Genomic DNA, 57,671 nt, shown 5'->3' with positions numbered 1-57,671 from the left:
CGATCTCCGATGGCAACACTGACCTGTGTTGCCCCGCCTCCGGTTGGATATCCGATTGGCAATGTATCATATAAATCAAACGTTTCACACTCTAATCGCCCATAGCGGTTCCCGCTTGTTGCTTCATTTCCGGGACGGACTAAGATCTGATAGTTGACTTTATAATAATCCACTCCATTTTGATTGATAATGCTGACATCTTGATTTTCTTGTTTTGCTATCGTTTTTTGAACTTCCCATTCCTGATGAGCAGTAGAGATAATCGAAGCATTAGGAATTTTAATATCATAGATTGGAGTAGATACTGATCCTACCAACTGATTTCCTGTCATAACCATATTATTGAAACTCGCCAATGTCCCATCCGGCGTTTTCAAATTTTCAAAATGTAATTTTAAGTATATCGTTCCGGCCGTTCCAGATGTCAACGTTCCTTTTGAAGTTAAATAAACGAACTCAGTACCATCACCAAATTTATCTTCTACTGTTGCTGAATCAAAAATAGAAGCTTGTCCGCCCATTGCCAGTTCATCGAATTTGACATATTTAGGCAGCTGAATCGTAACGCCACATTCATTATAGCGAACATTATCCCCACCGGAGTTAACTGTATAACGCAGTGCTAAAAAGAAAGGTTCTCCGGATTGAATATTTTCAAGTGTCTGGCTTGAGCCAATCCCATTTACAATCTGAGATTCAAAGGAAATATTTGCTGTTACCTTCTCGCTCGCACGTATGTCAGGAATACCTACATGAATTAATGAAACCATCATCCCTAAAATTAAGATAAGTATATTTATTTTTTTTAACATGGGTCGTATTTTTATTGTTTTTTTCATGAAGTTTCCCCCTAATTAATCTTTTTCAGGTCTTTCTTTAATAAGACGTGCGGATGTTTTTTCTTTTCATCATATCTTTTTTGAATGCGATTAACAGCAATTTCAGCTCCCTCAATATCCGGTGAAGCTACGATTAAAGAAAATTGAGTCATATTGAATTTAGAAAACACATCATTTTTCCGCAGACTGCCCGCTATGACATTCCTCAAAATTTTCGATTCTTCCTGCAACTCTTTTTCTGATAACTGATCTGTTTCATCATAGATCGTCAGCAACGCTAAAACACGTGCCTTCATCGAACGTCTGGCAGAACGCAGATTGACTTGGTAAATATTTTTAAAAACATCAAAATCACAGTAAAAGGTCGTATCGAAATCTCCGGTATTCGTTAAATTCTGTTCTAGTTCATCTACGCCAATTTGCGTAGCCGGTGCTGTATCCAAAACTAATTGATAGATTTCTTTTAGTTTTTGGGACACGCTCATCCCATACTGACTATAGTAGTAATCCACAGTTTGACGATAAAACGATAAAGCATTATCAATCTGACCTGCTTTATAATAAGCATAAAGCTTCATTTCACAAAGATGTGAATCCAATAGTTTTTGAATGTGCGGATGATTGGTGATATTTAAAATTTCATTAAATCGTTCATGATCCTGCAGCATTTCTAACGTCTGTTCAATGGCTTCCAGACAACTCGTTTCCAACACATTATTCATCTGCATGATCCAACTGTTATAGTTGAATTCAGGCAGAAAATCATACTCATATTTCCCTAATAGGTTCAAACATTTTTCATATTTTCTTTCTAAGTCTGTTTCTTGTTTAACTCGATTCGCTAATTTTAATATTTCCTCATAATCAATTTTGCATTCGACTTCAATATTCCAATGATAACTATGTCCCTGTGACTGAATACAGTTGACATCGTCAAAAAATTTCTTCATTTCTTTACGTGCTCGATAAACTAAATTTCTTAATGCACCTTCCGGTTTATCAGAGTCTCCGTCCGACCATAAAAAATCAATCAGTTTAGAAGTGGTTAAATTACGATTACGATTTAATATAAGATAAACAATTAATAGTTCCACTTGAGCACTTCGTTGTCTTTCTGAAGGAAAATACGTTTCCCCGCTTACTATTTTAAGTTTTCCCAATGTTTGAACATTCAATATTTCTCGATTCATCTTATTCGCTCTCCTCTTCTTTTTTGATTGATACGTTATTTCTAACCATTCATATGTTTCTTAATTATAATCTTCCACTTTTATTATACTCTTTTCCGTCACAAAAACTATATATTTTAAAAGTAATTTTACTTCTTTTTTTGTAATTTGTGATAAATAAAAAAGGGAACTCCCCTTTTAAAGCTTTTTTTCAATTTGCAATGGATTTGTCGCAAACAACATGGCGGTTTCCTTCGTAATTTTATTTTGTTTGTAAAGGTCTAAAATTGCTTCATCCATTGTCATCATTCCTTGTTGTCGCCCTGATGAAATCGCATTGTCAATTTGATGAGTCTTGCCATCGCGAATTAAAGTGCGAATCGCTTGATTACAGATCATCACTTCAAATACCGGAATCATCTTCCCATCAATCCCCGGCAACAGTTGCTGAGAAACAACTGCGTTAAGTACCATAGATAACTGTATACGGATTTGCTGCTGCTGTGATGGTGAAAAAACATCAATCATTCGATCGATTGTATTGGCCACCCCAACAGTATGCAGACTAGAAAAAATCAAATGCCCGGTTTCTGCTGCTGTGATCGCAATTTCAATTGTCTCTAAATCACGCATTTCCCCAACCAATATCACTTCCGGTGCTTCTCTTAAAGCGGCACGAAGTGCAGAAACATAATCTTTCGTATCATGATACACTTCACGTTGAGACACAATACTCTTTTGATGACTATGAAGGTATTCAATCGGATCTTCAATCGTTACGATATGTGTGTTGCGCTGACGGTTAATTTGATCAATCATACAAGCAAGTGTCGTTGATTTTCCGCTTCCGGCCGGTCCGGTTACTAAAATCATGCCCTTTTTAGTGGAAGCCAAATTCATCACTGCCTCAGGAATATGAAGTGCCTGCGGATCCGGTAATTCAAAACGCACGACACGAATAACAGCGGCTAAAGAACTTCTTTGTTTATAAACATTGACACGAAAACGCCCGACATCCGGAATCGAAAAAGAAAAATCATCATCTCCGCTTTGAATAAATTCTTCAATATCCTCTTTTTGAGCAATATGATAAATCTCACGAATTAGATTTTCGGTATCCTGTGTGGTCAGTCGATCCCCCATATATTTTTGAATTTGTCCTTCTACTTTTATGGCACATGGAGACCCTGCCACGATAAAGATATCCGATGCTCCTTTATTTACCACATCTTCTAATAATGTCTTTGCTTCCATGTTAATCCTCCGTATTTTCTGTTTTTAATGATAAAAGCACGAATTGATTCTCCTCAACTTTAAACGTCAGTTTCAATGTGCGTCCATTCATTAATGGATCTTGTAATACATAAACGTCATCTTGATATTGATACTCTATTCCTGAAAGTTCCTCCTGCAGCTTGGTACTGTCTAGTCCATAGTATTGATCAAGCAATTTTGCTTCTGACTGATAATAATCGCTGGTCAGTGCCATCTGGCGCATCATTGCTTCATAATGAGAGTTTGCCCTTAAATAAGACAAAATAGCCAGAATGAACATAACCAATACCACAAATATCATGAAAATAGTGGAAGCGCCAACTCCCATGTGAAATCCTCTATTCTCCTTCTTCATCGTGATTTCCTCCTAAAACAAAGGGAAACTGACTGACCATTTTCTCTTGATCATAAAGAATAACTGCACCACGAACAACATCCTCCTGATGCCACTCAATGATTAAATTATCCACTTGATAGATTCCCTCTTCTTTTTCCACTGCACCAAAAAGCTGCTGCGGCGTTTGTGATGGATATGCCTGCATTGTTTCAATTATACTTTGAGCCGTATTCATCGTTGTTTCTAAATAACTGGCCCTCTCCTGTTTTTCTTTTGCCTTTGCCACTAAAGAAACGCAAATCGTTGCAGACAGAACAAAAAAGAAGATCACAATAATAAGTTCCATTAAATATGAAAATGAATGCCCTTTTGATTTCATGTGATTCCTCCTAACTATGCATATAAATGGCAATCTGTTCCTTCTGCTCACCGATTTGAACACTAAAATGATATAGCTGATCCTGACAGCTCATTTTAAAATCATCGAGTTTAAACAATTTTTCTCCCTCATCTAGCGATGGCATATAATCTTTCACCGTATAAAGTTCGCGCAGATAACCGTTAAAATAGTAAATATAGGTGATATGTTCATCCTCTTCCATTTTCAAACAAGAGGTTTCTTCAATCGTGATAAGTTCAATCGCGCCTTTTTGATCATAGCTTTTTAACCGTGTATTCAAATAAGCTAACGGAGTCATCAGCTGATCTTGAGAGGTAATACTTTCATGAATATTCTGATAGACTTGAATCTCACTTGTCATGATAAAGAAAGATCCCATCACAAAAATTAAAAACAAGGTAAGAAACATCAAGGTTTGAATATGTGAACGTTTATTCATGGTGAGTCACCTTCTTACTGACGCGGATTGTTGGCTTAAGATTATCCCCTTCATAATGATAGAGAATATTATAATCTTCTTCATTGACCAACAAACCATAATACTCTTTTAAATACGCTACATCTTTGGGATATCTGCCTTCAATGCTGTAACACTTTAAACTCAGCTCTTCAATAGTATCACTGATCCTTTGCAAATCTTCTTTTTGAGAATATTGACTGGCTTCTTGAAATCCGATCCATATCAAGAAAATCATGGCTCCTATAAAGAAGATTTTTATTATGTTTTTCATAAGAATCTCCCTATAGAGATGAAAGCACGCTAACGATCGGCAGCATAACAGAAAGCAAGATCATTCCCACAATGACAGATAAAAAGGTAATAATCGCAGGTTCTATAATGTTTAAAAAGCGAGTGATGGATTCACTGACTTCGTCTTGATAAGTTGCAGACAATTGTTTAAGTACTTGTTCGACTTGTCCGGTCTTCACCCCAACCTGCAGCATGTTCAGCTTCATTCCTTGATAAATGCGATGCTTCGATACACTGTCAATAAACATGTCTCCTGCCCGCATATCTTGATAGGCTTTTTGTAAATTTACTTTCAATGCTTTTTCTTCCACTAAAGGGATCGCATTTTCTACCGCTTCTTCAAACTCATAGCCACTTGACATAAACATTGATAAGGCATAGGTCATTTGGGCATGAGACAAGGCATAGGATAAAGATCTCATAAAGGGAGTCTTATAGATAAAAACCGTCAGTAAATTTGTACGTGTCATTTTCGAATAGATATAAAAGGCAAGAACCCCAATCAAAACAACCGTCAAAACAACAAAACCGATAACAGAAGCAATTTGTCCCACTTTCATAAATGTATACGCATAGGGTGACAGGTGACTTCCCAAACTTTTTAAAACGTTCTGAAAAATAGGCAACACTTTAAACACAATAACCCCGATCACCACAAACATCATCATGAGCAGTACGATAGGATAGGTCAACGCCTGTTGGAGCTGGTCTGACATATCTTTCATTCTTCCATAATAGTTCGCTAAGGAAAGCATGACATCATCTAAATGTCCGCTCATTTCTCCCACTTCTAATAAATGTACCATATAGCCATCAAAAGCCTCTGTTTTCATGACCGCCTGACTTAAACGTGAATCTTCTTTAAAATTTTCAATAACCTCTTTCAACACTTCTTTTAGATGTGAATTTTCAGATTCCTGCTGGATCATTTCAACCCCTTGCTGCATATCAAATCCGGCATTTAGAATCATTGCCATCTGACTGGCAAAGAGGCATTTTTCTTCAAAATTTAGTTTCATAGTGCTCCCCCTAATAATAGTAAACAGCTTCATACTGTCCCTTATAATTGAATTTTGAACTGGCAAAGGTAGGATCCATCCGCGTCCAGACCTTTTCATCGATGAATGTATCCGGATTGACCCAGCCTGCTCCTTCTAAATAAACCTCTACCCATGCATGATATTCGATATCTGTGTTTCCACAAATCAACCTTGCCGGGATATGATTGATTCTAAGCATTGCCACCATCATTGCCGCATAGTCAAAGCAAATTCCTTTTTTACTTTCAAATAGTTCTGTTAGATTCGGAAGAATATATTTTGTAGTTGCAATCGTTGCTTTATCATTATCATAATCAAGATAATGAACGACATAATCATAAATATTGTGGATTCTTTGCAAATCATTCGTATCTTCTTGTACAAGTTCTATACTCTTTTTAGTGATAATATCTCCCTTTTGATAATTCACCAACTGGTTTGGATATAAAAACGGAGTCAATTCATCTTTTAATACAACATTGATTTTCTGTGACTTTACGATTGCATATTCATCGCCCTGCGTATTTTCCAATACCTTGATAAGATATTCCCCATTCCCCATCTGCATTGGAAACGCCACCGGTTCAGTACTCGTTAAATCATAATTATATGTCTGTATAGAAGTGGATATTTGAATCTTGATCTTTTTTTCACTCTTATTATTCAAGTAAGCCATCACATATCCTAAATCAACATGACTGTAATCAACATTTGCGATTGAGCTTTGGATAAGGTTTTCTCCGGGATTTTCGGGATATAAAATTTCTTCTTCACTATACGTTGGTGAATCCGGATAATCACTCGGATAATTCTCTCCCTTATCAGAACAGCCGCAAAGCATCAGAGATAGCGATAATATCATGATATAAAATTTTTTCAGCCTCACCACTATCCCCTTCTTTCTTTATTATTATACACGAAACCTATCGATAAAACAAACGTGTGGTTTGTTAAATTCGTAAGTATTCCCATTGCCTATACTTGCCTTATCCCAAATAAAAAACTGTTACCTTTTGATAACAGTTTTCCAAATCAAATTTTCAAATATTCCCATTAAAACTCTCGTTATAAAAGAGATTATACTTTAAGTTCGGTTTTTTTGATAACGCAATAGCTGCTAAGTGCAATGATGACATTGACAGCGAATACTGTCAGTATCGGAAATAAGAATTGAATAGTACCATCATTGCGATAGCCGATTATTCTTAACACCCCATCAATAATATTCATAACAAGCTCTCTTGGCAAAACTAAGTTAAAAAGTAATGGCACCATGACAAATAAAATAAGTCCTAAGACAATTAAGATAAAATAGAATATCTTTTTGCCAATTTTATTCGAGATCAGATTCAACAGATACATTAATGAAGAAACTAGGAAATAGAAACAAAACAGCCAAATAAACTGAATCATAATAGAATGTCCTACCCCATAAATTTGATTAAAAAGCGGAGCAAATCCAGTAAATCGTACAAGCAGGGCAGCCATACATGTATCAACGATTGCCATTAACAATGAAATCAAGGTAAACATTCCCAATGTTCCAATCAAAATCGATTTTCTTGTAAATCCATTTTGCATAAAAAACTTGAAATCTTCGTTAAACCCTAATGAACCTAGAATACCTAAATAGATCATACATGCCATCTCCGTCCCACTAAAAACCGAGCCGCCTAAATGACCTTGAATCATCCAAGCAATGAAATAGCCAAATAAGATGATTCCATATAAAACAGCATAAAAGATAGCCAATGATTTTAACGTAGTCACACATTCAAATTTAATCATCGTTTTAATTTTCATTAGAAAGTCCCTCCACTCTCTGTTAGTTTCACAAATAATTTCTGTAAATTGATAGAGGATGGGTGCAAGCGTTCATTTAATTGACGTTCATCAAGTTCGCCTAATACATAAGCAATCTTCATATTGCCCAACTCATCAAAGCCAATCACATTTTTATCCTGACAGTACATATCCACATCCCCTTGCAAACCTGAAATACTGTACCCTTTAGACATCAGATTTTCTACTGAATCCTGAAGTAATATTTTACCTTGATCAATAATAACGACATCCTCAATCACTCCTGCTACTTCTTCAATCAGATGTGTCGCTATGATGATTGTACGCTGACTTTTTTCAAAATCTTCCAATAGTAGCTTATAAAACATTTCACGATGGTTGGCATCTAATCCTAACACTGGTTCATCAAAAATAACATAAGGCACCTGCAATGACAAAGCAACGATTAACTTAAAGATAGATTTATAACCGGTAGAAAGCGCATTGATCTTTTTATTTTGATCAAGCCCAAAATGTTTACATAAAACAATCGCTTTTTGTTTGTCAAAACAATCATAAAATTGTTCTGTCCAATTCATTAATTCTCTTACTTTAAGATTAGGATATAAATCAGCTTCGCTCATGCAGAAAATTAATTCATGAACCAATTCATTGTCCTTACTATCTTGTCCATCAATCAAAATAGTTCCTTCTGAAGCAAAGATACGATTTGATATAATATTTAGAAGTGTGGATTTACCGGCTCCATTTCTACCTAGTAATCCATAGATCTTGCCATGTTCAAATTTGAATTGAACATGATCTAATGCTAACGTATCCTTATATTTTTTTGATACTTGATTTATTTCAATGGCTCTCATTACTATACCCTCTTTCTATCAACTGAATGATTTGTTCTTTGCTCATCTTCAACTTATTGGCTTCATTGATCAGTGTAGCAATATATTGATCATAGAATTTGTTTTTCCTTTTCACTCTTATATTCTCCACTGCCCCCTCTTTAACAAACATGCCTAACCCCCTTTTCTTATAAAGAATATCTTCATCTACCAACACATTCATTCCCTTTAATACCGTATGTGGATTGATATTAAAAATCATAGATATTTCATTTGTAGAAGGAATTTTAGTTTCCTCTTGAAAAATGCCGGTAAAAATAGAATCTTCCAATTGTTCGGCAATCTGGATAAAAATAGGAATTTCACTAGCTGTATCTATTTTCATTTGGCCCCTCCTTTTATAGTTTGTTACCCAAGTAACTAACTACCTTACTTGAAGTATATCACAGAAACCCTATTTGTCAACAGCAAATAAAAAAAGATCTGTTTTATTAACAGATCCTTGCTTTATTATAATGATTCAACGCAGTGCTTTGCCCATAACGAATCTTGAAACAACGCTCTTCCCACTCCGATTAAATCCGCATCTTTTTCTTCCAGCAAGCGTTCGGCTCCGCTAGGGGTTCTCACTCCCCCGGTTAAAAGTACCGGAATCGAAACCTTTTCTTTAATGAGAGAAGTCACATCTTTGAAATAACCTTCTTCATTTTGACCCGGGCGGATATAGCCATTCAAGCCACCGCTGATATCCAACAAATCTACTCCTGCTTTTTCAAAAGCCAAGCTGGCTTCTATTGCATCATTTATCTCGCTTCCACCCTCCAGATAATCACATGCCCCTAAGCGCAGTGCAATGGGATAATCATCGCCAACTGCCTTTCTTACGGCGGCAATGATCTCTAAATGCAATCGAATTCTTGAAGCTAAACTACCACCATAGCAATCTGCTCTTTTATTGGTTATCGGTGAATAAAACTGATTGAGCAAATAACCATGTGCAGAATGAATCTCCACCCCATCAAAGCCCGCTTTTCTCGCTAGTACTGCAGCATTGACAAAATCTTGAATAACTTTTTGAATATCTGTATGGCTCATTTCTTTTGGCAGCGGATCTTCTTTTTGATCACGTGGATGGTGAACTGGACTGGCACTCCATTTGATTTTACCACTTCCCCTGCTGCCGGCATGATTAATCTGTGCAAAAACAGGCGTGTCATTTTCATGGATTACATTCACTAATTTTCGATGCCCTTTTAGATCTTCTTCTTTAGATAACGAAACCTGATGAGGACTTGCTTTCCCCTCTTCACTGATGTAACTATGTTCAATAATAATCAAGCCCAAATACCCGCCCATTGATTTTTCTTTATAATAGTCTATGTGAGCCTGATTGATCTCCCCATGATCAGCTTTGGAAGTTGCCATTGGCGGCATAACTAACCGATTTTTTAAGATTAAGTGTTTTATGTTTATAGATGTATTTAATCGACTCATAATCATTCTCCTCTTCTTTTATTGATTAATGAAATCCTAACATAGTATAATACAAAAAGATAGAACGCACTTTTATGAAAGATACTATCTAAAAGGAGAGTAAAGATGAATAATCAAGAAATCGATGTTCGTCCATTTGCATATGCCATTTCTTTAATTGATGGCAAATGGAAAATGCACATATTATTCTGGCTATGGAAAAATGAGACCATGCGCTATGGGGAATTAAAAAAAGCATTGGGCAAAGTCACTCATAAAATGCTCAGTCATCAACTAAAAGGCTTAGAGCAAGACGGGATTATTATTCGTAAAGAATATCCGCAGGTTCCCCCTAAAGTTGAGTATTCTCTATCCGCAACCGGAAAAACCATGATGCCTATTTTAAGTTCGTTATGCAAGTGGGGAAATGAGCATGTACCCGCCAATTGGGCATTGTAGCAAGAAAAGTATCTTATGATCGTATGAGATTCTTTTTATTAATGAAATCATATTTATCTATATTTAATATATTGGTATACTTGATAAGCATATAAAATAACGCTATACTAAAATGAAAAAGGAGGTCAACGATTATGGAATTAAGAGTATTGGAATACTTTTTAGCGATTGCCAGAGAAGAAACCATTTCAAAAGCTGCCGAATTTTTGCATATCACTCAACCAACACTTTCAAGACAAATGAAAGATTTGGAAGATGAACTGGGAAAATCACTGTTTATTCGAGGAAATCGTAAGATTACATTGACTAAAGACGGGATGCTTCTTAGAAAACGGGCAGAAGAAATTGTCAGTCTAGTTGAAAAGACAGAAGCAGAAATGCTAGCCGATGATGCCGTTTTAAGCGGAGATATCTTCATTGGCAGCGGAGAAACAGATAGTATGCGATTGATTGCGAAAGTAATACATCAAATCAAACAGGATCATCCACATCTGAAATTTCATCTTTACAGTGGAAATGCCGAGGATGTAACCGATCGTTTAGATAAAGGACTGATCGATTTTGGTATTCTTATTGAGCCTGCAGACGTCTCTAAATATGATTTCATTAAAATGCCAACTACGGATGTATGGGGCGTTTTAATGAGGAAAGATGATCCATTAGCCGCCTTATCCACCATCACCCCTAAAGATTTGATGAATAAACCCTTGATTTGCTCAACGCAAAGAGCTGTAGAAAATGAAATTGCAGGATGGTTTGGCAGAAATCATAAACATTTGAACATTACGACCACCTATAATCTTATTTACAATGCATCTCTTCTAGTGGAAGAACAAGGCGAATATGCTTTAAGTTTAGATAAACTGATTAATACCAGTGGTGACAGCCCCCTTTGCTTTCGTCCATTAGAGCCAAGACTTGAAGTGAATTTGAATTTGGTTTGGAAAAAATATCAGATTTTCTCTAAAGCCTCCGAATATTTCTTAGATCAAATTCGTGAAGAATTTTCAAAATACTCGAAATAATATATCTGAGCGAACTATATCTAACTTCCCCCGCTGGTTGAGTCATTCAATTAGCGGGGTTATTATATAATCATTTACACAGCTCCCATTTTTTAAATTGCCTTATTATTATAAAGCTTCTCTTTAAAATCTTTCTCAGCTTCCCTTATACTTCATAAAATGAAAAAAGGTCTATTCTACCAAGACCTTATTTTTTCCAGCCTTTTTCCCTTTATAAAGGAGTTGATCCGCTTCTTCAATCCATTGCGTCAAATTCATTTCCTCATTATTTTCACTTATACCAAAGGTTAAAGTGATATGAATCACATGGTTTTCAAAGTAAAAGTCCCGTTCCTCGATCCACTGACAAAAATCTATCAATTCCTTTTGTACTTTGTTAAGATCTGTCTTTGAAAATATAAAGACAAATTCCTCTCCACCCCATCGACATAAAAAGACATCAGAATCAAAAAACTGTCGCATTTGTTCAGAGAGTTCACGTAAGATCTGGTCACCGCAAATATGCCCATATTGATCATTGATTAATTTAAAGTCATCAATATCGCCAATCGCCAGAACTTTATTTTCTTTAATCCCCTCTTTAAAAATCTCTTTCAAATAGTGGCGGTTATACAGTCCCGTCAGCTGATCATAGTCTGCTAACTGCTGGAGGTTGTCATTTTGAATCCTCAGTTCTTTCTGGCTTACAGCCGCATTGACTTTAGACACATAAGCGACATACAAAATAATACTAAAAGAGCCGATGCAATTGCAAAAGAAAATAACATGAGTAAATATCGGATTAATAACAAACCAAGGATCATAATTCAAGGTATAAATACGTAAGATAAAAAACATTATAAAATAAAAAACAGAAATGAGATATGGGATATATGTCCGTTTATAAGGACAAAAATAAACTAAACTTGCCATCGCCACTAACAACATATAGAAGCTTCCCTCCCATCCATACATGAGAGTATGTAAGCATACAAACAGATGGGATTCCAGATGAATCAATGTCACAACTAAAGTATAGCGTTGTTTTTTAATCGCTATAAAAAGCATTGTGATGTAAAAAATAACACTGCCAATATTATATAGACATCCCAACTGATATTGAAACATTCCAAATAATAAAGCATAAGCAACATGTAGAAGGATTCCCAAACCAATGATGTTTCGATAAACTTTATAAATATAATCGGTCTCATGTGATTCCAGTGATTTTGGCATTTCAAACATTATGGATTCCTCCCCTCTACATACATCATAATAACTTTTTGAATATCAGACAACTATTTTATCACAAATAATGGTAATTACAGTCACAATTTCAGTAAAAACACTGAATTTCTTGTTTATTTTATTTTAGATTGTTATGTTTCTATAATTAGCCAAACAAAAAACGATCAATTTGCATTGACCGCCTCATTGATAACATCCTCTATTTTTCATTTGGTTCCGATTCTTTTGATCCATCTCTAAAAAATATCATGATTTCGTAAACAAAAACTTTGAATAAGTAATTTGAACTACCGAAGGTAAACACATATCAAAAAATAACATCATTTTTAAAGATAACGTTTTAAAAAACGGGGCTTATTGACAAGATTTTCCATTACCTACACAGCCATGCTTATCTTCACCGCAATGATGTTCCCCACAGTGATGCTCATGTTCATGATGAGAGCAATGAACGTTCACATCATAATTCAACTCTCCGGTCAAATAAGCGTTGACTGCTTCGTCTGCCTCCCCAGTAACTCCACCATATAATGGAATACCGGTATTAGAAAGTGCCGTCTGTGCTCCGCCACCAATACCACCGCAAATTAACATGTCCACTCCTGCTTGTGTTAAAAACTCAGATAACGCACCATGTCCCTGCCCATTCGTATCCACAATCTGTGATTTTACAACCTTTTTATCTTCAACATCATAAAATTTAAACTGTTTTGTATGCCCAAAATGTTGAAAAACCTTCCCATTTTCATAAGTTACTGCTATTCTCATCTGATTCTCTTCCTTTCTTTGAATCCTTATTTTTTTGACGGATGTTTTGGCATATCTGCATTTCTTGTTACAGCAAAAAGAAGCTGTTCCATCGCACAACTGATAATGACCACCTGAAATATACAGTCTTTTCCCATTGACAACACTGTCGGCAAGTTTTTGGCGAGCTGTTTCATAAATCTCTGTCACTGTTGTACGGGAAATTTCCATTTGTTTCGCACATTGCTCATGGGTCCTTTTTTCCAAATCAATCAATCGTATCGTCTCATATTCATCGAGAGTCATCATTACTTCTTCTCTCGTCGGTACTCCGTCCGGCTGGAAACAGTCATAAGCCGGTTCCATGCAAACCCTTCTGCATCTTGTTGGTCTTGCCATTCATCTTCTCCTTTTTTGTTTCCGTCATATGTCGATAACTATTATAACATAATAAAAACGTGAAAGCAATTCACTATAAATGATATTTCACGTTGATCCATTAGATAGAGTATAATACATTTATTTTTTACTCTAATCTTCTCTAATCCGCTCATAAACAACATCTGCCATTCCGTTATAGCTGCTGTTAGAAATTAATTTGAAGCGTTTCATTTGTTTCTGCTTTTCAAACAGACGGATACCATTCCCTAAAAGGCAAGGAATAAGCGTAAGATGCAAACGATCGATCTTGTCATTGTTCAAACATTGATTTACAATGCTTGCTCCGCCGCAAATCCAAATATCTTTTCCCTCTTGACGTTTTAGTTCATCAATGAACACTGAGATATCTTGTTCATTTACAAATTCAATCTTGGAGTGAGAAGGATAAGCCCGATGGGTAAAAACATAAGTTTGTTTCCCCTCATAAGGCCAACTCTCAGGTGATAATTCTGTCACTATCTGATGATAGGTTGTGTGTCCTAAAATAACTGTATCGATGGTCTTTATAAATTCATCATAGCTTGTTTCCTCAAGATCGCATGATTGATCTCCGACCAGCCAGTCTACGTTGCCTTCTTGATCGGCAATGAATCCATCTAAACTGACGGCAATATATAAAACGGTTTTTCTCATATTTTCTCCTTATTAAATTTCATCAAAAGGAATTTCTTTCATATCCTTTATCCATTCGTTGATCTCATGGTAAATAAAATACCATCCCTGCTGTGCCCCGCAATGAACACATAAATTCATCGGATAACGTCTTCCTTGTGTTTTACTGTACTTTACTTTAATTTGATCAGGGTATTGATTCATGAGCATCTGATCTAATCGTTCATCATCTCCAATCACCAGTAAACCGTAATATTCAATACTTGGATCTTGAAGATGTGCAAACAAGTTTTGATTCTTCAGTAACCTTTGCTTATCCCAAGGGTACTCTACATTTTCGTAGGTTCCATCATCAAAAACGATGTACGTATAAATGGTTGTTTCTTTATGACATCGATAACAACGTTTTTTTAACTTATAAACTTTAAAAGGTGTATTGTTATCTTTCGGACTTATAGGCTGCATGATGTCAATATTATCTTCATAATATGTATACTCTTTGCCATTCTCTACAAATGTTATATATGCCTTGCCATCTCTGATTACAATAGAATAGGCTTCTTTCACTTCATTTTTCCGCTTATCTCTAAATTTCATATCCCCACTCCTTTCTTATAAAGAGAATAAAATGAATCAAAATAAAACTTTATAAACGCTGTAAGATACTTTCTATATCTTTATAAAGTTAGGGAATAAACAGACGATACTTATCTATTTTTTACTATGACATTTTGTGATTAAAAAGCATTATTCTTTGGGAATAATACTCTTTAAGACATTATTTACTTTTTATTTAAGCAATTCCTCTTTTTTATCAAGGATGGCTTCTGCGATTGCACAAGCTGGACAATCACAATATTTTGCACCGTTTGCTTTGATTTCTTTACCATGTGCCGCAATATTCGCTGCGGTTTCAGCACCAAAGTGTTTTATTCCTGCATCAGATTCAACGAAACCAATTAAACCATCCACAGTCATAATATTATCTTCTAATTCTGCAATGTATTTCTTTGTTTCGTCTGCTTCTTTTTCTGTCCCTATGGCATCCAGCCATGCTTGTGCAGACTCTTTCAATTCTTTAGCACATGTTGAAGCATTCATTAATTCTTTTGTTTTTTCCACTGTAAAATCTAATACTGTTTTTTCCATAATAACCACCTTTCTTTTGTTACCTTCATTGTAGCATGAATTTTAAGCGGTTACAAATTAATGGGGTTATCCTTTTATGTTATTTCCCCTTTATTCATTTAATCACATAAAATTAATATCCCCTATTCCTTAGCCCAATAAAGTATAAAAATATCAGCTTACTTTTCGATAAACTTTCTCATGGTCATTTTCAGTTGTGACTTCAATATTCAACTTTTTATTAACATTTTCAAATTCTAAACTCACTCGCTTACGCACTGACTGGTCCATATAAATCCAATAATCAGACAAAATTTCGTGTATACTAAATTCATGCCCAACAGGAATATTCAATACTGTATTTCCCAGCAATTCAACCATTTTATCAACAAGCCACTGTTCAGCCTGTACCCTATGTAAATTTTCAATCCATTGGGAACAAATCAGATATTTTTTTCCTTTGACAAGGATAGCCGTATCATAATAACGATTATATCCTTTTGTGTCTCGTTTAGCTTGATCTAAAGTTTCCTTAGAAGATACTGTCTTTAAAACAGAAAAATTCAAATTGAAAATTTCTTTAGAGTAATTTGCATTTAACAATTGGGATAATTCATCTTCGGTGAAAGTATTGTTTTGAAGCAATTTAGTTAAAATACCTCTCATCATCTTCCCGATTTTTACACGCTGCTGATTATTGTATTTACCACCTAAGTCTTCATGACAGATAGTTGAAACGGACTGAAGTTCTTTTGATAATATGTCTTTTGCCTTATTTACGATTTCCATATCCATTCTTACAGATGCGATAATATTATTCAATGCTTCAATCTGAAGATGATTCTTAAAGATTGCCCTTGCGCTTGAACTTCTGCTTCTCCTTGAAGCAAGTGTAAAACCTTCTTTTTCCAATGCTTTCTCTGAATCGCTGTCATTTTTAAACACGTCATAATAATCTACAAACACTTTCTTTCCAATTTTATTAAGGAGAGCATCTAAGTTTACTGATAACACATCAGCAGCACTCTGTTTTTTAGTATCTGTAATAAAGCGTTCATATCTTTTTAAGCTCATAATGACATGAGTCGGCTCGTTGTTTTGAAAAATATAGGCTTCATCATATTTAGATAATTTTTCTTCCACATCAGTAAACTTTTTTAATTCGTCAATAGTAATTATTTTCTTTATAATCTCTGTTAAATCATTGTTCATAGTGATCTACCTCCTATTAGATAATAAAAGTATAGCATATCCTATTTTGTTTGTATACCCCTAAACAACATTGAGTCAGACCGTAAATGTTTATCCGTAATATTTTGTATTATATGAACTTCGCTATAATATAGATGTATAAAAAAAACTGTGAAAGTGATCATACATTTAACTTTCACAGTTTAAAATTCCAAATTTTAATGTTTTTAATCGGTATCTATCATATCTACTCTTTGAAGTTCTAAAATAGTTTTCATGATTCCCTGTCTCGCATTGACACAGTACTTATTTCCCATACTCGGATCTATGATTCCTGTACATTTACCTCCATAATGCATCGCACTAAGGTGATACTTAATTTCCACTTGGATAGGCTGATCTACTTTAATTTCTGCGATTAATCCGGCCGTTCCTTCCCACAATACTTTATTCCCACTAATAATACTGACTTTTTGTTTTCCACTAAATCCGATAGACTTAATAGTCCCTAACTTAATTCTTATAAGATTGTTATTTTTCGCTTCTGCTATTGGATACGCACAATTAGGGCACGCTTTTGCCTTATCAGAAACTTCTTTACCACATTCAGGGCATTTTATCATTGCCATTTATCTTACCTCCCAATTGTATCTATTTTTCTAAAAGTATTCTTTTTTATTTCAAATATCACCTCAATCTAAATTATTTCTTTTTTTATAGTTTTACAATCTTCATAACTCTTATCGTATAAACGCTGATTAGCTATAGTAATTAACGATACACCCAGATTATCAAACTATTCATTATACAACTTTATAAACAGTTTATTTAATTAAGTATTAAAAATTAAACTTTAGTTTCAAAGAAATTGATAATTCCGTCCGATATTTCTTTATTTATTTCTTCATTGATATTATTTTTCTCTGTAAATTTATTCAAGATGTCAAAATTTCTAATAAAAAAATTGCGAACAGTAAATTTATCATACAAAATTAAATGCCTATCCATTTGTTTATAGCTATTAATCTTAGCACATTGTGCATGCATCAAAAGCTTTAATCCTACACTATTTACGTCATAATTCAAAAAATAAAACCATGGTATATTACAACTTACCGTATACTCTAACCAATTCATAATTTCTGGAATTTCATATATTTCTCTTTTATCATTGTCATATTCTGGAAAACATAAATCTAATGTGTTTCTTGCTTTAACAAGCTTTTCCTTACTCTTCGACAATTTATCAATAACATTATGTATTGAATCAAGCTTCATTGAAAAAATATCTGATTTTGGTATTCCTATAACTCTAAAATCCACATTATCAAGAATAGTATCCCCCATCCACGCTTTTTCTATTTCATCTTCATAATCCACTATCGGATGCAACGAACTAACAAGCTCATTAAAAAAATTATTATCTAATCGATTTTCTTTTGGAATTTCTATCCACCATCTATCATTATTATACCTCATAACTTGATTAACATCAAATTCAATCCAGATAGCATTTTTCAACGCATCATCTATTAACACAATAAAAACAGGTAATTGACTATTCATATAGTAATTTAAATGTTTAATTTCTCCAACATATTTATAACCACCTATTGTTTTATTACGAAAATAGGAATCTCCATGTTTGATTTGAACTGCAACTTTCTTCCCCGTAACATAGCCATTTATAACTAACTCTATAAATCCATCTATACCAAAGTCATTATTATTACTAGATTTATGATATATGCATTTCAGCTTACTATTAACAAAATATTCAAAATAAGCCTCTCCACTCATACCCTTTAATTTATTATCATTCATCTTTGGAAATTCCATCTACATCACCTCTCCCGCTTCAACAATTCAATCTTCAAAATATACATCATACTCTAAAAGGTCAAAGACTAATAATTATTCATCACTTCGGGATTTTCTTTACTAAAGATTATATTCTTTCAATTTTTTTCCGTTAGCATCTATCCAATATTCTGTACCAGAAACATAACTCTGTAAAACCACATCAGCTGCTGCTGTTGGTGAACCAAATGTATAATCTTTTTCAAGCACAAAGTCGACAATGATTTCATCAGTTATCAATTTATCAAGAGTTTTAGAATATTTATTCATAAATGTTTTTGATGAACACTGTTTTGATATCTTACTTCCGGCACATACCGTAAATCCATTTTCTGAAATAAATCCTTTTGCGTCAGCTCCTGTTTTAGATTTACAATAGAAATAAGTTTGAGTTGCTCTTTCATTATCTTTGACTTGCTCTAGAATGTTGTATCCTATTGTCCCCATTAACATATCTACATTGTCAGTGAACTCATCCATAGCGGCCTGTTCTGCCCTCTTTAGTGTCATCTTGGGTGATGATTTCTTAGTTAGCAGTTTATATTTACTAGATAACTTAACTTTCTGACAGTAATAATTTTCTAAGTATCTGATGAGTGCCTTGTTTAAATCCTTCCCAGAAACGCACACAGCGTTATTCCAGAAAAATTTCTCCTTACTTGCATTGTTACTCTGTATATGTTGTTTAAGTCTCAGAAGTAAATTTTCAGCTTCTCCTACATATACCGATTCGCCTTCACCTTCATCCTTACAAAACAAGAAATAGATTCCCGGCTTGTCTAATTCAATATCAGAATATGTACTTACTTCTTTTCTCGGTATCTTGATAACCATTCCATTCCAATTAAGCATTTCGAGTTCTATTGGGCCATCCGAAGATCCCGTAGGCAAGAACATGTTTATAGTTTTAGAATATCCCATAATAACTCCCCTTTCGCTATTTGCATCTTATCTATCAATTCAACAAACCCGAATATATTTTCACATTAAGAAATCTTTTCCATAACAAGAAGCACATTCCAAAAAACAGCATTACTTGCTAAAGATGTCTTCTGAAAAGGCTTATATTCTGTAGGTTTGGAGTTCATTATTTTTCTTCCCTAGACATCATGACTACTGTCTCAACGTGGCACGAGAGGATAGGAAGTACGTCTTTTTCCTATCGGTTCGTCCGGCTTAATCCACCGCTGTTTTTTACCTCGCGGTCGTAATGGGGAACATATTGATTATTTCATTTTTTATTTCCGCAAAAGTAACTACTTCTCAGAATAATCATCTAAGGCTTCCTCAAATTTCGCAACTTCAAGATATTCCTGATTACGCATAATAAACAGTAATGAATACCTCAGAAATTCAATTGCCAGTTCTTTAGTTTCTATGATTTTTTCTCCAATTTTTATTTTACTGTTTTTATCTAAACTTCTCCCATGAACAATGTCAGAACGCAAACCATATATAATTCTCATGGATTTTCTCGCTTCCGCTGGTGAATATATACATTCCTTCAATTTAGCTGCTACAACAGATATCCTATTAGAAATTGTATATGTAATTTCTCCGTGTGTATCGCCCGAAAGCAATGTTTCTATACCAATAATAGCATCTAATGCCATATCATCTTCAGCTTCTCTCAACATACACCGATTCAGTCTCTGTACCGCAATAAATACCTTCTTAAATGCCTTGTTTTTCTTTCCTTGTTTTCGTTTTTCCTGCAAAATAAAAAATAATTCTCGAACAGCATCCACTTGCTCTTGATTGACTTTTTTAATATGATATCCCAAAAACTTAGTTTCAGATTCTTTTCTATTAAATGCACGAACAGTTGCACCATATAATGGAATCATATTAGTCGTCCATTTATCTGCCCAATTTTCAGGCTCAATTATCAATTGCCCATAACCAGTTGTACAGCCAAGTATAATTCTTATTGACGCAAATAAATCATCAATTAATTCCGTTGGATACACCCAATAATTGGAGGCTGCATTGTTCATAGAGTCTCTATCCTTATTATTGATACTATATCCTTTCAATCGAATCATAAATCCTGCACATTGCACTAATTGATTTTCTTGCGTTGAATCAAAATGGTTAGTATTATATCGGCTTATCTGAAATTCTTGTGACATTCTGCTAATAGAAATACTATCAGTTATTGCTATTTCATCTGCTTCAAATTCCAGAAAACATATAGGAATACAAATAGCTACAGGTAGCGTTTCTGCATAAAATCTAATCAATTGCTTTTTTATCAATGATTTTATAACTTTATTATCAATGTCACCCTCTTGAAACAATTCCGTTTCATACAAATATCGGTTTACGATATTTGCTATAAATATAACAACTGAAAAATCAATATCTTTATCTTCACCAGCTAAAATTACACTTACATCTTCATTGTCATTCAAAAAAGATGTTAAATCCCTAAAGCCATTCAAGGATCTACAGGCGATTCTAAATTGACCGCCATCTAAATTAAATAGCTCATCGTATTTTTTTGGTGTATTATAGTTAGTCGAATAAAAAAATGGTATTCCATATTTAAAGACATCTACAGTTTCTTGTAATTCTTTAAAATTTTCCGTTTCTTCCATGCCCTTAAGAAACAACTCTGGATAACGGTAATAATTTGGTAAGTATGAATTTGTTTTTTGATACTCATATACAGCTTTTATTCCTTCTTCAACAACCACTTCAGTTAAATCCAATAATTCCTTTATTTTATGCTCTGCTACCTTCACAAACATTCCTCCCCCATCCTAATATTTCACTTTCCTATTTGAATCTTTTCTCCATTCGGTAACACAAATGCCTGCTCATACCCAACACCCAACGCCTTTGCAATTTCCATCATCTCTTCAAAGGAAACTGTCCCGCGCTGCAGCTTCTTATTAAAATTCTGCGGAGTCTGTCCAATCCGCCTACATAGCTCCGCAATACTGATATTCTTTTTTTCACACAGTTCTCTTATCATATCCGATGTTGTCATTTTCCACCTCCATCAGCATATCACTATTATAAACCATCTGGTTGATAAGCACAAGCAACCCATTCCAAAATTTACAATCAATTAAAAAAGCACCTTGCAGCTATTTCAAAGCCACAAGGCACTCCATTCATTCTGTTCTTTATCTTTTCACATCCACCTTCGCCCCGGACTTGAATTTTACCTCAAACCGTTCCTCATAGACTGTGACCTTTTCAATCAGTCGCCGCACCAGCAGTTCATCATACTCCGTAACCTCTGTGGACTGACTGTCCAGAAAGTCCTGCATCTCCTTGATCCGCTATTTCAAGCCTTCACGCTCGGCGCTCTCCACCAGAGCATTTTGCTTCAATTCCCGCAAGCGGTAAATCTCATCGGCAATGCCGTTCTAGTCCTTTTTGGAATTCGCCAGCTTCAGGAGTTCCTTTTGCAGCTCCACCAGCTTGGCGTCAATGCTCTCCGATGAGGTTTCATCCTCCTGCCGGATGACCGTTTCCACATTCTTCTGTAAAATTTCGATTATGCTGTCCCGGTTTCCAAGGGCAAGATTGATGGCTTCTATGACCGCCGCCTGCAGGTCGGATTCCTGAATCGTAGGCGCATCACACCCCTTCGGTCCATGCTCCATGCGGGTACAGCACCGCCAGACGATAGAGGATTTGCCCCGGTTGTTCCAGGCAATCCTGCGGTAGATTTCTCCGCATTTCGGACAGTAGACAATGCTGGATAAGGCATACTTGCTGCTGTAAACCCGTTTCTTGCGTTTCTCTCCGCTGTGGAGGTTCGCCCTCCGCACCATCTCCTCCTGCACCTGCATATAGAGGTCGCGGGGAATGATCGGCTTATGGCTGTTCTCCACATAATACTGCGAGACAATGCCGTTGTTCTGCACCCGCTTTTTATTCAGAAAGTCTACGGCATAGGTTTTCTGCAAAAGGTGTCACCGATGTACTTTTCATTCCGTAGAATCTTCCGCAGGGTTTCCGGCCGCCACTTCGCTTTGCCAGCCGCCGTCAGGATTCCGTCTGCCTCCAAACCTCTCGCAATCTGTGTCAGACTGCCGCCCTCCAGATATTCCCGGTAGATACGCTTAACCACTTCTGCCTCAACCGGCTCGATGATCAAGTGACCATCCTCGTCTTTCGTGTAACCAAGGAAACGGTTGTGGTTGACCTGTACCTCTCCATTCTGGTAGCGGTATTGCAGGCCCAGCTTGATGTTCTGGCTCAAAGACTAGCTTTCCTGCTGGGCGAAGCTTGCCATGATGGTAAGCAGCACCTCTCCCTTGGAATCCATCGTATTGATATTTTCCTTTTCAAAGAAAACCGGGATGTTCTTCTCTTTCAATTCCCGGATATATTTCAGGCAATCCAGCGTGTTTCTGGCAAACCGGCTGATTGACTTTGTGATGATCATGTCGATGTGGCCTGCCATGCAAGCCTCGATCATGCTGTTGAATTCTTCTCTCTTTTTGGTATTCGTACCGCTGATTCCGTCATCCGCAAAAATGCCAGCCAGCTCCCACTCAGGATTCTTCTCAATAAACTGTGTGTAATGCTCCACCTGCACCTCATAACTGCTCGCCTGTTCCTCACTGTCGGTAGAAACACGGCAGTATGCAGCAACACGCAGTTTCGGCTTTTCCTCGGCACTCACGGTATTGCCGATCCGCTTCCTGGCGGGAATGACTGTGATATTCCTACTCAGTTCCAACTGCGCTCGCCTCGCTCTCTATCAGGCTGTAGGCATAAGCCGCCTGCTCGAATGGGTTTTCATAAACCGTTCTCACCGCAGGCATCGAAAAGCTGGTGGGTAATACGCTGTCCGGTTTACCCTCCAGTTTCCGTACTCGCCCCAGCGCCCTTGCACGGCTCATGCGGATTTCCTCTGCCTTATCAAATGTTTCTTTATCGATGATAGCTGGGTAGTAATCGTCTCCAAGATATTTTTCGTTTCGGAGCATCCGGCCGGCACTTCCATGATGCAGCTTCAAACCGGACTTCTCAGCGGCCGGAATGAGCGCCAGACCGGAAATGTAATTGTGAAACAGTTCCCTCACTACAGCGGCTTTTTCTTCGTCAACAACCGCCATCCCATTCTCGATCCGGTATCCGTAGGGTATGTGTCTCATGCTTCCACCAGCCTTTCTCTCAGGGACAACCCACATTTTAATTCAAACGATACCTCTGTCCTCGTCCAGACTGTGACTTTCTCCACAAAGGATAGGAACACCGCGTCATCAAACTCAGTCAGCATAGCTTCTTTGGAAACAAACTTCATCAGCCTCTGTAATTCTTCCACCTTGACCTTATCGCCGTTGATGGAGTGCATCAGCCCATCCTTTTCCTGCCGTAAGACATCCGTTTCTGCTGCCAGCGCATTGCTTTCCTTATTAAAAAGAGCAGGCTCAAGGTAGCCGCTTGCCATAAGGTTCGTCAGCACCTGCCGCTGCTCCATATTTTTCTCGATTGCGGTTTGCAGAGCCTTTGGAATTACCTTGGCACAGTTTTTCTCGGAAGGGAGTGAGCCAAATTCGCTGACAGAAGAACAGCGGAAACTTTTCTCAAGATGGAATTCTCTATCAGAAGAACAGAAGAAACTCCTTCTCGATCTTATGAATACAATGTAAAAGCACATCGCTCCCACAGCAGGGAATGATGTGCTTTCTTTTTATGCCTATAACCATCTTATCTACTCGACACCCTTTTTAACAATCCTATCTCCACAACACCCCCCAATATCCATTTTGTCCACTCAACTCTCCGCCGATTTTCACAGTAGACCAGTTCCCAAAGACCGACAAGGCAATAAAAAACCGGGAGCCGAAACCGATGTCCAAACAGTCGGGGCTCCCGGAAATCCCTTGTTTTCTACACTTTTTCGCTATTCTATCATTTCACTTTTGACATCAATACTACGCACTCAACATGCTCCGTCATAGGAAACATATCCACCGGGATCATCGTATCAAACTTATATCCCACCTCTTTAAACAACGCTAAATCCCGCACCTGTGTGGACGGATCACAAGAAATATAAACCACCTGTTTAGGCTGCAACGCTTTCACCGCATTAATAAAGGCCGGCGTTGTTCCACTACGCGGCGGATCCATAATTACTGCATCAATCACTATTTTTTCCTTTGCCAATTCCACCATAAATGCCGTTGCATCCTCATTAATAAAACGAATATTTTTGATGTTGTTCATCTTGGCATTATAAATCGCATCCTTTACCGCATCTTTATTCAACTCCACCCCGATAACCTGCTTCGCTTTTTTTGAAGCCACCATTCCAATCGTTCCAATACCGCAATAGGTATCAATGACTGTCTCATCACCTTTCAAATTCAGTAAAGATAACGCCTTATGATAAAGCACCTCACACTGATCACGATTGATTTGATAAAACGATTTAGGTGAAATCTTGAATTTCAACCCACATAACTCATCTTCAATATAGCCTTTACCAAAAAGTATCTTTTCATCATTCCCCAACACGATACTCGTTTTTCTTGTATTGATATTCATGACAATCGTTTTAATACTTTTAAACTGCGAAGTCAGTTCCTTTACAAAATTCTTAGAGCCAGGAAAAACAGACGAAGTCGTCACTAACACCACCATTGTCTGATTTGTTTTAATACCTCGGCGAATCAATACATGACGCAAGAATCCCTTACGACGATCTTCATTATAAATCTGAATTTTATATTTACGTAATAAAGAAGCAATTTTTTGAATAATCGCATCGCTTTCTTCATCATGCAGCAAACAAGTTGTATAGGGAATGATCTTATGCGAATTTTCTTCATAAAATCCTGCTTCATTACGCTGATTAAATCCTACAATCACCTTATTTCGATAATGATAGGGATCTTTTGCTCCAATCGTATCTGTCACCTTAACCTGTGACAATTTCGCTTTTTTCACGAGCTGAACACAATATTCCCTCTTCTTTTTTAACTGTTCCTCATAAGCAAGATGCAAATAATCACAGCTCCCACATTGTTTAAATATCTTACAATTCATGTTATCCTCTTTCTAATGATGATTTCTTCCTCTCCAACAATCATTGGAACGATTATTGCCATTATTAACGACGATTGCCGGCACTTCCTCAATACCCAAATCTTTTAAAACTGTTAAGCGCTTATTCCCATCAATACAGTGATAAAAACTTCCTTTTACTTCCACCTTAATCGGAAAAGACAGCCCTATCCTTTTCACACTGCTTTTTAACACATCATCATATTCTTTTTGATCAAATTCAATGGTTTGAATCTGCAATTTTATAATACGCATATTTGCCTTTCTACATTAACGGTGCAAACAACTTTAAAAAGACCGCAATGATTCTTAGATATAATGGTTTTGATTTAAAATACCCAATAAAAACAGGCTGAGACACTTCCAATGTTTCAAAATAATCTTGTTTAATATCCAATATTGCACTTGTTCCCAACATATATGTCCCACATTCAAAATGATGCACTAAACTACGATAATCTAAATTAATCGTCCCAACTGTTGCTACATGGTCATCACTGATAAACGTTTTAGCATGAATAAATCCCGGAGTATATTCATAAATTTTAGCTCCTGCTTTAAGCAGCTGATCATAGCTCGCCTGACCAATCAAATGCACATACCATTTATCAGGAATAAACGGCATGATAATACGCACATCAACGCCACGTTTCGCCGCATTACATAAAGCAATCATCAAATCATTATCGATGATTAAATACGGCGTTGTGATATAAACATAATGATTAGCTTGATTAATAATATTAAGATAGACATTTTCTCCGACCAGCTCATAATCCAAAGGACTGTCTTCATAGCATTGCACATACCCATTATCAATCGGTAGACTTTCCTGATTATAAAGGAAGACAGAAAAATCCTCATCTTCATCCATGTAGTAATTCCATGTCTCTAAAAACATTAAAGTAAAGTCATTGACCCCTTCTCCTTCCAACATCACCGCATTATCTTTCCAATGACCAAAACGACGAATCTTATTTATATATTCATCGGCAATATTGATTCCTCCATTGAAAGCAATTTCCCCATCAATCACGGTAATCTTACGGTGATCACGATTGTTGTGAACAATAGATAAAATCGGTTCAAAAGGATTAAATGCCATTGCTTTTATCCCATGAGATCTCAAGTAGCGAAAATATTCAGGCGGCAGTGTCGTCAAACAGCCAAGATCATCATATATAAAACGCACTTCTACGCCTTCTTTTACTTTATCAATTAAAATATCTAAAACGGTCTGAAGCATATACCCTTCATCAACGATAAAACTTTCAATAAAGATATACTTTTTTGCCAGCTTCAACTTTTCACACATGGCTTCAAACATCTTTTCCCCTAAAGGAAAATAGGTGGTTTTAGTATGCGCATAGACTCTTGCATTTGAATAATTTCTCAAATAATTGACTTGTCCGATATAATGAGGAAAGTCTTTTTGCAGTTGTTTAAATGTTTCTTGATCGCTGTAAGAAGCACTGTTTCTTAACGCGTATAATTTATTATTTTCTTTCTTTAAAGCTTTAGATACATGGTTTTGTCCAAACAACAAATACAAAGCACCGCCAAATAATGGAATCAACATCATAATCACTAGCCAAGGCAGTTTTAAAGAGGGCGATGTCTCTTTATTTATTAAATAAAGAACCATGATAATGCTTAACAAAATAAAGAAAATATAAATATATGTAAACACATGGGAAAAGCTGTTGATCAGCACCAGTAATATAATAGCCTGAATAATAATCAGCAGAATTGTTACCATGCGTCGGCTTAAAACCAGGTTGGTAAATTTTCTCATATTTATACCTCTTTCTAGTCATTTATTATAACATAATTTGACTAGATTGCATATTCATAACTGAAAGGATGATAATATGTTCTATGTTGACTTTGATTTAGGACCAATTGATTTTGGTTTTACCTACCCGCCATTTGGTCCCAGTCCATTTTGGGGACCTCGTCCGCCATTTGGTCCACCGCCACCTATTTGGGGTCCACGCCCACCATTTGGTCCATGGGGTCCGGGAGGTCCAGGCCGTCCACCGTTTGGTCCCGGTCCAGGAGGTCCAGGTCGCCCACCATTCGGTCCAGGTCCAGGTGGTCCAGGTGGTCCAGGTGGTCCAGGTCGTCCACCATTTGGTCCCGGTCCGGGAGGCCCAAGACCAGGAGGTCGTCCATATTAAAAAAGCAACTTGCAAGTTGCTTTTTTAATATTCCAAATAATTAACGATTGTCTGGTTCAAGGTTTCACAGCTGTGATTAAATTTATTCTTATCGTTTTCATTTAATTCTAACTTTATAATTTCTTTTATTCCCTGACGACCGATGATTGCAGGTACTCCAATATAAAGTCCCTGTTTTCCATATTCCCCGCTTTGATAAGCAGAAACAGTTAGAATGCTGTTTTCATCATTAAAGATCGCCATTAATAATCGATTTAAAGATAGACCGATGCCATAATAAGTGGCTTTCTTTCTCTCAATAATTTCATAAGCCGCATTTCTTACTAAGTCATAAATATGCTGAATACTATCCATATCCTTGTCTTTTTCTACCAGATATTCTAATAAAGGTTTACAGCCAATAAAACAGTTCATCCAAGGAACAAACGAAGAATCTCCATGTTCACCTAAAATATAAGCATGAATATTTGAGTTGCTGATTTGCAAATATTCTCCCATGTAATAGCGTAATCGAGCTGTATCCAACAGCGTTCCCGAACCGATTACCCGAGTTGGATGCATACCTGATGCCTTCATGACAACATAGCTCATAATATCCACCGGATTGCTAGCCACCACAAAAATCCCATCAAAATGATTTTCCATCACCTTGTTTGTGATATCTCTCATTATTTTAGCATTGATTTGTGTCAATTCCAAGCGTGACTGTCCCTCTTTTTGATTTGCACCGGCACAAATCACAACGACATCTGCATCCTGACATTCACTGTAATCTCCCGGTCTGACTAGTATTTTTTTATTTAAGTATGGAAGTCCGTGATTCAAATCCATCGCCTCACCGATTGCTTTTTCATAATTTTGATCAATTAAAACCAATTCATCAATACCACCGGTATTAAGCAAAGAATATGCCAAAGACATACCTACAAAACCAACTCCAACCAATACCACTTTTCTTTGTTCGTTATTCATTTTATCACCCATTATAGTATGAACGAAAAAAAAGAAGATAAACAGCAAAACTGTTTATCTTACACCGCCACCGGAACCACCGCCGCTGAAGCCTCCGCCTCCGCCGCCACCAGAAAAGCTAGTGGATTGAGAAGATTGGAATCCGGCTGAATACCCTTCATGTACTGAATAACTCATATGATTGATCATCATGATCGTAGCATATGGATTTGAATAGTAAGGAATATATTCTTCAAAATACTTAGGATATAATTCCTCAAACTGTCTGCTTACTTCACTGGCAATACCGTAAAGACTGGCATAAATCAAATAATCTTTCCATAGGTAAACTTCTTTTGCTTCTCGTTCATTGACCAATGTGAATTCTTTCAAATAAAATTTTAATCCCAGCACTTCTTCAACTTTTGTTTTTCCCATATCATTAATATAGCGTTGTTTTGCTTTAATGAGATGAAACAGTCCTCTTCTAATATACGTTGAAATATAGCCTTTATCCGTAAAATAATTTTCTCCGCTCAATCTTATGGATTCCAGCCATATTTCGACATCTTCATAATTGTTTTTAGCCCAACGTTCAAACTCATCTTCTTGCAAGATATGATCTCTTCCACTGGCTTTATAAAGCATTTCATACAACTGTTTTTCCAAATATTGATTAATACCTTGTGTATTTTCAAAAATGATTGAAGGCTGCTGTTTAGATCTGAACAATCCCGGTTTTTCCGTCGTTTCAATACGAATATTCTTATTTAGCATCCATTTTAATAAAAAGGCACCGATAATATCTGTCTCATTTTTTAGTTCACCGGTCTGAACCAATGAGAAATAAGCCGGGAGCAGATCCCCATTAAATGGAATATCACGATAATAGTTCACATCACGTTTGGAAACATGATATTTCTTCACTTTACGAGAACTTGCATAAAAACGCGCTGTATAAATAAAGATAAACAATAGCCCCGCAAAACCAACAACTATAGCAATCGGCGCAATCATTTCAAATAAGTCTAAATGACTTTTTTGGTTTGCTTCTTTTTCTACTTCAGCATACGTTTTATCCACTTTATTCGTTGGTGAAAACATCCCTTTATCAAAACGCATCAAAATCGTGGCATGATTATTACTTGAAAGCCCCTTGCTTGAAGATGTATATAGATAATCACTATATAGTATCACGTCGCCTTTGAATCCCATCGCCTGATATTTCGTGTTTTGATCACTGAATTTCACACTGTCCGTACTTATCGTAATACTGATCTTTTGTGGTGGATTACTCATGTCCTTATTAACTAAACGCTGATTAAATCCATCATAATCTTCATAGCTATTAATAAAATTAGTCATCGTATACGATACAGTATAGCGATTTCTCCCATATTCACTTACTCCCCAGCAAATTTCATAACCGGAAGATAGTTTATTTAATCCACATTTATATTTTTTTTGTTCAAAAGATAAAGAGGTGTCCCATGTATCAAACGTAGTAAACACATTCCCCTTATCATCCCTTACCTGTAAATCTAAAATATCACAATCTCTTAATTGGCTTTCATCCTTATATACTTCAGTTCCTTCATCAATATACATATCCCATACTTCTTCAATATAAGCATCCCCATTGGGTTGAAGATACACATGAATATCGATAGAATTACATGTGATCGCTTCAACCCTTAATAAACAACTGAACGCAATGAGGATCGCCAATAATGAAAAGACATACTTTTTCAGCGATTTAAACATTCGGCATGGCTTCCTTTGCTTCATCCATTTCCAGATAATCTTTTAAATCACCAAACCCTAACATACTGGCAAATAAGCTAGCCGGCAATTGTCTGATCTTACGATTAAACTTAGTCACAGTATCGTTGTATACCATCTGACTATAACGTACTTGATCTTCATATTGCTTTAAACTTTCCATTGTTTTTGTATAGACTTGATCAGCTTTCAAATCCGGATATGCTTCAGAAATAACTTGAAACTTTGAGATCGCCTGTTCCATGATTTTTTGTTGTTCATTGATTTTATTGACATCATCATTTTTTGTCAAAGTTTGTCTTTGTTTTACAACATCCATTAATGTATTGTATTCATAATCAGAATAATCTTTTGTCAGTTTTACCAAACTTGTGATTGCTTCCCAGCGGGCGTTTTGCTGAACACTGATTTGTGACAACGCATTATAGCAATTTTCATCCAAATGAACCAAGCGACGTTGAATCACAACTAAATATCCAACAACGATGGCTATGATCGCTACGATAATGATTAGCATATGCTGCACCTCCCTTTTTCTTTATTATAGCAGTTCTTGATTAAGATTACTCGTTTTTCAACAAAATAAAAATACGATTCTTATAAAATTCTTGCATTCGCTTCTCTTATCATCTTGTTTATATTGAAGCTAAACAAAAATCCAAAACACTACGCTATAAAACCAAATTTTTTTAATCTATTTGTGATTAACCACACGTTCCCCAGATCAAAATAACAACTCATATTCAATGGATATATCCCTTTATATTTCGTGATTTCTTATTAACACCTCCACCATTTTACTTTTCTTAATCGTGAAACAAAAAAAGATTTAACCCGAACGCACAGTGGTACTTTTTATTACATGTGAAAAATGATACAATCTAATTAAGGTTAACGACAAGGAGGAAGTTATAATGTTGAAAATTTTGATTTGCTGCGGTGGTGGTTTTTCATCAAGTGCCATGGTAACCAAAGTAAAAAAAGAAATCGTTGAAAAACAGTTGGAAGATAAAGTCATGATTGATTTTTATCCTTTTACTTTGGCGAATGAAATCATGAAAAACTATGATGTGTTAATGGCATGTCCGCATTTAAGATATGGGGTTCCTCAATTCATCAAGAAATTCGAAAAAGAATGTATCCCTATTTATCTGCTGCCACCTAAAATGTACGGAACCATGAATTTGGAAGATATCATGGAAGATGCAGAAGATATTCTTGCCGGGTTTAAAGAAACAAAAATGAACCCTTTTCACTTCCCCGGTGAAGAGAATGTCTTAAAAGTAAGAAGAATTCACAGCTATCGCAGAGAACATCAATAAAATAGATATAATGTCTCAGCAAATAATAACAAGCAAGCTTAATTTCTCATTTAAAGAAATTGAGCTTTTTTCTTTTTCAACTCCTTTTATTTTTCTTTATTTAAAAGCCCCGCACTTCAACATACGGGGCATAAGGATAAGGGAGTTATTTATTTTATATAAGAGCCGTTCCGTCAATATTATCTGGGATCACTAGTCCCAGCAATTTCATAAATGTTGGAAATTCATCGACTAAACGTCCTTGTTCAATAATTCTTGCAGGCAATTGAGAATTATAGATGATAAACGGCGGGCGATCCCCTTTGGTCGGTAAATGACCGTGGGTCGCTTTAGCGTATTTATAATCATCATTATTGATTTCGTTTACGATCTCTCCATCAACATCATTAGATATAGAGATGAACGGACAGCTTTCCACTACATAATCAAAATCACCTGATAAATGCATGCTGTTCAACTGATCGCTATTGAAAATCTGTTCAATATAACCTAGATGTTTTGCTTCTTCTAAGATGCCAATCACTTTGGCAGCGATTAATTTATTTTTAATATAGACATGTCCGGAAATTCCGGCAGATTGAACATAGGCATCATAATCGATGACATTGCCTAATCCATCTGTTTTAATTAAGCCAGCGCGTCGCAGCATTTCGTTAATACTGACAACACGGCGAATATTTAACTGACCATGGTCCCCTAAGATAACAAAAGTTGTCTTATCAAAGATACCGGCACGCTTATACATTTCAAAGATATTGGCTAACCAGTGTCCGTGTTTTTGATGAGCCTTTAAAATGGCTTCCCCTTGGGTTCCATTAATATGGCGTTCATGATCCAAAGTTGCTTGATGCAAGAAGAGGACATCTGGCTGATGATGATCGACGATATCCATTACCGCTGCTTCGGCAAAGGTATCCAGAGCTAAATTCTCTTTCCAATCCAGTAAATGTTTATTGCGATAGTATATTTTCTTTCCTTCCAAAGAAGCGGCGTTTAAAATTGCTGAATTGCTTCTTTCATATTTTAACGGCCATATTTCCGGCAGTAAGTAATCGATAGGTCCTTCACCGGTTACTGGCCAGGATACTGCTGCGGTTGTCAGATTGTTTTCTTTTGCATAATCAAAGATTGTCTTCACCTTTAAATCCTTATAATGCCAAAACCAGTTGCCGTTATGAATGCCGGGGTCCAATTTTTCATTATGAAAGATGCCATGCTTATTTGGATAACAGCCTGTCATGATCGTGGCATGGCAAGGGTAAGTCAAGGTCGGATAGATACATTCGATGTTTTTTACGATAATGCTGTCGGATAAAGCTTCACTAAATCCCGGTAAGTCTTTGATCTTGTCTAAATCACTGGTAAACAGCGAATCCACGCTGATAACGACTAATTTCCTCATGCTGACCTCCGCTATTTATTTTCCTGTAAGATCTTTGTCGCACTGTCCGCAGCGGTATCTAATGCTGCTTTTGGATCTTCATTGGTTGTAAAGATTTTATCTAAAGCCGTTGTATATACTTTTGCGGCTTCCACATAACCTTTGTTCATCGGACGTCCGCTTCCGTACTGTAATTGATCTAAAGCCACTTTAAACTGTGGTGTTTCTTCGTATAATGCTTTGATTTCATCACTGTCGATTGCTGTAGTTGTGGTTGGTAAGTATCCTGTCTTCTTATGAGAATAAATCACTTGTTCCTGATCGGTCATAAAGTTAATGAACATTGCTGCTGCTTCTTTTTGTTTATCACTTAATTTTGAAGTCATCACAATATTGCAGCCACCTGTCGGTACACTGTATGCTTTCCCACAAGGAATGAATGCTGTTCCGATTTCATAACCATTTTGATTAGCGATATCTAAGGTATTATTTAAACTTCCTGTTGATCCCAGCCACATGGCTACTTTTTGGTTCATTTGTTCTGTACTTAAAGTATCACTTGCATTGTTTCCGCTGTAATATTTGAAATTGCTGTTGGCAAGTCCGTCTTTTAAGAAGTTTACGGCTTCTAATGCTTCTTTTTGATTAAAGATCGCTGTCGTTTCATCAGCACTGACTGTATTTCCGCCATTTCCTTTAGTTAAGGCTTCAAAATGCCAAACATCATTTAAGAATCCAAATCCTTTTACACCTAAGGATTCCAGCTGTTTAGAAACATTTGCTAACTCTTCCCAGTTTTTAGGGGCTTCGCTGATTCCGGCTTGATCGAATAAGGTTTTATTGTAGTAGAAGATTGGTGTACTTCTTAAATAAGGCACCCCATATAATTTTGAATCTACATAAGAGTTTTCCATTAATCCCGGTAAGAAGTTAGCTTCTTTTTCATCAGAGATATAAGAATCTAAGGGTTCCAGCATTCCAGCTGAAGCAAAGGTTTTGATACTTCCGATTTCCATAACTGAAATTGCCGGTTGTTCATTGGCAACAAAGGCACTTTGCAATTTAGCATGTAAGTCATCATATGTTCCCTGATATTCGGCAGTGATATGAATATTATTTTCTTTTCCAATCGTATCATTGAATTTTTGGGTTAATTCCAAGTTGTTTTCGGCTACTTTGTCCTGCCATGAATACCAGAATGTTAATTCGGTTACCCCGCTGTCTCCTCCCGATTCTGATTTATTGGTTGAACAGCCAAATAAGGCAACGCTCATAAGTGTGGCTAAAGAAACTTTTAAAAGCTTATTCAGTTTAGTTTTTCTCATTTTTTTCTCCTGTTATTTATCTCCCATATAGGTAAATGCTTTAATGATTTGTTTTTGTGCCAGTAAGAAGGCAATCAAGATTGGAATGACCAACATGACATTTCCTGCCATTAAAACATGGAAATTAACGCCGCTTTCAATATTCCTTAAAGAAGCTATCCCAACCGGTAATGTTCGTACAGTATCTTTTGTTGTTAAGACCAAAGGCCAAAAATAATCGTTCCATGTATTGATAAAGGTCAATAGTCCTAACGTTGTCAATGTAGGTCGTGCCAATGGCAGCATAATCTTACGAATAATCTTAAATTCACTTGCTTTATCTAGCTTAGCCGCCTCTATCAATTCTTTTGGTACCTGCTTAAAGGTCTGACGCAGCATGAAGATTCCAAATGCACTGGAAGCAAATGGTAAAATCAAACTTTGATACGTATTGATCCAGCCTAATTTTGAAAACATGACAAACAAAGGCAGGAAGACAAGCTGAGCGGGAATCATCATCGTAATCATGATTAATCCAAATAATATCTTATCTCCTTTAAACTTATATCTGGCAAAAGCATAGGCTGCCGGTACAATCGTACACATCTGTAAGATCAAGACACTTAGGGTCACGATTACACTGTTGCCCAGATACTGCATAAACGGGATAGCTTCAAATGCTCGTTTAAAGTTTTCCCATTGGAAAATCTCCGGCCACATCGTCGGTGGTATTCTGACCGTTTCTCCCAATGTTTTCACAGATGTCGTAAACATCCAGTAAAAGGGAAAGAAGAAGATCAGAAAGAGGATGATCGTGATAAGGATGCGTGGTGTTTTTTTTACTATTTTCATGATCTCTCCCCCTATTGATAATGGACTTTCTTAGATAATAATTTGAAATAAATGATGGTAAAAATACTGATGATCACAAGTAATACAACGCCAATGGTAGAAGCGTAACCAATCTTATAGAACTTAAACCCATATTCATATAGGGAATAAACCAGCGTGTTCGTACTGTTCTGCGGGCCTCCCTGCGTAATGATCTGAATCGTATCAAACACTTTAAATGAAGCGATGATATTAACGATCGTTAAGAAGAATAAGGTTGGTGAGATCATCGGAAATGTGATTTTCAAGAATGTTTGACGACGATTGGCTTTATCCAGAGATGCTGCCTCATAAAGATGTTTAGGAATACTTTGCAAAGCCGATAAAATAATGATGGTATTGTATCCCACGGTTTTCCATACAGAAATGATGACCAGTGAAAACAAAGCTATTTTAGGGCTTCCTAACCAGTCAATCGGTCCAATCTTAAAAATCGATAAAATATAATTGATCAAACCAAAATCAGTATTCATCAGCCACATCCATAAAAAAGAAATGGACGCTAATGAAACGATATAAGGTGAAAAGATAATGCTTTGCATAAAACTGTTCACTTTTGATTTCTTATTTAAGAATAGTGCCAACAATACCCCAAAGAGGATTCCCAATCCCACCGTTAAGATCATATAAACAAACGTATTGGATAAGGTCTGATAAAAGGCACTGTCTTGAAATAAGGCGATGTAATTTTTAAATCCAACAAACAATCTTGTCGGGGATATAAAATCCCATTCAAAAAAGCTGAGCTGAATCATGCTGACAATCGGATAAATCGAAAAGACTAAGAAAATAATGAGTGCCGGTGCAACAAAAAGATAGGGTTTCGCTTTTTTTAATAATTCATTTTTCATGAACGAAGGATATCCATTCTATTTTTATTTTCATCAAAACAGTGAATACTAGAATACGAAAGCGATAATTTGATTTCATCATCTAAATTCAAGTTGATATCACTAAACATTTTGACTGCTACTACGCCCATGTTCGTTTGCACACGATAAATAATTTCCGACCCTAACATTTCTTTTGTTAAAACGGTACCGGTAAAAACCAATTTTTGTTTTTGATCCTGTGTCGGTTCGTACATTTTTACTTTAGATGGTCGAAATCCGATATAAGCAATTTGTTCTGGCAACGTTGCAATCGCTTCGAATTTTTGACGTTCAATGATATTCATTTCCGGTGTTCCAATAAATTGTGCGGTAAAGACATTTTTTGGATACGTATAGATATCATGCGGTGATCCGTGTTGTCGAATCTTTCCTTTTTCCATCAAGACAATATCAGTTGCCATCGATAATGCCTCTACTTGATCATGCGTTACATAAACAAATGTCGCATTTAATTTGTGATGCAATTCAATTAATTCAGAACGCATTTGATTTCTTAATTTTGCGTCTAGGTTACTTAGCGGTTCGTCCATTAAAAAGACTTTTGGTTTTTTAACCATCGCTCTGGCTAACGCTACACGCTGTCTTTGTCCCCCTGATAATTGTGACGGCTTTTTGTCAAGATATTCCCTTAATCCAACAATATCGATAATTTCTTCAATCAGCTGTTCTCTTTCCTCTTTAGGAATCTTAGCATTAATCAAACCAAATTCGATATTCCCTTTGACAGTCATGGTTGGATAAAGCGCATAGTTTTGAAATACCATGGCAATATCACGGTCACCCGGATCGATATCATTCATCTTTTTCCCATCAATATAGAGTTCTCCTGATGAAATGTCTTCGAGTCCGGCGATCATGCGAAGTGTCGTCGATTTTCCGCATCCCGATGGTCCTACTAATACTGTAAAACTACCCGATGCAATGGTTAGATTCAGATTTTCTATGACCGTACTTTTATTGTCATAATCTTTTCTAACATTTTTTAATATGATCTCTGACATATTTCCCCCCTGTAGTTATGTTTCGTCTCTTTTGAAGACGTCCCCATTATAGCAAAGTCATATTAAATCCAAAGACAATCGACGTTAACTCTATGTAAACTATTTATCATGATCATTTTTAATTTTTAAAAGTAAGTTATTTTGGTTAAATTAAAGTTAATTGAATTTTGAAAAATACAAATATCTGCTATGATGCTTAGCGGGAGGAAATTATGGAAAAGAAATTAATTTTTTTTGATATTGATGGAACGTTGATTGACTGCCATACTAATTTAGTCAAAATGAGCCAAAAAACACGTTATAGTTTAGAAACCTTAAAAAAAGCCGGACATCAGATTTTTATCGCCAGTGGACGTTGTCTTTGCTTCATGCCACCAGAAATTCAAGAGTATCCCTTTGATGGATATATCAGCTGCAATGGTGCCAGTATTCATTATCATGGCAAAGCGATCTACAAAGATACGATTTCCCTGACGCAAATAAAAAGATTAGAGACATTCGCTAAAGAAAATCAAGTCATTTACTTTTTAGAAGAAGATCAAAAGATTTATACCAATAAAATAGATGACCCGACCTGTCTTGCCTTTGCAAAGAAATGGCAAATGCCATTATCGCATTTATATCCGCTTACAAATGCGGAAGCGTTAGATGTTCAAATGGCAATGATGATCTGTCCAAACTCACAAACCTTAGATGCCGCAAAAGTCTATTTTCAAGATGATTTTGATGTCCAAGTACATCCCGGTCAATTATCAACCGATCTTAGTCTTAAAACATCATCCAAAGGAAGAGGGATTCGCATCTTAACTGATTATTTAGATCAAAATATGACAGATACGATTGCTTTTGGCGATGGTCCTAACGATATGGAAATGTTTAATACGGTATATCTTCCCATCGCCATGGGAAATGCAGTCGATGAATTAAAAGAACGCGCAGAAGATATCACATTGACAGTTGCAGAAGACGGAATCTATCATGCTTTATTCAAACACCAATTAATCAAAGAAATCTGAGTATAAGCCCTTCATTGCATAGCATAATAACTATGTAAGGAGGTTTTTTTATGGAAAATTTAATTGATAAAGAATTATTAGAGTTTAAAGTGGAAGCGTATCATGACGGAAAATTTGAAGAAGTTACCCATAAAGACGTAAAAGGAAAATGGGCTGTCTTTTTCTTTTATCCAGCTGATTTTACATTTGTATGCCCGACTGAACTGGCGGATTTACAAGATTATTATGATGAATTAAAAACAATGGATTGTGAAGTTTATTCCGTTTCCTGCGACAGTCATTTCGTGCATAAGGCATGGGCAGATACTTCTGATACAATCGGAAAAATTAAATATCCGATGCTGGCGGATCCAACCGGTAAATTAGCGGATTTCTTTGGTATTTTAGTAAAAGATACTTTCCAAGCATTGCGTGGAACATTCATAATGGATCCCCATGGAAAAATTAAAGCCTATGAAGTACATGACATGGGCATCGGTCGTAACGCAGAAGAATTAGTGCGTAAGGTTGCCGCAGCTCAATTCGTTGCCAAACACGGAAATGAAGTGTGTCCGGCTAAATGGAAACCTGGCGAAGATACATTGATCCCATCATTGGATTTAGTAGGTAAAATCTAATGGATCAAGAGATCTATGATCTGATTATTTTAGGTGCCGGCAGTGCCGGATTAAGTGCCGGTATCTATGCCGGAAGAGCAAAGCTGAAAACATTGATCATCGATAAGAATGCTCCCGGTGGACAGATCTTGAACACGAATGAAGTCGTGAATTATCCGGGCATTATTTCTACAAATGGACCGGACTTGATTGCGTCCATGAAACAGCAGGCAATCCATTTTAACTGTGAGATCATTCATGAAGAAATTACAGATGTTATATTGGATCAGCAAATCAAAGAAATTAAAACCGCTGATAAAACTTATCGGGCCCTCGCTTTGATTATTGCCACCGGTGCCATGCCAAGAAAGCTGAACTTTCCCGGAGAAGAAGAGTTCACCGGGCGTGGAATCGCTTATTGTGCAACGTGTGACGGACAGTTTTTTACAGATTTAGATATCTTTGTAGTGGGCGGTGGGTTTGCCGCTTGTGAAGAAGCGATGTATTTAACTCGTTTTGGTAAAAGTGTAACGATGATCGTGCGTGAAGAAGATTTCACCTGTGCAAAAACGATTGGTGATAAAGTGCGTGCACATCCTAAAATCAACGTTCATTTTAATAGTGAAGTCGTTTGTGTTGAAGGGGATGATTTTGTTCATACTCTAACGTATATCAATAATCAGACAAAAGAAAAAACTGTCTATACACCAAAAAACAATGATGCCTTTGGTTTGTTTATTTTTGCCGGCTATCTGCCTGCAACCTCTCTATTTAAAGGGAAAATAGAATTAGATCAACAAGGATATGTCAAAACAAACGAACAACTCGAAACAAACATAGAGGGAGTTTATGCCGCCGGAGATTTACGCATTAAAGAACTTCGTCAAATAGTTACAGCGGTCAGTGATGGAGCAATCGCAGCCACCAACTGTGAACACTATCTAGCAAAATTTAAAGAGGAACACCCTCAATATAATGCGATCAAGCCAAAAACAAAGCAAAAGAAAGAATCCCGCAGTCAGTCTGGTTTGATTAATCAAGATTTAGCGAAACAGCTGCAAGATGTCTTTGCCAAGTTTAAAGACCCTGTGACTTTACAGCTTTACCTTGATGAAGGGGATAAGTCCAAAGAGTTAGAAGATTACATGGATAATATTGCGGACCTCAGTGATAAGGTCATGATTGAAAAATTTCATGAACCCCTTCCTGAAATGCCGGTGGTTAAATTTAAAGATTACCCTATTTGCTGGCATGGAATTCCTGCCGGTCATGAATTCAATCCCTTTATTTTAACCATGTATTACATTTCTACTCAGCAGATCCCTTTAGAAGAAGCACAAAAAGAAAACATCATGAAAATTGATCATGATGTTCACATTAAGATCGGTGTCACCCTTGCCTGCCATTTTTGTCCCGATATTGTTGGGAATATGGAAAAAATGGCACTTATTAATCCAATGATCAAAATAGACGTTTACGATATCAGCTTATTTCCTGAATTAAAAAAGAAATATCGTCTGATGTCCGTACCGGCAGTTATATTTAATGATCAGGATATTGTATTCGGTTCACAAAGCTTAGACACTTTAATAGAAAAAACAAAAGAGGCATAACGCCTCTTTTAGATTGCAAAATATAAAATAAAGACAACAAGCAAGCCAAGAATAATCGGACTGATTTGCTTTGCTTTTCCGGCAGCTAACATGGCAATGACATAAGCAAAGAATCCAAAAGCAATCCCATTGGCAATCGAATACGTTAAAATCATGGTTAGGATCGTTACAAAACCACAGCTGGCAAATACTAAATCATCCCAATCAATCCCTTTTAACTGTTGTGCCATCAAAATTCCGACAACCACTAATGCCGGTGTGGTAACAGCAGAAGTAACAGTAGATAAAATCAATGGTGAAAAAATCATTGAAATAAAGAACATGATTCCGGTTGTACATGCCGTAAGCCCGGTTTTCCCGCCTACTTCTACCCCTGAAGTAGATTCAACAAAAGAAGTAACCGTTGAGGTTCCCAAAGCAGCTCCGGCAACTGTTCCGACGGCATCTGCTACTAAAGCTCTTTCAACATTTTCTAATTGTCCTTTTTCATTTACCAAACCGATACGATTTGCCACCGCTACCAATGTTCCGGCAGTATCGAAGAAATCCACGAATAAGAATGAGAAAATGACCATGCAGGCACTCAACGGTTCTGCAAACAGTTCACCAAATCCATCCATAAACGCACCTAAAGTGTGAATACTGAAATTAAATTCAACTACTTTATCCGGTAATGTCGGCATCCCAGCAAAGCCACCGGCTAAGTGAAGAACAATACCGATGATCGCGGTAATGATCATCCCGATAAATACGGCAGCAGGTACTTTTTTTATCAATAAAACAAGGGTGATCAAAATCCCGGCAATTGCCAATAAAACTGCAGGATCTTTTAAATTCCCTAAAGCAACGGCGGTTGAACTGCTGGCAACGATGATTCCGGCATTTTTCAAACCAACAAAAGCAATAAAGAACCCAATTCCAGCACCAATCGCCAACTTTAACTGCGATGGGATCGAATTAATGATCATTTTACGAATCCCTGTTACCGAAATGAAAATAAAAATCAATCCGGAAACAAAGACAGCGGCTAAGGCAGCTTGCCAACTATACCCCAATGTTAAACAAACGGTATATGTAAATAAGGCGTTGACTCCCATCCCCGGCGCTAAAGCTACCGGATAATTTGCTACCACTCCCATGATGATAGAGGCAATTCCAGCAGATAAAGCGGTCGCAATGAATACAGAATGTTTATCCATTCCTGTTTCACTTAAAATCGCCGGGTTGACTCCAAGAATATAAGCCATCGCTAAAAATGTCGTAATTCCCGCAATGATTTCTGTTCTTACGGTTGTATTTTTAGCTTTTAACTTAAAAATCTTTTCTAACATAATTTCCCTCTTTCTTTCAAATTTCTGTCAAATACATCAAATGACTTATTTATTATACTGGAAAACAGTCTTAATCTCAAGATGAACTTATTTCAATCAATCTTCCTGTTTCATCGATGCTCTCCACAATTCTTTTATTGAAAAGCAAAAATAAGTTTGCTATGATGATTAAACGAGGTGAGCCTATGAAAAAATGGAATGTTTTGAATAATATCATTATCCCCATATTTATTATTGTAGTCTGTTCATTGGCTCCGATTCTTCATCAAAACCTTACTTATATCGCCAATCAGCTGCCCTACCGCTTTCTTGTTTTTATATTGGCTTGCTTGATTGCGTATAATTTTTACACACAGTTTACTTGCTTATTTAAAGTGACGGAATTTTATGGGCAAAAAGCAGCTTATTTGATGATCTTCTCCTTGATATTAATCCCCCTTGCAGTTTTAGTTCCCTATAATAAAAAGGATATCCTATGGTCTATGATACATGTCTGGATATCCTTTGGAGGCAGTATTCTGTTTATGATTTTGCTCAATGTCTTTTTATGGCATCTTGCCAAGACACACATTGAGATGTATCAGCAGATTCTGCCGGTCTATTTATTTTTAATAACGGGTTGCTTCACTCTTTTTGTATGGTTAGGGAGTGTCAGCTCTTTAGTCGAAATCTTTTTTATTTGTAGTTTAAACGCTTTGATTTATCAGCTCAACCGTTTATTTAAGCTTTAAGCTTCTTCAGCCATCTCTGCAACCAGGATCCTTGTTTTGGAGTCAGGCTGTTTTTTTGTGCCTGTTCAATAAAATACTGATGAGAATTCATCGGTTCCCCTTGATCTTTGATGGAAATATATTCTTGTCCCACCAACAGTTTTCCGTTGATATTATCTTGACACATAATATCGACCATATCCAAGATACGCTTTTTAATGCGCTGATCATAAATCGGAACCGCAATTTCTACACGCTTAGTGGTATTTCTTGTCATCATATCGGCTGAGGAAATGTAAACCTGTGCATCATGTCCTTTACCGAAAGCATAAATTCGGGAATGTTCCAAAAATTGTCCCACGATACTTTTTACAGTAATATTTTCTGTTTTCCCGTGCACCCCGGGAACTAGACAGCAAATTCCTCGAATCAACAAATAGATGGGGGTCCCTGCCTGACTGGCTGCTGCTAAAGCATCAATGATTTGACGATCTGTCAATGAGTTCATCTTCATAAAGATATTCCCGCTGCTGCCTTTTTCCGCTTCTTCCTTGATCTTATTAATCAGCGAAGATTTTAAGGAATTGGGAGCAACCAATAAATGCTGATAATCACCATCCAAGTTGGATATTGCCATGTTTTTAAAGAAACGAACCGCATCTTCCCCTATTCCTTGATGGTGCGTCATCAAACTGAGATCGGTATAAAGCCGAGAGGTGGATTCATTATAATTTCCGGTTCCGATCTGAGTAATGTACACAATCCCCTTATGTGTTTTACGAGTAATCAAACAAATCTTAGAATGAACTTTATAATCCTCAAAGCCATAGAGAATCTGACAGCCGGCTTCTTCCAACACTTTAGAAAACAAGATATTATTTTCTTCATCAAAGCGTGCTCTTAATTCCATTAAAACAACAACATCTTTTCCATTTTCAGCAGCTTCACATAAGTATTTAACGATCTTTGCTTCTTTTGCTAAACGATAGATCGTGATTTTAATGGAAATGGTTTCTTTATCATTGGCACACTCTTTTAATAAACGGATAAACGGAGTCATTGATTCATAAGGAAAACTCAATAGCTTATCATCTTTTAATACCTGTCGGGTAATAGAGGCTTCCATATCAAAATCCTGTGCAGGATAAGGTGAAAACGGCGGATAACTCAATGTCATCTTGCTTTTTTCCGGAACTGCTTTTAATAGATCAAACAAATATTTCATATTAATCGGAGACTGACTCATGTAATAGCACTCTTCACTAAGATCAATATGTTTCAACAAATATTTTTTTACTTTGTCATCTAACGGTCCCTGTGATTCCAAACGTACTGCGTGCAATCCACGGCGTTTCTTTAAAAGCTGTTTCATCATCTGACGATAATCTTCATAATAATCTTCCAGTTCTTCGTCAATAATCAGATCTGCACTGCGAGTAACAGAGATAATCCCGCTGTTTTTAACGATGTAATTCTTAAATATCTTATCCACGAAATACAACAGTACTTCTTCAGCTAAAACATAGCGAACGGTATTCCCTGGCAGTAAAATCAACCGTCTGCAAGCTGAAGGCAACTGTACTAAACCAAAGTAATCTTCTAATTCTTCTTTTAAGGATGCCACAATATACAAACTTCCATTTTCCAAGTGAGGAAAAGGATGCACTTTATTCATGACCATCGGTGAAAGGATCGGTGAAATCTGATGCTTAAAATAGTCATTGATGAAAGTTCGATCCTGTTTATTCAAATCCTGAATACGTTCATGCGTTATATCATAGTACGCCAGTTCTTTTTCCAAAGACTGCACCGTTTGATCTTTATAGGCACATAATGTACGAGCTGTTTCATGTATCTTTGCCAGCTGTTGGTGAGGTGTCAGATGACTGCGTACATCCTGATGTTGTGGACTCATCTCCAGCATATCATTGATGCTGCCGACACGAACCCTGAAAAACTCATCTAAATTGCTTGAAAAGATAGCCACAAATTTACATTTTTCTAATAGCGGCACCTCATTATGGTGGGCTAAATCCAGCACCCTCTGATTAAATTTTAACCAAGATAATTCACGATCCTGGCTATAACTATAGTCATAGTCTTCATTCATAATACTCATCCCCCGTCATTTGATAGCGATTCATCAAATAGCCTTCCCTTAATCCTGTATGGGAGATCGAAATGCGCTCGATTCCATACATATTCATTATTTGCAGTAGGATCAGTATTCCCGGAACGATCGTATGGATACGATCCGGTTTGATCCGTAATATCTTATGGGCACTGCTCTCCATATCATTTAATATTAAATCCAACATCATTTCGACATCTTTCTTACTAAATGCACTTAATTCCTTTACTTTTAATTCTTTACGAATTAAAAGCAATAATGCCCGAATAGAACCCCCTACCCCGATAGCTGTCGTCATTTTTTGATTTTTCGGTTTATCAGGCAAAGCATTTAACTCTTTTTTGATTCTGGCTTTCATATTTTTCACTTCTGCTTTTTTGGGAAAAAGATAATCGACATAGTCAGCATATAGATTTAATGAGCCTACCGGCATCGAAGCATTATAAAAAATATGATCCTTTTCATATCCTACAATCTCACTGCTGCCGCCGCCAATATCAATCAGCCATCCAGAATCGACATTCATGGACAATCTTGCCCCATAAAAATCATATAACCCTTCCTGATCCTGACTCAAAAGCTCAATCTCTATGCCTAACTCTTGTAAGATATGCTCAAGCACATCCTTTTTATTACTGACATTTCTTAAGGAAGCGGTCGCAAAATAATATGCATTTTCAACATGAAACATCGTACAGAAATGCTTCAATTGAGACAGCGCATCGGTTAGCTTAGCAATCCCCTCACTTGTGAGCGTCTTATTTTCAATACAGCTGGCTAACCCTAACATAATTTTTTTGGAAACTAACTGTTTAAATGTTTTTTCCTGCATGGTATATACAATTAATCTTACGGTATTAGACCCGATATCTGTCACTGCTACTTTCATCTTTTTTCTCCTAAATTATATCAAAAACTTTCTTAATTTTGTTTTATGGTTTTGTTATTTTCTTGTTAACTGCTATGTTGTTCCTAAACTAAGGGGGAGATTTTTTCTTTATTCCTTCTCTCATTTACGCGGTGTCTTTTTCTTGACTTTCTTCTTCAACGAAGCGATCTAACTGTTCGATGAATTTAGAAAGAAGCGGAGCTAATTGATTCATTTCTTCCTGTGTGTACGATTCGAATGCTTTAGCCGCCAAACGATGAGTAAAAGCACTGTTTTCAATGGCCTTATCTTTGCCTAACTGCGTTAAGTAAACACGAATGATTCGCTTATCATTAGAATCCGGCTTTCTTTTAACCAATCCTGCTTTTTCCACTTTCATCAATAATTCACTCATTGATGCTCTGGCAATATCCATATGATTCGCAAGTTCCGTCTGAGAAATCCCATCCTGTTTAGACAAAACCGAAAGCAACTGTCCTTTACCGCGAAAACTGCCTTTAGGATCGTTTTGCTGATGACATTTATGTAACGCTTTATTGCATTTCTTAAATAAAATCAATAATTCCAATTCTTCGATATCTTTCATAATTTACTCCTTTTTTCATGCACCCTTATCGTTATAATTATACTGTAAATTTAGTGAAACAACAAGTCCCCCTCATGAATCGTTCAATAGAAAATAAGTGATTCGTCTACTGGATTTGATCTTATTCTATCACTGAATAATCGATTGAAGCAGTTCTTTTTATCTGAAGACTATTCGTTTATGGGATTTATTCTTTTTGAAAACATGATGTTTGTACCCAATATAAAATGAAAAGACCATATAAAAAATGATAAATCTATGTTACGATGAAAACAGATCATTCGAGGAGGATTCATTTTGTGAAAAAAACAACAACCTTACAGCAAAAAGAAGTATTAGTGCTGCTTACGAACCAATGGGCAGACTGGGAAGCCGCTTACGCTATTGCCAATATTCAGCCAATAAAAGAATATGTGGTTAAAACTATTGCTGTTGACCATGAGTCAAAAACATCATTAGGTGGTTTAAGAACAGAAATCGATTATACATTAGAAGAATATTGTGACCTAGATGCTTTAGCGTTACTTATTTTACCCGGTGGATTAGGTTGGGAAAAAGAACCGACTGATGAAATTGCCGCATTTGTGAAAAAAGTGATTGATTCTAAAATCCCTGTTGCGGCAATCTGCGGAGCCACTTTATTTTTAGGCAGATATGGTTTTTTAAATCAGGTAAAACATACCGGTGATGAGCTGGAACTTTTCCAAAAAGAACCCCATTATCAGGGACAGGCATTTTATGAAGCCAGTCAAATCGTAATGGATCAAAACATTATCACTGCTAATGAGACCGCCGCTGTTGAATTTGCAGATGCCATTTTTAGAGTTCTTAACATGTATACAGATGAACAAATTGATGGCTGGTATCGTTATTTTAAACAGGGGATGGTGCAATAAATCAGCACACCTCAATAGGCATCATCAATCCTAATTGGACTGCCATTAACGGCAGTCCTTTTAAATCGAATCAACTAGATTTAATTTCTGCTGTCGATATGAAAAAATGACCAGCTGTCACTGATCATCTTACTTATTTCTAGTTTTTACGTGTTGCTGAAACACCAATAGCGCCTTTTCCGCCATGGGTCGTCATGACACATCCCAATTCTAAGACAATCACTTCTTTAAAACCATAATCTTTTAAAGCAGCGACCATATTTCCTAAAACATCCATTTGAACCCCTACAGAATAGAAAGCAAATGCTGTTTCTTTATCAAATTCCTCTTTACCTAAGAAATCCTGAATAAATTCTTTTGCCACTTTTTTCATCATCCCCAGATATTTTTTACCCGCAATCAGTTCTCCGTTGATAATATCAATCTGCGGTTTAATCCTAAAGATACTTGCTCCCAATGCAGCTGCATTGCTGACACGTCCGCCAGCCGAAAGGAAATCTAATTTATCCGGCACAAACGCTGTTTTTGTTCTTGTGACATAATTTTTAATTTTCTCCACCAGTTCTTCTACTGCCTGATCTGGGTTTGCTTCCACCATACGCGCCGCTCTTAGTACCAGATTTCCTAATCCCCCGGAAACATTCTTTGAATCTACCAAATGTACTTTTGCTTTCACACAATCTCTGACCCCTAAACAAGCATTTTGAAAAGTGGATGAGCAAGCTGATGAATAACCCACATGAACTATCTCGCAGTCTGGATTTTCTTTAGCGATGTTCTCAAAAAATTCTGTATATTGATATGGTCCTACCGCATTTGTTTTAGGTATTTGCTTAGTCCTTTTATAGAAATCATAGATCTCCTGTACGGGAATTTCTCCATCTTGTACGGTACGATCAGGAAAATTTAACCCAAAAGGAATAATCTGAATCCCATATTGATTTAACTGTTCTTTCGTTAAATCACAACCACTCTCCGATGTGATAATTATTTTTTTCATATTTGCCCTCCTTTAGACTTTTCATCTTTTATATTTTATGCTAGCGATCCCTTACTATCAAACCTAACACTAACAGTATACCACGTTTTTAGGAAGAATTATGTTTTTTCTTCGACTGCAAAAAAAGTACTTTTCAGTACTTTAATGATTTCCATGTTTTCGATGATGTGTATTCGATGACAACGGTTCATCCGTTAATGTGTTATAAAGGTCTCGTAATTGTGCCATAGAGAAGGACTCCAATTCATCTAATGAATAAGCGGAATCCATCGACATGATCTTTTTAATCATTTCATATTTTCCTCCTGACATATGGTGTGATAAAGCTTCTTTATGCGTCGACTCATCAATGCAGTGACAGTTATAGCGATCTTTCATTTCCGTATTATTCAAATAGTCACATAGATTTTTTTCAATTTCCAAGGAACGTGTTTCATCTTTTGAATAAATACTGACCTGCAAAAGGGATTCTTGTTTAAAATACTGCTGATAAGCTTCGTTCTCCATTAATTTTACCAGTGCCTTTTGATAGTGCAGTCCCACCATATTGATTAAAGACAGTGTTTCTTGTGCTTCCTGATTATAGGCTTTTACTTGCATGACATTATCCTTTTGATCTAAAATCAACTCTAAACTCGGATTGATGTCAAGGGTAATATAGCTGTATTCTTCTGCCAAAACAGGACGGTTAACAATAATAACGATCATGACACAAACAGCAATGCAGGCAAGACTCCCCCACTTTAAAATGGGATGCTTAAAAAAAGAACGCTGCTTGATATTTTGCCACGTTTTGTCCTTCAATGTCTCTTCTGCTTTTATCTTAGACATCGCTTCTAATGGTCCTTTAGTCAAAATAATCGCCTCCCAGTTTTTCTTTTAATTCCTGTTTTGCTCGTCGCAATCGTGTATGTATCGTATTTTCGTTTTTCTTTAACATAGCGGCAATCTCAACGATCTTATAGCCTTCATAATAATGCAGATAAATCAGATCACGATATTTAGGAGAAAGCGTCATGACCACTTCTAAAAGATGTCCCTGATGAGAATAAGGATCAATTTGGAAATGACTGAAATCATCTGTTAAGACCGCTTTCTTTTTATACCAAGATCCTAAAAAATCATGACAGGCATTCATCGTGACTCGGATCATCCATGCTTTTTCATGCTCGGCTGAAGCAAATGAATCTTTTTTAGTAGCATACTTAAAAAAGACATTCTGAAATATATCCTCGACATCCGCCTGTTGTTTTAAATGAAGAAAACAGATGCGTCGAATCATATCTCCATAGGTCTCTATTGCAAATTTAATTTCTGCTTCTGTTTTCATAGTGGTCTCCTAAATGTAATTATCTGCGTTGTCGTTGATGGTGCATTGAACGGCTATGGTGTTGTGTCGTGTCATTTTGATGACAGCCCTTTTCATCATTATAGCAAGTTTCCGTGCAGCTTTCACTTCCCATGCATGTTTCATTTCCATATGGACATTGCCAAGGGTCATTTTCATCACTTAAAACGGTTTCTTGCACCCAGTTTTGGCAATCTTCATGATACGTATGCACTTGACACGTTTTTGCATAAGCATCATCACTTAAAGGCTGATTTAGTGCATAAATAACAGCTCCGCCTCCCAATAAACTTGTAATGCCTAAAACAGATAATATTTTCATCATAGTGTATTTCCTCCTTGATAGCTTCATTATTAATACGATACTGCCTTATAAAACCTTTCAAATATTCAAAAAAAACCGGTTTCCCGGTCTTTTCTTATTCTTGTTGTGCAAACTGTGCATTATAAAGCTGTTCGTAGAATCCGTTTAATTGAATTAATTCTTGATGCGTTCCTTTTTCTACGATTCTTCCATCGCGAACAACTAAGATCAAATCTGCACTTTTAATCGTAGATAAACGATGAGCAATAACAAAGCTTGTACGATTTTTCATCACATTCTGCATCGCTTCCTGCAGCATTTTTTCCAAACGGGTATCAACGGAAGACGTTGCTTCATCTAAAATCATGATCTGCGGATCTTTCAAGATTGCTCTGGCAATCGTCAATAACTGTTTTTCCCCTTGAGAAATATTATTTCCTTCCTCATTGATCTGCATATTGTAGCCATCTGGCTGCGTACGAATAAAATGGTGAACATTCGCCTGTTTTGCCGCCTCAATAATTTCATCTTTTCTGGCATCCATACGCCCATAACGAATATTGTCATAGATTGTTCCGTTAAATAGCCACGTATCCTGTAAAACCATCCCAAATAAAGAACGCAGATCTTCTCGATCCATATCACGGATGTCTACACCGTCAATCTTGATTCCTCCCTGTGTCACATCATAGAAACGTAACAGCAAGCTAATCAAGGTCGTTTTTCCTGATCCGGTTGGCCCTACTACAGCCACCATTTGACCGCTCTTGATATCTACATCAAGATCATGGATGATTTCTTTTTCATTGTAGCCAAAATAAACATGATCAAATGTGACGTTACCTTCGATTTCATGAACAGGCTGCGGATGATTGGTAATGACTTCCTCTTCCTCGTTCAAGACTTCAAACACACGAGATATTGCCGCAAAAGCAGACTGAATTTGCGAAGATAAGTTACTTACCTGAGAAATCGGATCATTCACCTGCCAGATATAGCGGATAAAGGCTTGCAGCTGTCCGATTTTCAATGTACCATTGATCGCTAAAATGCTTCCAATCAAACCGATTGTTCCAATAACCGTATATGTGACGAATGAAATACAAGGCGAAATGATAGAAGACATAAATTGTGCCTTGAAAGCATTTTGACATAAGTTTTCATTAATATCTTTAAATTGATGGATTGATTTCTTCTGTTTATTAAAAAGCAGAATTTCATTATATCCGGTATACATCTCGGTAATTGCCCCATTCAGCTTTCCTAAAGCATCCTGCTGCGCTTTGAATCGCTTCTGTGAACGATGGACGATAAAACGAGTAATCAACAACGCTATCGGAATAATCATGCAGACAACAATCGCCATCATCGCGTTGATTCTGACCATCATCGTGATAGCTAAGACCAATGTTAAAACACCACTGATGATTTGAGTTAACGTCTGCTGTAAAGCGTTTGACACTGTATCGACATCATTCGTAATACGACTTAATACATCTCCAAACTGGTGCTTGTCAAAATAACTGACAGGCAGATGACGTATCTTTTCCTGCAAAGCATTCCTTAGATCATGCATCGCATTTTGAATGGAGTTGGTTAAAGCAAAAGTTAAGACCACCTGTGATAATGTTTTAATCAGATAAATCATGACTAAAACAATAATAATTTTGATAATAGCGGCAAAGTTAACCCCGGCATTAGGTACATGATTGGCGATGTTAGTCGCATCACTCATTAATTGAGACGTAATCATCCCTTCGACCGTTGGTGCAATCGCTAAAGCAATATTGGTCACTACAACCATTAGGATGGCCACAAAGAATCCCCATTTATAAGGAGAAATAAAAGGTGACAACTGTTTAATAGATCGTTTGAAGGTTTGCCATTTCTTACTCATAAGCCAATTCCTCCTCACTTAACTGAGATGCTGCAATTTCATAGTAGATCGAGCAATTTTTGAGAAGTTCCTTATGCGTTCCTTCCCCTACTACTTTCCCTTCATGCAAAACGATAATCTTATCGGCTTCCATGATCGTAGAAATACGTTGTGCAACAACCAGCATAATCGATTGTTTTGTTTCTTCTTTCAATGCCTTTCTAAGCATGGCATCGGTTTTAAAATCTAAAGCTGAAAATGAATCATCGAAAATATAGATTTCCGGTTTTTTGACCAATGCACGGGCAATACTTAAACGCTGACGTTGTCCGCCGGATACATTCGTGGCACTTTCGGTAATAACCTCATCAAAGCCATTTGGCTTTTCCATAATAAAATCATATCCCTGTGCAATTTTAGCGGCATGAACAATTTCTTCCATCGTCGCATCTTCTTTGCCATAACGGATATTTTCCGCAATAGTGCCAGTAAACAGCATTGCTTTTTGCGGAATAAAGCCAATTTTCTCACGCAGTGTTTCCATGGAATAATCTTGAACGTTTTGACCATCGATTTTAATCATTCCGCCACTGACATCATAAAAGCGCGGTATAAGGTTAATTAACGTACTTTTCCCTGAACCGGTACTGCCAATAAAGGCAATGGTCTCTCCCTGACAAGCTTTGAAAGATACATCTTTTAAGACTGGTTCTTCTCCATCCGGATAAACAAAAGTGACATGATCAAATTCTAAAGAATGCTCAGCAACACTAGGTACATCCATAGTACTCTCTTTATCTTTAATAAGCACCTGCGTACTTAATATCTCTTGAATACGTTTAGCTGAAACAGCAGCACGCGGATACATGACAAAGACACTGCAAAACAGCATCATTGAGAACATGGCATGAAATAAATAGTCTTGAAACGCAACTAATCGCCCTACCTGCAATGTTCCCGCATCGATCATTTGACTTGCCAAATAGAATATAAAGACAGCCGCTAAATTCATTAATAAAAAGAAAATAGGTTGAGTAACGGACATTAATTTAAAGATTTTCTTTGTATATCCTGTAAATTCAACGTTGGTTTCATTAAAACGGGCTTGTTCATAGTGATCATTATTAAAAGCACGAATGACTTTGATTCCCGTTAAGTTTTCTCTTGAAATACGATTCAAATGATCTAATGACGCCTGTTGTTTTTGTGACATCGGCTCTGAAATCTTAGCGACCAAAATAACCCCCAGAATAACAATCGGTAACGTTGCGGCAATCACTAAAGATAAATCCAAAGAAGTTCTTAATGTCATGATAAAACTGACAACCAGCATGACCGGCGTCATTAAAGCGGTTCTTAAAATCACATTGATAAACATCTGGATCTGAAACGCATCATTGTTTGTTCGAGTAATCAATGATGAAATTCCAAATTTATTGAATTCGCTAGGTGAGAAATCCTGCACCTTTGTAAAAATATCGTTACGGATATCACGTGTAATGGACGTTGAAATCTTTGCACAGCAATACCCTAGTAAAATCGTTCCTGCTACTCCCACAATCGAAATAACAAGAATCGCTCCCCACATGGAATATAAGTAGTTACGATCCTGATTTTTAACACCGATATCAATCATATTGGCGATAATCGTCGGGATTCCCAATTCTACAAGTGCAAACCCAAAGACAGAAATCACATTTAAAACCAATAACTTTTTATATTTTTTCAAATACTTTAAAATAAGTTTCATATTAATCTCCTTCCCTTGTTGTTTTTACTCGACTGTACTATCATAAACTATAAAGTAACCTTATAGTCAAGGGGTATTTTATGTATTTTGAACTTTTACCTAAAATCCTTATCAATTTATAGGAAAACCAAAGGCAATCTATCTTTATTTCATGAACAAACTCATAGCCAGCTTGAATAATTCATGATATAAAGAAGATAGAAACGAAAGGCAGGGAGGTATGGATATGCAAGAAAACCATGAAAAATATTTTACAACCGGTGAATTTGCCCGCATTTGCAATGTTCCTAAACATGTACTGTTTCATTATGATCAGATTGGCTTATTTACTCCGGCAATCGTTAAAGATAACCAATATCGCTATTATTCTCATCATCAATATGAAACGTTTGCGATTATTATGATTCTTAAAAATATTGGGATGTCATTGCAGGATATCAAGATTTATCTGGAGCAAAGAACCCCTCAAATGCTGATTGATTTATTAAACGATAAAGAAAAAGAACTGGACGATCAAATAAAAAAACTTAAACATGCTAAGGAATTTATCAAAGCGATTCGCTCGACAACATCCAAAGCTTTAAAAGCAGATGTCAATGAGGTCAGTTTGGAATATATGGAAGAAGAAATCCTGTTATGCAGTGATGATGTGGAAAACGCCACCAGCAAGCATTTTGCGACTTATATGGAAGAGTATGTCAACTTCTACAATAATAATTATCTTGCTACCGAGGATCGTGTCGGTGCGATTTTATCCATCGCCAACATTAAAAACAAAGACTATACTAATTTTCAATATTTATTTACCCGTACCAAAAAACGTAATTTAAAAAATATCAAGATCAGAAAGGCCGGATATTATATCGTGGCTTATCATAAAGGACCTTATGATTTAGCCTATAAGGCTTATCAGCGAGCACTTGACTATGCACAAAAGCATGAAATCATTTTAGGTGAAATGGCATATGAAGAATACATTCTTTCCGACATTGCCGAACGTCACACAAAAAATTATATTACAATGATCTACTTAGAAACCAAATAGAGACCTAGCAAGGTCTCTTATTGTATAATCACTGTACTCACCATCATGGAAAAGAAATCACCGATAAAAACAACCACCATACGAATAAATTCGGTAACACCATTGCTGATAGCTTTTGCTCCCTGAGCGACGGCATTTTCTTTTCCGTCATCATAAATAACATAATGATCTTCTAATTGTTCTTCGTTTTTTATATCTGATTCTAACTGACTGGTGGATTGATTAACAATATCCGTTTTGATTTCCGGACCTTTAATCACGGCATTAACAACCACTAAGAAAATAACCACCAGAAATACATCGACGATGATATCTCTCATTGCTGTGCCTCCAAATAATCGTGAATGGATAAAGCCAGTATATCCAAACTGTTTTTAACTTCACTGAAACTGTTTTCAACGCCTCCAACTTCAATCAGCAGCATATGATCTGTTACATATTGATTATAATACGCTTCTCTTTCAAAAGTCCCTCGACTGATTCCCGGCATGTAACTGTCAATCAATGTTGACAAAGCTTGTGAAGCTCCGCGTACCGCTTCCACTTTTTCACTCAGCCCGCCGATAACGAACATCATTTTCGCATATGCTTTATCATTCGCTAAAAGTCGTGTCACATTTGCTCCCACAGAATCGCGATGGAAGTCGATGACTAAATCAAAACTGCCTTTATTCACTAACGCTTCGGTGAGGAATGTATTTGAAACCTGATAGAGGTCATCATACTGCAATCCATTCGCTGCCGCATAATTTTCAAAATTACTTTCCTCAACGATCACGTTATACCCCATCGTTCTTAATTTCTCCGCTAAATACTTACTGCCTTCAAATACCCCTTGATCGGTATATTTTTCCTGCTGATGCGTAGAATAGATGTAAATACTTTTATTAACGCCCTGATTCTGATTCAACTTCACCATCTGCGATTCAAGATCACTGACTACCTTGCTGTCCTGCTTTTCCAAAGCATCCACTCGGACATTATTATTAAGTAGATTTGTTACACACATATTGAGTGCAAACAAACATACGCTGAATATCAAAAACTTCCCTAAAATATAAAATCCTGAATTTCTTCGCATATCCTCACCTTCTATTCACTTATATAATGTATGAAAAGAATTGCGGATTTAGAACATTAATTCAAAATATTCATCAAACAAATACTGATCATGTTCGATAAGATTTCAATACGATAATCGATATCTTTACTTGTTATGACATAATTCTTGTTGATTGGATTCATTATTTCTTCAATTAAATGATAGCGTTCCTCTTGTTGGAGGGTTCCTAAATGTCCCATTAAAAATTGTTTTTTCTCCTCATCTAATTCTCCTTGATAGGGATCTTTTCGCACAACTTTCAATATATTTTGACCACCTTGCAAATTTTCAGAGAAAAAACCTTCAACATATTTAAAAAATTCATTGATCAGATTGCTGACTTTAATGACACAGGGAATCCCGATTGCAATCACTTTGCAGCCTAAATACCCTTCATCAATCGCCGTTGTATAATTCCCCACACCGCTTCCCGGACGAATACCGATATCATTGATCTGAATCGTCTTATACAAAGCATCGGACTGAACCGCTGAAAGCGAATCAATAGCAATTACCAAATCAATTTGATATTTCTCTACGATACTCTTTACCATCTCCGCACTTTCCAAACCGGTCTGCCCCTTTACGCGGGGAATAAATAAATAAAGATGATCGAGTGTTATTTCCATTTTACCAACAATCTTAGGTCCGATCGCGTCCGCATTAAAATCAGCATTACCTAGTCCCACAACCAGAATCCGCTGTGCCGGTAAATAAGGTGTCATCACTACTTTAAACGCTTCTAAAAGATCCTCTTGCTGATAATCATTTAAAATAATCTCATCATAATGTCCTTTTGGCTCTTGAAAAAAATCATACTGTTCTAAGATAATTTCATTAAATGTGAGCTTATTAAACTTATAATCTTCGTTTTCTTTAAGATGTTCCAGCTGTTCTCTGGCTAAATCTGTATTATTTTTCATAGAATCACCAAATTTAGTATGACCATAAAACCATGATTCAACAAAAAAATAAAAATAAGATTGCATTTCATTTCTATTTTTGTTAAAATTGGTAAGGAAATGAATCGGAGGTGGACAAAAATGGCTAACATGAAACAACAAATCAAACGTTATAAAAACGATGATGCTAAACGTGCTGTTAATAACGGATACAGAACTGCTTTAAAAACTGCTATCAAAAAAGTATTAGCTGCTGTTGAAGCTGGAAATAAAGAAGAAGCGATTGCTGCTTATAATGTAGCTTCTAGTAAATTAGATGCATCTGTAACAAAAGGATTCCATCACAAAAACTATGCTTCTAGACAAAAATCTAGATTGGCTAAATTAGTAAACTCTATTAACTAAGGCTAATAGAGTTTTTTTGTTGTGTAAAACTACGTTATCAATACGGTTTTTTTTTTACGCTTTTTTTGCTATGATAGTAACGAGGTGATTGAATGAACAGAAATGAAATCAGCCTTCAAGATACCTGGGATCTAACCAAAATCTATGAAGACGAAAAAAGCTTTAATCAAGATTTAAAAGAAACCAAAGCGTTATGTGAGAAATTAGTTCAGCAAGAAAAAACGTTTATTGAAAGTGCTGATCAGTTTTATCAATTTTTAGAAGATTATACCAAGATGGATCGTCTTCTTTCAAAATTATATTGCTATACGCATTTGAGTGTTGATGTTGAACCTAACAATCCGTCTATTAAAAGCATGGAAGCAAGAGTCATGGCACTTTATGAACACATATCACAGAGCTTGACTTTTGTAGATTTAGAAATTATCGCTCAGCAAGAAACAATCAAAGAATACCTGAAAGAGGAACGTTTTAAGGTTTATCGCTATAATATGCAGGAAACTTTCCGACAAGCCAGCCATACCCTTTCTAAGGAAATGGAGGATCTGCTTGCTCAGATCTCCCCTTTGGCAGATACCGGAAGCGATGTTTTCGATGCATTACGACTGGAATTTGAACCGGTCTTAGTAGATGGGAAGGAAGAGTTCTTAAACAGTGCCACATTAAATAAATTCTTAAAGAACGAAAATGAAGAAGTGCGCCGTACTGCCTACCACCATTTTTATAAAGAATATCAACGTTTTGAAAATGTTTTCGCCAAGACTTTATCAAGCACCATGAAAAAGGACGCTTTTTTAGCAAAAACTCGA

The 57,671-nt window shown here is 36.4% G+C and carries 65 protein-coding genes (2 of these 65 running past the window's edge); 12 read left to right on the top strand and 53 right to left on the bottom strand.

The genetic code is table 11. The features are described 5' to 3' along the window. The 13 genes from BN1225_RS07625 to BN1225_RS07565 all read right to left on the bottom strand — a co-directional run. A protein-coding gene (locus BN1225_RS07625) for a SpaA isopeptide-forming pilin-related protein (protein WP_041139222.1) crosses the window boundary here: on the bottom strand, positions 1 to 839 show its 5' end (the start). It extends 11,428 nt beyond the left edge of the window; only the first 839 of its 12,267 coding nucleotides appear in the window; it begins with the start codon at positions 837 to 839; the stop codon falls past the left edge of the window. Positions 840 to 850: 11 nt separating this feature from the next. Further along, positions 851 to 2,029: an AfsR/SARP family transcriptional regulator gene (locus tag BN1225_RS07620; RefSeq protein ID WP_041139221.1), complete on the bottom strand. Its 1,179-nt coding sequence runs from the start codon at positions 2,027 to 2,029 to the stop codon at positions 851 to 853. Between the two features lie 177 nt (positions 2,030 to 2,206). Continuing rightward, on the bottom strand, positions 2,207 to 3,262 hold the full coding sequence (locus BN1225_RS07615; protein WP_041139220.1) for a type IV pilus twitching motility protein PilT: 1,056 nt from the start codon (positions 3,260 to 3,262) through the stop codon (positions 2,207 to 2,209). 1 nt (position 3,263) lies between these two features. Beyond that, positions 3,264 to 3,638 carry a hypothetical protein gene (locus BN1225_RS07610; RefSeq protein WP_041139219.1) on the bottom strand — a complete coding sequence of 125 codons (375 nt, stop codon included), beginning with the start codon at positions 3,636 to 3,638 and terminating at the stop codon, positions 3,264 to 3,266. Then, positions 3,622 to 3,999: a hypothetical protein gene (locus tag BN1225_RS07605; RefSeq protein WP_041139218.1), complete on the bottom strand. Its 378-nt coding sequence runs from the start codon at positions 3,997 to 3,999 to the stop codon at positions 3,622 to 3,624. Before BN1225_RS07605 ends, BN1225_RS07610 begins: the two co-directional genes overlap by 17 nt. 10 nt (positions 4,000 to 4,009) lie before the next feature. Continuing rightward, positions 4,010 to 4,459 (bottom strand): DUF4860 domain-containing protein, encoded by a 450-nt coding sequence (locus BN1225_RS07600; protein ID WP_041139217.1) that lies wholly within the window; start codon positions 4,457 to 4,459, stop codon positions 4,010 to 4,012. After that, complete coding sequence (locus BN1225_RS07595; RefSeq protein ID WP_041139216.1) at positions 4,452 to 4,751, bottom strand: hypothetical protein; 300 nt, start codon at positions 4,749 to 4,751, stop codon at positions 4,452 to 4,454. Before BN1225_RS07595 ends, BN1225_RS07600 begins: the two co-directional genes overlap by 8 nt. 10 nt (positions 4,752 to 4,761) lie before the next feature. Next, entirely contained in the window at positions 4,762 to 5,790 is a 1,029-nt protein-coding gene (locus tag BN1225_RS07590) for a type II secretion system F family protein (protein ID WP_041139215.1), read from the bottom strand. Positions 5,791 to 5,800: 10 nt separating this feature from the next. Beyond that, entirely contained in the window at positions 5,801 to 6,697 is an 897-nt protein-coding gene (locus BN1225_RS07585) for a transglutaminase-like domain-containing protein (protein WP_197066551.1), read from the bottom strand. A gap of 191 nt (positions 6,698 to 6,888) precedes the next feature. Beyond that, complete coding sequence (locus BN1225_RS07580; protein WP_041139214.1) at positions 6,889 to 7,614, bottom strand: hypothetical protein; 726 nt, start codon at positions 7,612 to 7,614, stop codon at positions 6,889 to 6,891. Next, entirely contained in the window at positions 7,614 to 8,474 is an 861-nt protein-coding gene (locus BN1225_RS07575; protein ID WP_041139213.1) for an ABC transporter ATP-binding protein, read from the bottom strand. The genes BN1225_RS07580 and BN1225_RS07575 overlap by 1 nt, the downstream gene beginning before the upstream one ends. Continuing rightward, positions 8,461 to 8,838 (bottom strand): GntR family transcriptional regulator, encoded by a 378-nt coding sequence (locus tag BN1225_RS07570; RefSeq protein ID WP_041139212.1) that lies wholly within the window; start codon positions 8,836 to 8,838, stop codon positions 8,461 to 8,463. Before BN1225_RS07570 ends, BN1225_RS07575 begins: the two co-directional genes overlap by 14 nt. A gap of 125 nt (positions 8,839 to 8,963) precedes the next feature. Then, positions 8,964 to 9,947: an oxidoreductase gene (locus BN1225_RS07565; RefSeq protein WP_041139211.1), complete on the bottom strand. Its 984-nt coding sequence runs from the start codon at positions 9,945 to 9,947 to the stop codon at positions 8,964 to 8,966. A gap of 105 nt (positions 9,948 to 10,052) precedes the next feature. Between BN1225_RS07565 and BN1225_RS07560 the strand changes: the two genes are divergently transcribed. Together BN1225_RS07560 and BN1225_RS07555 are read left to right on the top strand one after the other, a co-directional pair. Then, positions 10,053 to 10,385: a winged helix-turn-helix transcriptional regulator gene (locus tag BN1225_RS07560; RefSeq protein WP_041139210.1), complete on the top strand. Its 333-nt coding sequence runs from the start codon at positions 10,053 to 10,055 to the stop codon at positions 10,383 to 10,385. A gap of 134 nt (positions 10,386 to 10,519) precedes the next feature. Continuing rightward, entirely contained in the window at positions 10,520 to 11,410 is an 891-nt protein-coding gene (locus BN1225_RS07555) for a LysR family transcriptional regulator (RefSeq protein WP_041139209.1), read from the top strand. A gap of 171 nt (positions 11,411 to 11,581) precedes the next feature. Here the strand turns inward: BN1225_RS07555 and BN1225_RS07550 are convergent, their stop codons facing one another. The 19 genes from BN1225_RS07550 to cls all read right to left on the bottom strand — a co-directional run bounded on the left by BN1225_RS07550 (position 11,582) and on the right by cls (position 27,452). Then, complete coding sequence (locus BN1225_RS07550; RefSeq protein WP_052466466.1) at positions 11,582 to 12,634, bottom strand: GGDEF domain-containing protein; 1,053 nt, start codon at positions 12,632 to 12,634, stop codon at positions 11,582 to 11,584. Between the two features lie 357 nt (positions 12,635 to 12,991). Next, on the bottom strand, positions 12,992 to 13,783 hold the full coding sequence (locus BN1225_RS07545; protein WP_041139208.1) for a DUF134 domain-containing protein: 792 nt from the start codon (positions 13,781 to 13,783) through the stop codon (positions 12,992 to 12,994). A gap of 132 nt (positions 13,784 to 13,915) precedes the next feature. Continuing rightward, positions 13,916 to 14,458: a dihydrofolate reductase family protein gene (locus BN1225_RS07540; protein ID WP_041139207.1), complete on the bottom strand. Its 543-nt coding sequence runs from the start codon at positions 14,456 to 14,458 to the stop codon at positions 13,916 to 13,918. A gap of 12 nt (positions 14,459 to 14,470) precedes the next feature. Next, positions 14,471 to 15,034 (bottom strand): hypothetical protein, encoded by a 564-nt coding sequence (locus BN1225_RS14520; protein ID WP_052466463.1) that lies wholly within the window; start codon positions 15,032 to 15,034, stop codon positions 14,471 to 14,473. 192 nt (positions 15,035 to 15,226) lie between these two features. After that, positions 15,227 to 15,586: a hypothetical protein gene (locus BN1225_RS07530; protein WP_041139206.1), complete on the bottom strand. Its 360-nt coding sequence runs from the start codon at positions 15,584 to 15,586 to the stop codon at positions 15,227 to 15,229. A 153-nt stretch (positions 15,587 to 15,739) separates the two neighbouring features. Continuing rightward, complete coding sequence (locus BN1225_RS07525) at positions 15,740 to 16,777, bottom strand: hypothetical protein (RefSeq protein WP_041139205.1); 1,038 nt, start codon at positions 16,775 to 16,777, stop codon at positions 15,740 to 15,742. Between the two features lie 206 nt (positions 16,778 to 16,983). Next, complete coding sequence (locus BN1225_RS14515) at positions 16,984 to 17,385, bottom strand: zinc-ribbon domain-containing protein (RefSeq protein ID WP_041139204.1); 402 nt, start codon at positions 17,383 to 17,385, stop codon at positions 16,984 to 16,986. Between the two features lie 217 nt (positions 17,386 to 17,602). Continuing rightward, the gene (locus tag BN1225_RS14090; RefSeq protein ID WP_052466461.1) at positions 17,603 to 18,595 is read right to left on the bottom strand and encodes a DUF4365 domain-containing protein; all 993 of its coding nucleotides are present in this window, start codon (positions 18,593 to 18,595) and stop codon (positions 17,603 to 17,605) included. 102 nt (positions 18,596 to 18,697) lie between these two features. Then, on the bottom strand, positions 18,698 to 19,537 hold the full coding sequence (locus tag BN1225_RS07510) for a GIY-YIG nuclease family protein (protein ID WP_041139203.1): 840 nt from the start codon (positions 19,535 to 19,537) through the stop codon (positions 18,698 to 18,700). A gap of 335 nt (positions 19,538 to 19,872) precedes the next feature. Continuing rightward, entirely contained in the window at positions 19,873 to 21,363 is a 1,491-nt protein-coding gene (locus BN1225_RS07505) for a HEPN domain-containing protein (protein WP_041139202.1), read from the bottom strand. A gap of 26 nt (positions 21,364 to 21,389) precedes the next feature. Continuing rightward, on the bottom strand, positions 21,390 to 21,611 hold the full coding sequence (locus BN1225_RS07500) for a helix-turn-helix domain-containing protein (RefSeq protein WP_041139201.1): 222 nt from the start codon (positions 21,609 to 21,611) through the stop codon (positions 21,390 to 21,392). Between the two features lie 385 nt (positions 21,612 to 21,996). Then, the gene (locus tag BN1225_RS15200) at positions 21,997 to 22,542 is read right to left on the bottom strand and encodes a recombinase zinc ribbon domain-containing protein (RefSeq protein ID WP_443984274.1); all 546 of its coding nucleotides are present in this window, start codon (positions 22,540 to 22,542) and stop codon (positions 21,997 to 21,999) included. Continuing rightward, positions 22,521 to 22,838, bottom strand: coding sequence for a recombinase family protein (locus BN1225_RS15195; protein WP_041139198.1), 318 nt, complete (start codon positions 22,836 to 22,838; stop codon positions 22,521 to 22,523). The genes BN1225_RS15200 and BN1225_RS15195 overlap by 22 nt, the downstream gene beginning before the upstream one ends. 3 nt (positions 22,839 to 22,841) lie before the next feature. Further along, positions 22,842 to 23,321 (bottom strand): recombinase family protein, encoded by a 480-nt coding sequence (locus BN1225_RS15190; protein ID WP_443984275.1) that lies wholly within the window; start codon positions 23,319 to 23,321, stop codon positions 22,842 to 22,844. Beyond that, entirely contained in the window at positions 23,308 to 23,700 is a 393-nt protein-coding gene (locus BN1225_RS07475; RefSeq protein ID WP_443984276.1) for a hypothetical protein, read from the bottom strand. The genes BN1225_RS15190 and BN1225_RS07475 overlap by 14 nt, the downstream gene beginning before the upstream one ends. Before the next feature lie 35 nt (positions 23,701 to 23,735). After that, positions 23,736 to 24,254, bottom strand: a complete 519-nt coding sequence (locus BN1225_RS07470; protein ID WP_197066550.1) for a hypothetical protein — start codon at positions 24,252 to 24,254, stop codon at positions 23,736 to 23,738. A gap of 245 nt (positions 24,255 to 24,499) precedes the next feature. Next, positions 24,500 to 25,639 (bottom strand): 23S rRNA (uracil(1939)-C(5))-methyltransferase RlmD, encoded by a 1,140-nt coding sequence (gene rlmD, locus BN1225_RS07465; RefSeq protein ID WP_041139194.1) that lies wholly within the window; start codon positions 25,637 to 25,639, stop codon positions 24,500 to 24,502. 12 nt (positions 25,640 to 25,651) lie between these two features. Further along, positions 25,652 to 25,912: a ParB N-terminal domain-containing protein gene (locus BN1225_RS07460; RefSeq protein WP_041139193.1), complete on the bottom strand. Its 261-nt coding sequence runs from the start codon at positions 25,910 to 25,912 to the stop codon at positions 25,652 to 25,654. Positions 25,913 to 25,922: 10 nt separating this feature from the next. Beyond that, positions 25,923 to 27,452 (bottom strand): cardiolipin synthase, encoded by a 1,530-nt coding sequence (gene cls / locus BN1225_RS07455; RefSeq protein WP_041139192.1) that lies wholly within the window; start codon positions 27,450 to 27,452, stop codon positions 25,923 to 25,925. A gap of 76 nt (positions 27,453 to 27,528) precedes the next feature. On the opposite strand from cls, the gene BN1225_RS07450 reads away from it, so the two are divergent. Continuing rightward, complete coding sequence (locus tag BN1225_RS07450; protein WP_052466459.1) at positions 27,529 to 27,837, top strand: hypothetical protein; 309 nt, start codon at positions 27,529 to 27,531, stop codon at positions 27,835 to 27,837. Between the two features lie 24 nt (positions 27,838 to 27,861). Here BN1225_RS07450 and BN1225_RS07445 read toward each other — a convergent pair whose 3' ends face one another. The 3 genes from BN1225_RS07445 to BN1225_RS07435 are packed head-to-tail and all read right to left on the bottom strand — an operon-like array spanning position 27,862 to position 31,087. Further along, complete coding sequence (locus BN1225_RS07445) at positions 27,862 to 28,809, bottom strand: L-lactate dehydrogenase (RefSeq protein ID WP_147585196.1); 948 nt, start codon at positions 28,807 to 28,809, stop codon at positions 27,862 to 27,864. A 54-nt stretch (positions 28,810 to 28,863) separates the two neighbouring features. Beyond that, positions 28,864 to 30,552 carry a DUF2207 family protein gene (locus BN1225_RS07440; protein ID WP_041139191.1) on the bottom strand — a complete coding sequence of 563 codons (1,689 nt, stop codon included), beginning with the start codon at positions 30,550 to 30,552 and terminating at the stop codon, positions 28,864 to 28,866. Then, positions 30,545 to 31,087 carry a LemA family protein gene (locus BN1225_RS07435; protein ID WP_041139190.1) on the bottom strand — a complete coding sequence of 181 codons (543 nt, stop codon included), beginning with the start codon at positions 31,085 to 31,087 and terminating at the stop codon, positions 30,545 to 30,547. Before BN1225_RS07435 ends, BN1225_RS07440 begins: the two co-directional genes overlap by 8 nt. 397 nt (positions 31,088 to 31,484) lie before the next feature. Between BN1225_RS07435 and BN1225_RS07430 the strand changes: the two genes are divergently transcribed. After that, positions 31,485 to 31,892, top strand: coding sequence for a PTS sugar transporter subunit IIB (locus BN1225_RS07430; RefSeq protein ID WP_041139189.1), 408 nt, complete (start codon positions 31,485 to 31,487; stop codon positions 31,890 to 31,892). 154 nt (positions 31,893 to 32,046) lie between these two features. On the opposite strand, the gene BN1225_RS07425 is transcribed toward BN1225_RS07430, so the two are convergent. Genes BN1225_RS07425 through BN1225_RS07405 form a run of 5 tightly spaced genes read right to left on the bottom strand, consistent with a single transcriptional unit; the run spans position 32,047 to position 37,362 of the window. Continuing rightward, on the bottom strand, positions 32,047 to 33,294 hold the full coding sequence (locus BN1225_RS07425) for an alkaline phosphatase family protein (protein WP_041139188.1): 1,248 nt from the start codon (positions 33,292 to 33,294) through the stop codon (positions 32,047 to 32,049). 11 nt (positions 33,295 to 33,305) lie between these two features. After that, positions 33,306 to 34,598 (bottom strand): ABC transporter substrate-binding protein, encoded by a 1,293-nt coding sequence (locus tag BN1225_RS07420; RefSeq protein WP_041139187.1) that lies wholly within the window; start codon positions 34,596 to 34,598, stop codon positions 33,306 to 33,308. A gap of 12 nt (positions 34,599 to 34,610) precedes the next feature. Beyond that, entirely contained in the window at positions 34,611 to 35,429 is an 819-nt protein-coding gene (locus BN1225_RS07415; RefSeq protein ID WP_041139186.1) for a carbohydrate ABC transporter permease, read from the bottom strand. A gap of 11 nt (positions 35,430 to 35,440) precedes the next feature. After that, on the bottom strand, positions 35,441 to 36,319 hold the full coding sequence (locus BN1225_RS07410) for a carbohydrate ABC transporter permease (RefSeq protein WP_041139185.1): 879 nt from the start codon (positions 36,317 to 36,319) through the stop codon (positions 35,441 to 35,443). Further along, positions 36,316 to 37,362, bottom strand: a complete 1,047-nt coding sequence (locus BN1225_RS07405) for an ABC transporter ATP-binding protein (protein WP_041139184.1) — start codon at positions 37,360 to 37,362, stop codon at positions 36,316 to 36,318. The genes BN1225_RS07410 and BN1225_RS07405 overlap by 4 nt, the downstream gene beginning before the upstream one ends. Before the next feature lie 212 nt (positions 37,363 to 37,574). Here BN1225_RS07405 and BN1225_RS07400 point away from each other — a divergent pair, with 212 nt between their 5' ends. The 3 genes from BN1225_RS07400 to BN1225_RS07390 are packed head-to-tail and all read left to right on the top strand — an operon-like array spanning position 37,575 to position 40,587. Then, complete coding sequence (locus tag BN1225_RS07400) at positions 37,575 to 38,378, top strand: Cof-type HAD-IIB family hydrolase (protein ID WP_041139183.1); 804 nt, start codon at positions 37,575 to 37,577, stop codon at positions 38,376 to 38,378. A gap of 50 nt (positions 38,379 to 38,428) precedes the next feature. Continuing rightward, positions 38,429 to 38,995, top strand: coding sequence for an alkyl hydroperoxide reductase subunit C (ahpC, locus tag BN1225_RS07395; RefSeq protein ID WP_041139182.1), 567 nt, complete (start codon positions 38,429 to 38,431; stop codon positions 38,993 to 38,995). Further along, positions 38,995 to 40,587, top strand: a complete 1,593-nt coding sequence (locus tag BN1225_RS07390) for an FAD-dependent oxidoreductase (protein WP_041139181.1) — start codon at positions 38,995 to 38,997, stop codon at positions 40,585 to 40,587. The genes ahpC and BN1225_RS07390 overlap by 1 nt, the downstream gene beginning before the upstream one ends. 8 nt (positions 40,588 to 40,595) lie before the next feature. Here the strand turns inward: BN1225_RS07390 and BN1225_RS07385 are convergent, their stop codons facing one another. Beyond that, positions 40,596 to 41,918, bottom strand: coding sequence for an NCS2 family permease (locus BN1225_RS07385; protein ID WP_041139180.1), 1,323 nt, complete (start codon positions 41,916 to 41,918; stop codon positions 40,596 to 40,598). Positions 41,919 to 42,103: 185 nt separating this feature from the next. On the opposite strand from BN1225_RS07385, the gene BN1225_RS07380 reads away from it, so the two are divergent. Further along, on the top strand, positions 42,104 to 42,649 hold the full coding sequence (locus BN1225_RS07380) for a hypothetical protein (protein WP_041139179.1): 546 nt from the start codon (positions 42,104 to 42,106) through the stop codon (positions 42,647 to 42,649). Here the strand turns inward: BN1225_RS07380 and ppk1 are convergent. From ppk1 to BN1225_RS14085, 3 genes are all read right to left on the bottom strand, one after another. After that, complete coding sequence (gene ppk1, locus BN1225_RS07375; RefSeq protein ID WP_041139178.1) at positions 42,639 to 44,738, bottom strand: polyphosphate kinase 1; 2,100 nt, start codon at positions 44,736 to 44,738, stop codon at positions 42,639 to 42,641. The genes BN1225_RS07380 and ppk1 overlap by 11 nt on opposite strands. Beyond that, positions 44,731 to 45,648 carry a Ppx/GppA phosphatase family protein gene (locus tag BN1225_RS07370; protein ID WP_041139177.1) on the bottom strand — a complete coding sequence of 306 codons (918 nt, stop codon included), beginning with the start codon at positions 45,646 to 45,648 and terminating at the stop codon, positions 44,731 to 44,733. Before BN1225_RS07370 ends, ppk1 begins: the two co-directional genes overlap by 8 nt. A gap of 124 nt (positions 45,649 to 45,772) precedes the next feature. After that, entirely contained in the window at positions 45,773 to 46,234 is a 462-nt protein-coding gene (locus tag BN1225_RS14085) for a MarR family winged helix-turn-helix transcriptional regulator (RefSeq protein ID WP_052466455.1), read from the bottom strand. A gap of 299 nt (positions 46,235 to 46,533) precedes the next feature. Here BN1225_RS14085 and BN1225_RS07360 point away from each other — a divergent pair, with 299 nt between their 5' ends. Next, positions 46,534 to 47,130, top strand: a complete 597-nt coding sequence (locus BN1225_RS07360; protein WP_041139176.1) for a DJ-1/PfpI family protein — start codon at positions 46,534 to 46,536, stop codon at positions 47,128 to 47,130. 139 nt (positions 47,131 to 47,269) lie between these two features. Here BN1225_RS07360 and BN1225_RS07355 read toward each other — a convergent pair whose 3' ends face one another. The 6 genes from BN1225_RS07355 to BN1225_RS07330 all read right to left on the bottom strand — a co-directional run bounded on the left by BN1225_RS07355 (position 47,270) and on the right by BN1225_RS07330 (position 53,408). Then, positions 47,270 to 48,130 carry a DegV family protein gene (locus BN1225_RS07355; RefSeq protein WP_041139175.1) on the bottom strand — a complete coding sequence of 287 codons (861 nt, stop codon included), beginning with the start codon at positions 48,128 to 48,130 and terminating at the stop codon, positions 47,270 to 47,272. Between the two features lie 141 nt (positions 48,131 to 48,271). Further along, the gene (locus BN1225_RS07350) at positions 48,272 to 48,985 is read right to left on the bottom strand and encodes an anti-sigma-I factor RsgI family protein (protein WP_052466451.1); all 714 of its coding nucleotides are present in this window, start codon (positions 48,983 to 48,985) and stop codon (positions 48,272 to 48,274) included. After that, positions 48,978 to 49,460, bottom strand: a complete 483-nt coding sequence (locus BN1225_RS07345; protein ID WP_041139174.1) for a sigma-70 family RNA polymerase sigma factor — start codon at positions 49,458 to 49,460, stop codon at positions 48,978 to 48,980. Before BN1225_RS07345 ends, BN1225_RS07350 begins: the two co-directional genes overlap by 8 nt. Positions 49,461 to 49,479: 19 nt before the next feature. Further along, a complete protein-coding gene (locus BN1225_RS07340; RefSeq protein WP_041139173.1) occupies positions 49,480 to 49,803 on the bottom strand; it encodes a hypothetical protein in 324 nt (107 codons plus the stop codon). A 94-nt stretch (positions 49,804 to 49,897) separates the two neighbouring features. After that, the gene (locus BN1225_RS07335; protein ID WP_041139172.1) at positions 49,898 to 51,679 is read right to left on the bottom strand and encodes an ABC transporter ATP-binding protein; all 1,782 of its coding nucleotides are present in this window, start codon (positions 51,677 to 51,679) and stop codon (positions 49,898 to 49,900) included. Beyond that, a complete protein-coding gene (locus BN1225_RS07330; RefSeq protein ID WP_041139171.1) occupies positions 51,672 to 53,408 on the bottom strand; it encodes an ABC transporter ATP-binding protein in 1,737 nt (578 codons plus the stop codon). Before BN1225_RS07330 ends, BN1225_RS07335 begins: the two co-directional genes overlap by 8 nt. 226 nt (positions 53,409 to 53,634) lie before the next feature. Between BN1225_RS07330 and BN1225_RS07325 the strand changes: the two genes are divergently transcribed. Further along, complete coding sequence (locus BN1225_RS07325; protein ID WP_041139170.1) at positions 53,635 to 54,453, top strand: MerR family transcriptional regulator; 819 nt, start codon at positions 53,635 to 53,637, stop codon at positions 54,451 to 54,453. Positions 54,454 to 54,470: 17 nt separating this feature from the next. On the opposite strand, the gene BN1225_RS07320 is transcribed toward BN1225_RS07325, so the two are convergent. From BN1225_RS07320 to gpr, 3 genes are all read right to left on the bottom strand, one after another. Then, a complete protein-coding gene (locus BN1225_RS07320; RefSeq protein WP_041139169.1) occupies positions 54,471 to 54,773 on the bottom strand; it encodes a hypothetical protein in 303 nt (100 codons plus the stop codon). Further along, positions 54,770 to 55,462, bottom strand: coding sequence for a stage II sporulation protein P (locus BN1225_RS07315; protein WP_187117542.1), 693 nt, complete (start codon positions 55,460 to 55,462; stop codon positions 54,770 to 54,772). The genes BN1225_RS07320 and BN1225_RS07315 overlap by 4 nt, the downstream gene beginning before the upstream one ends. A 128-nt stretch (positions 55,463 to 55,590) precedes the next feature. Next, on the bottom strand, positions 55,591 to 56,478 hold the full coding sequence (gene gpr, locus BN1225_RS07310; RefSeq protein ID WP_041139168.1) for a GPR endopeptidase: 888 nt from the start codon (positions 56,476 to 56,478) through the stop codon (positions 55,591 to 55,593). Between the two features lie 120 nt (positions 56,479 to 56,598). Between gpr and rpsT the strand changes: the two genes are divergently transcribed. Further along, positions 56,599 to 56,862: a 30S ribosomal protein S20 gene (gene rpsT, locus BN1225_RS07305; protein WP_041139167.1), complete on the top strand. Its 264-nt coding sequence runs from the start codon at positions 56,599 to 56,601 to the stop codon at positions 56,860 to 56,862. Positions 56,863 to 56,954: 92 nt separating this feature from the next. Further along, positions 56,955 to 57,671, top strand: partial view of an oligoendopeptidase F gene (gene pepF / locus BN1225_RS07300; protein ID WP_041139166.1) — the start only. Its footprint extends 1,062 nt past the window's final position; 717 of the gene's 1,779 nt are visible here — the first part of the coding sequence; it begins with the start codon at positions 56,955 to 56,957; its stop codon lies off the right edge, out of view.

The sequence above is a fragment of the Beduini massiliensis genome (assembly GCF_000829905.1).
Taxonomy (GTDB): domain Bacteria; phylum Bacillota_I; class Bacilli_A; order Erysipelotrichales; family Coprobacillaceae; genus Beduini; species Beduini massiliensis.
This window is presented reverse-complemented; position numbering and strand designations above follow the sequence as displayed.

Coding starts and splice junctions, on each gene's coding strand:
- BN1225_RS07540 (WP_041139207.1), bottom strand. CDS start 14,458: ATGAGAAAAACCGTTTTATATATTGCCGTCAGTTTAGATGGATTCATT.
- BN1225_RS07575 (WP_041139213.1), bottom strand. CDS start 8,474: ATGAGAGCCATTGAAATAAATCAAGTATCAAAAAAATATAAGGATACG.
- BN1225_RS07595 (WP_041139216.1), bottom strand. CDS start 4,751: ATGAAAAACATAATAAAAATCTTCTTTATAGGAGCCATGATTTTCTTG.
- BN1225_RS07425 (WP_041139188.1), bottom strand. CDS start 33,294: ATGAGGAAATTAGTCGTTATCAGCGTGGATTCGCTGTTTACCAGTGAT.
- BN1225_RS07325 (WP_041139170.1), top strand. CDS start 53,635: ATGCAAGAAAACCATGAAAAATATTTTACAACCGGTGAATTTGCCCGC.
- BN1225_RS07600 (WP_041139217.1), bottom strand. CDS start 4,459: ATGAATAAACGTTCACATATTCAAACCTTGATGTTTCTTACCTTGTTT.
- BN1225_RS14090 (WP_052466461.1), bottom strand. CDS start 18,595: ATGGAATTTCCAAAGATGAATGATAATAAATTAAAGGGTATGAGTGGA.
- BN1225_RS07380 (WP_041139179.1), top strand. CDS start 42,104: ATGAAAAAATGGAATGTTTTGAATAATATCATTATCCCCATATTTATT.
- BN1225_RS07315 (WP_187117542.1), bottom strand. CDS start 55,462: ATGTGTGTAACAAATCTACTTAATAATAATGTCCGAGTGGATGCTTTG.
- BN1225_RS07555 (WP_041139209.1), top strand. CDS start 10,520: ATGGAATTAAGAGTATTGGAATACTTTTTAGCGATTGCCAGAGAAGAA.
- BN1225_RS07530 (WP_041139206.1), bottom strand. CDS start 15,586: ATGGAAAAAACAGTATTAGATTTTACAGTGGAAAAAACAAAAGAATTA.
- BN1225_RS07460 (WP_041139193.1), bottom strand. CDS start 25,912: ATGCGTATTATAAAATTGCAGATTCAAACCATTGAATTTGATCAAAAA.
- BN1225_RS07500 (WP_041139201.1), bottom strand. CDS start 21,611: ATGACAACATCGGATATGATAAGAGAACTGTGTGAAAAAAAGAATATC.
- cls (WP_041139192.1), bottom strand. CDS start 27,452: ATGAGAAAATTTACCAACCTGGTTTTAAGCCGACGCATGGTAACAATT.
- BN1225_RS07370 (WP_041139177.1), bottom strand. CDS start 45,648: ATGAAAGTAGCAGTGACAGATATCGGGTCTAATACCGTAAGATTAATT.
- BN1225_RS07620 (WP_041139221.1), bottom strand. CDS start 2,029: ATGAATCGAGAAATATTGAATGTTCAAACATTGGGAAAACTTAAAATA.
- BN1225_RS07335 (WP_041139172.1), bottom strand. CDS start 51,679: ATGAGTAAGAAATGGCAAACCTTCAAACGATCTATTAAACAGTTGTCA.
- BN1225_RS14520 (WP_052466463.1), bottom strand. CDS start 15,034: ATGAAATTTAGAGATAAGCGGAAAAATGAAGTGAAAGAAGCCTATTCT.
- BN1225_RS07385 (WP_041139180.1), bottom strand. CDS start 41,918: ATGTTAGAAAAGATTTTTAAGTTAAAAGCTAAAAATACAACCGTAAGA.
- BN1225_RS07400 (WP_041139183.1), top strand. CDS start 37,575: ATGGAAAAGAAATTAATTTTTTTTGATATTGATGGAACGTTGATTGAC.
- BN1225_RS07525 (WP_041139205.1), bottom strand. CDS start 16,777: ATGAACAATGATTTAACAGAGATTATAAAGAAAATAATTACTATTGAC.
- BN1225_RS07615 (WP_041139220.1), bottom strand. CDS start 3,262: ATGGAAGCAAAGACATTATTAGAAGATGTGGTAAATAAAGGAGCATCG.
- BN1225_RS07330 (WP_041139171.1), bottom strand. CDS start 53,408: ATGAAACTTATTTTAAAGTATTTGAAAAAATATAAAAAGTTATTGGTT.
- BN1225_RS07610 (WP_041139219.1), bottom strand. CDS start 3,638: ATGAAGAAGGAGAATAGAGGATTTCACATGGGAGTTGGCGCTTCCACT.
- BN1225_RS07415 (WP_041139186.1), bottom strand. CDS start 35,429: ATGAAAATAGTAAAAAAAACACCACGCATCCTTATCACGATCATCCTC.
- BN1225_RS07410 (WP_041139185.1), bottom strand. CDS start 36,319: ATGAAAAATGAATTATTAAAAAAAGCGAAACCCTATCTTTTTGTTGCA.
- ppk1 (WP_041139178.1), bottom strand. CDS start 44,738: ATGAATGAAGACTATGACTATAGTTATAGCCAGGATCGTGAATTATCT.
- BN1225_RS14515 (WP_041139204.1), bottom strand. CDS start 17,385: ATGGCAATGATAAAATGCCCTGAATGTGGTAAAGAAGTTTCTGATAAG.
- BN1225_RS07510 (WP_041139203.1), bottom strand. CDS start 19,537: ATGGGATATTCTAAAACTATAAACATGTTCTTGCCTACGGGATCTTCG.
- BN1225_RS07430 (WP_041139189.1), top strand. CDS start 31,485: ATGTTGAAAATTTTGATTTGCTGCGGTGGTGGTTTTTCATCAAGTGCC.
- BN1225_RS07405 (WP_041139184.1), bottom strand. CDS start 37,362: ATGTCAGAGATCATATTAAAAAATGTTAGAAAAGATTATGACAATAAA.
- ahpC (WP_041139182.1), top strand. CDS start 38,429: ATGGAAAATTTAATTGATAAAGAATTATTAGAGTTTAAAGTGGAAGCG.
- BN1225_RS07605 (WP_041139218.1), bottom strand. CDS start 3,999: ATGAAATCAAAAGGGCATTCATTTTCATATTTAATGGAACTTATTATT.
- BN1225_RS07390 (WP_041139181.1), top strand. CDS start 38,995: ATGGATCAAGAGATCTATGATCTGATTATTTTAGGTGCCGGCAGTGCC.
- BN1225_RS07440 (WP_041139191.1), bottom strand. CDS start 30,552: ATGTTTAAATCGCTGAAAAAGTATGTCTTTTCATTATTGGCGATCCTC.
- BN1225_RS07445 (WP_147585196.1), bottom strand. CDS start 28,809: ATGAATAACGAACAAAGAAAAGTGGTATTGGTTGGAGTTGGTTTTGTA.
- BN1225_RS07320 (WP_041139169.1), bottom strand. CDS start 54,773: ATGAGAGATATCATCGTCGATGTATTTCTGGTGGTTATTTTCTTAGTG.
- BN1225_RS07420 (WP_041139187.1), bottom strand. CDS start 34,598: ATGAGAAAAACTAAACTGAATAAGCTTTTAAAAGTTTCTTTAGCCACA.
- BN1225_RS07570 (WP_041139212.1), bottom strand. CDS start 8,838: ATGAAAATAGATACAGCTAGTGAAATTCCTATTTTTATCCAGATTGCC.
- BN1225_RS07565 (WP_041139211.1), bottom strand. CDS start 9,947: ATGAGTCGATTAAATACATCTATAAACATAAAACACTTAATCTTAAAA.
- gpr (WP_041139168.1), bottom strand. CDS start 56,478: ATGAAAAATAATACAGATTTAGCCAGAGAACAGCTGGAACATCTTAAA.
- rlmD (WP_041139194.1), bottom strand. CDS start 25,639: ATGAATTGTAAGATATTTAAACAATGTGGGAGCTGTGATTATTTGCAT.
- BN1225_RS14085 (WP_052466455.1), bottom strand. CDS start 46,234: ATGAAAGATATCGAAGAATTGGAATTATTGATTTTATTTAAGAAATGC.
- BN1225_RS07355 (WP_041139175.1), bottom strand. CDS start 48,130: ATGAAAAAAATAATTATCACATCGGAGAGTGGTTGTGATTTAACGAAA.
- BN1225_RS07340 (WP_041139173.1), bottom strand. CDS start 49,803: ATGATGAAAATATTATCTGTTTTAGGCATTACAAGTTTATTGGGAGGC.
- BN1225_RS07435 (WP_041139190.1), bottom strand. CDS start 31,087: ATGCTAATCATTATCGTAGCGATCATAGCCATCGTTGTTGGATATTTA.
- BN1225_RS07550 (WP_052466466.1), bottom strand. CDS start 12,634: ATGTTTGAAATGCCAAAATCACTGGAATCACATGAGACCGATTATATT.
- BN1225_RS07345 (WP_041139174.1), bottom strand. CDS start 49,460: ATGAAAACAGAAGCAGAAATTAAATTTGCAATAGAGACCTATGGAGAT.
- BN1225_RS07475 (WP_443984276.1), bottom strand. CDS start 23,700: ATGGCGGTTGTTGACGAAGAAAAAGCCGCTGTAGTGAGGGAACTGTTT.
- BN1225_RS07580 (WP_041139214.1), bottom strand. CDS start 7,614: ATGAAAATTAAAACGATGATTAAATTTGAATGTGTGACTACGTTAAAA.
- BN1225_RS07590 (WP_041139215.1), bottom strand. CDS start 5,790: ATGAAACTAAATTTTGAAGAAAAATGCCTCTTTGCCAGTCAGATGGCA.
- BN1225_RS07450 (WP_052466459.1), top strand. CDS start 27,529: ATGTTCTATGTTGACTTTGATTTAGGACCAATTGATTTTGGTTTTACC.
- BN1225_RS07560 (WP_041139210.1), top strand. CDS start 10,053: ATGAATAATCAAGAAATCGATGTTCGTCCATTTGCATATGCCATTTCT.
- BN1225_RS07545 (WP_041139208.1), bottom strand. CDS start 13,783: ATGGCAAGACCAACAAGATGCAGAAGGGTTTGCATGGAACCGGCTTAT.
- rpsT (WP_041139167.1), top strand. CDS start 56,599: ATGGCTAACATGAAACAACAAATCAAACGTTATAAAAACGATGATGCT.